48 protein-coding genes and 3 pseudogenes (1 of these 51 cut by a window edge) are annotated in these 54,942 nt (G+C 69.0%); 28 read left to right on the plus strand and 23 right to left on the minus strand.

Features of this window, described 5'->3' with window-relative positions:
• The 3 genes and pseudogenes from V1634_RS26795 to V1634_RS26805 form a co-directional block, all read left to right on the plus strand.
• On the plus strand, positions 1-2,262 hold the 3' portion of the coding sequence (locus V1634_RS26795; protein ID WP_331210672.1) for an AfsR/SARP family transcriptional regulator. It extends 591 nt beyond the left edge of the window; only the last 2,262 of its 2,853 coding nucleotides appear in the window; its start codon lies off the left edge, out of view; it ends in the stop codon at positions 2,260-2,262.
• Positions 2,263-2,408: 146 nt separating this feature from the next.
• Positions 2,409-2,819: a hypothetical protein gene (locus V1634_RS26800; RefSeq protein WP_331210673.1), complete on the plus strand. Its 411-nt coding sequence runs from the start codon at positions 2,409-2,411 to the stop codon at positions 2,817-2,819.
• A 188-nt stretch (positions 2,820-3,007) separates the two neighbouring features.
• Positions 3,008-3,124: pseudogene (locus V1634_RS26805) on the plus strand (DDE-type integrase/transposase/recombinase); the annotation flags it as partial.
• 234 nt (positions 3,125-3,358) lie between these two features.
• On the opposite strand, the gene V1634_RS26810 reads toward V1634_RS26805, so the two are convergent.
• The 6 genes and pseudogenes from V1634_RS26810 to V1634_RS26835 form a co-directional block, all read right to left on the minus strand.
• Positions 3,359-4,510 carry an epoxide hydrolase family protein gene (locus V1634_RS26810; RefSeq protein ID WP_331210674.1) on the minus strand — a complete coding sequence of 384 codons (1,152 nt, stop codon included), beginning with the start codon at positions 4,508-4,510 and terminating at the stop codon, positions 3,359-3,361.
• Positions 4,507-5,949, minus strand: a complete 1,443-nt coding sequence (locus tag V1634_RS26815) for an FAD-dependent oxidoreductase (protein WP_331210716.1) — start codon at positions 5,947-5,949, stop codon at positions 4,507-4,509. Before V1634_RS26815 ends, V1634_RS26810 begins: the two co-directional genes overlap by 4 nt.
• 279 nt (positions 5,950-6,228) lie before the next feature.
• Positions 6,229-7,254, minus strand: a pseudogene (locus V1634_RS26820) (FAD-dependent oxidoreductase); the annotation flags it as partial.
• Positions 7,251-8,843, minus strand: coding sequence for a GMC family oxidoreductase (locus tag V1634_RS26825; protein ID WP_331210675.1), 1,593 nt, complete (start codon positions 8,841-8,843; stop codon positions 7,251-7,253). The pseudogene V1634_RS26820 and the gene V1634_RS26825, both read right to left, overlap by 4 nt.
• Positions 8,843-10,207, minus strand: coding sequence for an aminotransferase family protein (locus V1634_RS26830; RefSeq protein WP_331210676.1), 1,365 nt, complete (start codon positions 10,205-10,207; stop codon positions 8,843-8,845). Before V1634_RS26830 ends, V1634_RS26825 begins: the two co-directional genes overlap by 1 nt.
• A gap of 13 nt (positions 10,208-10,220) precedes the next feature.
• Positions 10,221-10,553 carry a glycosyltransferase family 2 protein gene (locus V1634_RS26835; RefSeq protein ID WP_331210677.1) on the minus strand — a complete coding sequence of 111 codons (333 nt, stop codon included), beginning with the start codon at positions 10,551-10,553 and terminating at the stop codon, positions 10,221-10,223.
• Between the two features lie 174 nt (positions 10,554-10,727).
• Here V1634_RS26835 and V1634_RS26840 point away from each other — a divergent pair, with 174 nt between their 5' ends.
• The 3 genes from V1634_RS26840 to V1634_RS26850 all read left to right on the plus strand — a co-directional run bounded on the left by V1634_RS26840 (position 10,728) and on the right by V1634_RS26850 (position 14,075).
• Complete coding sequence (locus tag V1634_RS26840; protein WP_331210717.1) at positions 10,728-11,942, plus strand: glycosyltransferase; 1,215 nt, start codon at positions 10,728-10,730, stop codon at positions 11,940-11,942.
• A gap of 43 nt (positions 11,943-11,985) precedes the next feature.
• Entirely contained in the window at positions 11,986-12,726 is a 741-nt protein-coding gene (locus V1634_RS26845) for a VOC family protein (RefSeq protein WP_331210678.1), read from the plus strand.
• A 176-nt stretch (positions 12,727-12,902) separates the two neighbouring features.
• Positions 12,903-14,075, plus strand: coding sequence for an acyl-CoA dehydrogenase family protein (locus V1634_RS26850; protein WP_331210679.1), 1,173 nt, complete (start codon positions 12,903-12,905; stop codon positions 14,073-14,075).
• A 61-nt stretch (positions 14,076-14,136) separates the two neighbouring features.
• Here V1634_RS26850 and V1634_RS26855 read toward each other — a convergent pair whose 3' ends face one another.
• The 6 genes from V1634_RS26855 to V1634_RS26880 all read right to left on the minus strand — a co-directional run bounded on the left by V1634_RS26855 (position 14,137) and on the right by V1634_RS26880 (position 23,570).
• Positions 14,137-15,075, minus strand: coding sequence for a cyclase family protein (locus V1634_RS26855; RefSeq protein ID WP_331210680.1), 939 nt, complete (start codon positions 15,073-15,075; stop codon positions 14,137-14,139).
• 1 nt (position 15,076) lies between these two features.
• Positions 15,077-16,234, minus strand: a complete 1,158-nt coding sequence (locus V1634_RS26860; protein WP_331210718.1) for an epoxide hydrolase family protein — start codon at positions 16,232-16,234, stop codon at positions 15,077-15,079.
• Positions 16,235-16,557: 323 nt separating this feature from the next.
• Entirely contained in the window at positions 16,558-18,342 is a 1,785-nt protein-coding gene (locus V1634_RS26865) for an ABC transporter ATP-binding protein (RefSeq protein ID WP_331210681.1), read from the minus strand.
• A complete protein-coding gene (locus tag V1634_RS26870; RefSeq protein WP_331210682.1) occupies positions 18,339-20,369 on the minus strand; it encodes an ABC transporter ATP-binding protein in 2,031 nt (676 codons plus the stop codon). The genes V1634_RS26865 and V1634_RS26870 overlap by 4 nt, the downstream gene beginning before the upstream one ends.
• A 28-nt stretch (positions 20,370-20,397) precedes the next feature.
• The gene (locus V1634_RS26875) at positions 20,398-21,714 is read right to left on the minus strand and encodes an ATP-grasp domain-containing protein (protein WP_331210683.1); all 1,317 of its coding nucleotides are present in this window, start codon (positions 21,712-21,714) and stop codon (positions 20,398-20,400) included.
• Positions 21,715-22,097: 383 nt separating this feature from the next.
• Positions 22,098-23,570: a pyridoxal phosphate-dependent decarboxylase family protein gene (locus V1634_RS26880; RefSeq protein WP_331210684.1), complete on the minus strand. Its 1,473-nt coding sequence runs from the start codon at positions 23,568-23,570 to the stop codon at positions 22,098-22,100.
• 89 nt (positions 23,571-23,659) lie between these two features.
• Here V1634_RS26880 and V1634_RS26885 point away from each other — a divergent pair, with 89 nt between their 5' ends.
• Complete coding sequence (locus V1634_RS26885; protein ID WP_331210685.1) at positions 23,660-24,508, plus strand: helix-turn-helix transcriptional regulator; 849 nt, start codon at positions 23,660-23,662, stop codon at positions 24,506-24,508.
• A gap of 460 nt (positions 24,509-24,968) precedes the next feature.
• On the opposite strand, the gene V1634_RS26890 is transcribed toward V1634_RS26885, so the two are convergent.
• Positions 24,969-26,132 carry a low temperature requirement protein A gene (locus V1634_RS26890; RefSeq protein ID WP_331210686.1) on the minus strand — a complete coding sequence of 388 codons (1,164 nt, stop codon included), beginning with the start codon at positions 26,130-26,132 and terminating at the stop codon, positions 24,969-24,971.
• A 322-nt stretch (positions 26,133-26,454) separates the two neighbouring features.
• On the opposite strand from V1634_RS26890, the gene V1634_RS26895 reads away from it, so the two are divergent.
• A complete protein-coding gene (locus V1634_RS26895) occupies positions 26,455-26,688 on the plus strand; it encodes an RICIN domain-containing protein (RefSeq protein ID WP_331210719.1) in 234 nt (77 codons plus the stop codon).
• A gap of 41 nt (positions 26,689-26,729) precedes the next feature.
• On the opposite strand, the gene V1634_RS26900 is transcribed toward V1634_RS26895, so the two are convergent.
• The gene (locus V1634_RS26900; RefSeq protein WP_331210687.1) at positions 26,730-28,238 is read right to left on the minus strand and encodes a cellulase family glycosylhydrolase; all 1,509 of its coding nucleotides are present in this window, start codon (positions 28,236-28,238) and stop codon (positions 26,730-26,732) included.
• A 181-nt stretch (positions 28,239-28,419) separates the two neighbouring features.
• On the opposite strand from V1634_RS26900, the gene V1634_RS26905 reads away from it, so the two are divergent.
• The 3 genes from V1634_RS26905 to V1634_RS26915 all read left to right on the plus strand — a co-directional run bounded on the left by V1634_RS26905 (position 28,420) and on the right by V1634_RS26915 (position 32,620).
• Entirely contained in the window at positions 28,420-29,661 is a 1,242-nt protein-coding gene (locus tag V1634_RS26905) for an ROK family transcriptional regulator (protein WP_331210688.1), read from the plus strand.
• Positions 29,662-30,569: 908 nt separating this feature from the next.
• The gene (locus tag V1634_RS26910; RefSeq protein WP_331210689.1) at positions 30,570-31,685 is read left to right on the plus strand and encodes a hypothetical protein; all 1,116 of its coding nucleotides are present in this window, start codon (positions 30,570-30,572) and stop codon (positions 31,683-31,685) included.
• Complete coding sequence (locus tag V1634_RS26915) at positions 31,682-32,620, plus strand: hypothetical protein (RefSeq protein ID WP_331210690.1); 939 nt, start codon at positions 31,682-31,684, stop codon at positions 32,618-32,620. Before V1634_RS26910 ends, V1634_RS26915 begins: the two co-directional genes overlap by 4 nt.
• A 15-nt stretch (positions 32,621-32,635) precedes the next feature.
• Here the strand turns inward: V1634_RS26915 and V1634_RS26920 are convergent, their stop codons facing one another.
• Positions 32,636-33,298 carry a 2OG-Fe(II) oxygenase gene (locus tag V1634_RS26920; protein WP_331210691.1) on the minus strand — a complete coding sequence of 221 codons (663 nt, stop codon included), beginning with the start codon at positions 33,296-33,298 and terminating at the stop codon, positions 32,636-32,638.
• A 566-nt stretch (positions 33,299-33,864) separates the two neighbouring features.
• Entirely contained in the window at positions 33,865-34,596 is a 732-nt protein-coding gene (locus V1634_RS26925; protein ID WP_331210692.1) for a hypothetical protein, read from the minus strand.
• 479 nt (positions 34,597-35,075) lie between these two features.
• Between V1634_RS26925 and V1634_RS26930 the strand changes: the two genes are divergently transcribed.
• Positions 35,076-35,798 (plus strand): IS6 family transposase, encoded by a 723-nt coding sequence (locus tag V1634_RS26930; RefSeq protein WP_331210720.1) that lies wholly within the window; start codon positions 35,076-35,078, stop codon positions 35,796-35,798.
• 306 nt (positions 35,799-36,104) lie between these two features.
• On the opposite strand, the gene V1634_RS26935 is transcribed toward V1634_RS26930, so the two are convergent.
• Positions 36,105-36,923: a phosphotransferase family protein gene (locus V1634_RS26935; RefSeq protein WP_331210693.1), complete on the minus strand. Its 819-nt coding sequence runs from the start codon at positions 36,921-36,923 to the stop codon at positions 36,105-36,107.
• 190 nt (positions 36,924-37,113) lie between these two features.
• Positions 37,114-37,941 (minus strand): hypothetical protein, encoded by an 828-nt coding sequence (locus V1634_RS26940; protein WP_331210694.1) that lies wholly within the window; start codon positions 37,939-37,941, stop codon positions 37,114-37,116.
• A 40-nt stretch (positions 37,942-37,981) separates the two neighbouring features.
• Here V1634_RS26940 and V1634_RS26945 point away from each other — a divergent pair, with 40 nt between their 5' ends.
• Entirely contained in the window at positions 37,982-38,608 is a 627-nt protein-coding gene (locus V1634_RS26945) for a TetR/AcrR family transcriptional regulator (RefSeq protein WP_331210695.1), read from the plus strand.
• Between the two features lie 242 nt (positions 38,609-38,850).
• Here the strand turns inward: V1634_RS26945 and V1634_RS26950 are convergent, their stop codons facing one another.
• Entirely contained in the window at positions 38,851-39,306 is a 456-nt protein-coding gene (locus tag V1634_RS26950) for a DUF1772 domain-containing protein (RefSeq protein ID WP_331210696.1), read from the minus strand.
• 198 nt (positions 39,307-39,504) lie between these two features.
• On the opposite strand from V1634_RS26950, the gene V1634_RS26955 reads away from it, so the two are divergent.
• On the plus strand, positions 39,505-40,125 hold the full coding sequence (locus V1634_RS26955) for a TetR/AcrR family transcriptional regulator (protein ID WP_331210697.1): 621 nt from the start codon (positions 39,505-39,507) through the stop codon (positions 40,123-40,125).
• Positions 40,126-40,670: 545 nt separating this feature from the next.
• On the opposite strand, the gene V1634_RS26960 is transcribed toward V1634_RS26955, so the two are convergent.
• From V1634_RS26960 to V1634_RS26970, 3 genes are all read right to left on the minus strand, one after another.
• Entirely contained in the window at positions 40,671-41,309 is a 639-nt protein-coding gene (locus V1634_RS26960) for a hypothetical protein (protein ID WP_331210698.1), read from the minus strand.
• 18 nt (positions 41,310-41,327) lie between these two features.
• Entirely contained in the window at positions 41,328-41,606 is a 279-nt protein-coding gene (locus V1634_RS26965; protein ID WP_331210699.1) for a hypothetical protein, read from the minus strand.
• A gap of 179 nt (positions 41,607-41,785) precedes the next feature.
• Positions 41,786-42,574: a glycoside hydrolase family 11 protein gene (locus tag V1634_RS26970; RefSeq protein WP_331210700.1), complete on the minus strand. Its 789-nt coding sequence runs from the start codon at positions 42,572-42,574 to the stop codon at positions 41,786-41,788.
• Between the two features lie 676 nt (positions 42,575-43,250).
• Between V1634_RS26970 and V1634_RS35535 the strand changes: the two are divergent.
• Both V1634_RS35535 and V1634_RS26980 read left to right on the plus strand, forming a co-directional pair.
• Positions 43,251-43,581, plus strand: a pseudogene (locus V1634_RS35535) (site-specific integrase); the annotation flags it as partial.
• Positions 43,582-44,057: 476 nt separating this feature from the next.
• Positions 44,058-44,636, plus strand: a complete 579-nt coding sequence (locus tag V1634_RS26980; RefSeq protein ID WP_331210702.1) for a hypothetical protein — start codon at positions 44,058-44,060, stop codon at positions 44,634-44,636.
• A gap of 471 nt (positions 44,637-45,107) precedes the next feature.
• On the opposite strand, the gene V1634_RS26985 is transcribed toward V1634_RS26980, so the two are convergent.
• On the minus strand, positions 45,108-45,932 hold the full coding sequence (locus tag V1634_RS26985) for a GntR family transcriptional regulator (RefSeq protein ID WP_331210703.1): 825 nt from the start codon (positions 45,930-45,932) through the stop codon (positions 45,108-45,110).
• 141 nt (positions 45,933-46,073) lie between these two features.
• On the opposite strand from V1634_RS26985, the gene V1634_RS26990 reads away from it, so the two are divergent.
• From V1634_RS26990 to V1634_RS27045, 12 genes are all read left to right on the plus strand, one after another.
• Entirely contained in the window at positions 46,074-46,316 is a 243-nt protein-coding gene (locus V1634_RS26990; protein ID WP_331210704.1) for a DUF6284 family protein, read from the plus strand.
• A gap of 9 nt (positions 46,317-46,325) precedes the next feature.
• On the plus strand, positions 46,326-46,700 hold the full coding sequence (locus V1634_RS26995) for an RRQRL motif-containing zinc-binding protein (protein WP_331210705.1): 375 nt from the start codon (positions 46,326-46,328) through the stop codon (positions 46,698-46,700).
• Positions 46,697-47,377, plus strand: a complete 681-nt coding sequence (locus tag V1634_RS27000; protein WP_331210706.1) for an NUDIX domain-containing protein — start codon at positions 46,697-46,699, stop codon at positions 47,375-47,377. Before V1634_RS26995 ends, V1634_RS27000 begins: the two co-directional genes overlap by 4 nt.
• Positions 47,377-48,210, plus strand: a complete 834-nt coding sequence (locus tag V1634_RS27005; RefSeq protein ID WP_331210707.1) for an ABC transporter permease — start codon at positions 47,377-47,379, stop codon at positions 48,208-48,210. The genes V1634_RS27000 and V1634_RS27005 overlap by 1 nt, the downstream gene beginning before the upstream one ends.
• A 93-nt stretch (positions 48,211-48,303) precedes the next feature.
• Complete coding sequence (locus V1634_RS27010) at positions 48,304-50,451, plus strand: cell division protein FtsK (RefSeq protein WP_331210708.1); 2,148 nt, start codon at positions 48,304-48,306, stop codon at positions 50,449-50,451.
• Positions 50,452-50,588: 137 nt separating this feature from the next.
• A complete protein-coding gene (locus V1634_RS27015; RefSeq protein WP_331210709.1) occupies positions 50,589-50,864 on the plus strand; it encodes a hypothetical protein in 276 nt (91 codons plus the stop codon).
• An 80-nt stretch (positions 50,865-50,944) separates the two neighbouring features.
• Positions 50,945-51,154: a hypothetical protein gene (locus V1634_RS27020; RefSeq protein ID WP_407951861.1), complete on the plus strand. Its 210-nt coding sequence runs from the start codon at positions 50,945-50,947 to the stop codon at positions 51,152-51,154.
• Positions 51,151-51,489: a hypothetical protein gene (locus V1634_RS27025; RefSeq protein WP_331210711.1), complete on the plus strand. Its 339-nt coding sequence runs from the start codon at positions 51,151-51,153 to the stop codon at positions 51,487-51,489. Before V1634_RS27020 ends, V1634_RS27025 begins: the two co-directional genes overlap by 4 nt.
• A 168-nt stretch (positions 51,490-51,657) precedes the next feature.
• Positions 51,658-52,539, plus strand: coding sequence for a bifunctional DNA primase/polymerase (locus tag V1634_RS27030; RefSeq protein WP_331210712.1), 882 nt, complete (start codon positions 51,658-51,660; stop codon positions 52,537-52,539).
• Entirely contained in the window at positions 52,536-53,249 is a 714-nt protein-coding gene (locus tag V1634_RS27035; protein ID WP_331210713.1) for a DNA cytosine methyltransferase, read from the plus strand. Before V1634_RS27030 ends, V1634_RS27035 begins: the two co-directional genes overlap by 4 nt.
• Before the next feature lie 4 nt (positions 53,250-53,253).
• On the plus strand, positions 53,254-54,582 hold the full coding sequence (locus V1634_RS27040) for a DUF3631 domain-containing protein (protein WP_331210721.1): 1,329 nt from the start codon (positions 53,254-53,256) through the stop codon (positions 54,580-54,582).
• 182 nt (positions 54,583-54,764) lie between these two features.
• On the plus strand, positions 54,765-54,942 hold a 178-nt coding region (locus V1634_RS27045; protein WP_331210722.1), incomplete at its 3' end, for a helix-turn-helix domain-containing protein.

The following is a 54,942-nucleotide window of genomic DNA, read 5'->3' on the forward strand; positions in this document are numbered from 1 at the left end:
GACCCGTACGACGAGGCCGTACGCCGGCTGCTCGCAACGGCGCTCTACCGGGAGCAGCGGGTCGACGAGGCTGCCACGGTCTGCCGGGACGGCATCGGCCTGCTCCGGCAGCGAGGGCTCGACTCACCTGCCCTACAGGACCTGCACCGGACGATTCTGCGTCGGGCGCTGCCGGTCGGCACGGAACAGCCCGGCGGGCCGCCGTCGGCACCCAGCGGGGTTACGGCCACACCGGACCCGCCACCCCCACGACCACCGGCCGGGGCGCCCGCCCAACTGCCGCTCGGGGTACGCGGCTTCAGCGGGCGTGGGGAGGAACTCGCTCAACTGGACGCCGCACTGTCGGCGGCCGGCACTCCGCCCCAGGCGGTCACCGTCTGCGTCCTGTCCGGCACCGCCGGGATCGGCAAGACGAGCCTCGCCGTGCACTGGGCCCGTCGGGTCGCCGACCGGTTCCCCGACGGGCAGCTCTACCTGAACCTGCGGGGCTTCGACGCCGAGGCGAAGCTAGATCCCGCCGACGCCCTCCGGGGAATCCTGCAGGCCCTTGCCGTGCCGCCGGACCGGATACCGGCCGACCTGGCGGGTCAGTCCGCCCTGTACCGCAGTGCGCTCGCTGGGCGGCGGGTGCTGGTACTGCTGGACAACGCCCGCGATACGGAGCAGGTCCGGCCACTGTTGCCGGGCGCGGCGGGGTGCCTGGTGTTGGTGACCAGCCGCAACCGGCTGTCGGGCCTGATCATCGCCGTGGGCGCGCACGCGCTGCCACTCGGCCTGCTGGCCGATCGGGACGCCCGCGAGCTGCTCGCCGGTCGCCTCGGAGCAAGCCGGGTGGCCGCCGAGCCGCACGCCGTGGACGACATCGTCCGGCGATGCGTCGGGCTGCCGATGGCGCTCGCCCTGGTGGCCGCCCGCGCGGCGGCCCACCCTCAGGTAGCCCTAGCGGCTGTCACCGACGAGCTGCGTAGCGCCGAGGGCCCACTCGACGCCTTCGCCTGCGACGAGGGACCCGACCTGCGCGCGCTGTTCTCCTGGTCGTACGCGTCGATCGGCCTCGGGGCCGGACGGCTGTTCCGGCTACTCGGGCTCCACCCGGGCCCTGACTTCGCGGCGCCGGCGGCAGCCAGCCTGCTCGGCGTACCGGTCCGGGAGGTACGACCGCTGTTGGCCGAACTGACCCGGGCGCACCTGGTGTTCGAGCACGTCCCTGGCCGGTACACCTGCCACGACCTGCTTCGCGCGTACGCCGTCGAACTTCTCGGGTCGGAGAACGACGACGCCCGAGCTGCCGCACTGTACCGGTTATTCGACCACTACCTGCACACCGCTTACGCCGCCGCGAGGCTGTTACGACCGCTTCGGGAACCGATCGCGCTCCCGCCGGCCGAACCGGGTGCCGTCCGGGAGCAGGTCGTCGACGAGGAACGGGCCCTGTTGTGGTTCCGCGCCGAACACGCCGGGCTGATCGCGATGGTGGAGTTGGCCGCCAGTACGGGAGCCCACGCCCACACTTGGCAATTGGCCTGGACCCTTACCGAGTTCTTCGACCGGCAGGGGCACTGGCACGACTGGGCCCGCATACAGCGCGTTGCGCTCCGGGCCGCGATCGGGCTGCCCGATCCGATTGCCCAGGCGCACACCCACCGTGACCTCGGCTGCGCCTACGCCCAACTGGGTCGTATCGCCGACGCCGAGGCGCAGCTCCGGACCGCGCTGGATCGCTACGAGCAGGCCGGTGACCTGCGGCAGCAGGCGTACACCTGCCACAGCCTCGGGGCGGTGCTCGAACGGCAGGGCCGTTACCAGGCGGCGCTGGACGTCGCCCAGCGAGGGCTGGAACTGATCGAGGTGGTCGGCGATCCGAGCGCGGCGGCGATGGCGATCGCCGCGATCGGCTGGTACCGCGACCACCTCGGGCAGCATCGTGAGGCGGTCGACGACTGCGAGCGGGCCCTGGCGATCCAGCGGCGCATCGGGGACCGCCGGGGCCAGGCCAGCACCTGGGGAAGCCTCGGTACAGCCCACCAGCACCTCGGGCGGCAGCAGCAGGCCGTGCGGTGCTACCGACACGCAATCGAGCTTTACCAGAGCCTCGGCGACCGCTACTACGAGGCCCGGATCTGGATCGAACTCGGCGAAGTCCATCAGCGTGCGGATAACCGCGAGGACGCCCGCGACGCCTGGAAGCTCGCCCTGGAGATCCTCGACGCGCTGGACCACCCGGCGGCGGAACAAATCCGCGACCGGCTCCGGCACCTTTGATCGCCGGGCCCGCCCGCGTCGACGTCAACCAGGCCTGCACGCATCCTCAACGGAACGTGCACGGTGGAGGCCGAGACTCAAGCCGTAAACGGTCCAGGGATCGAGGATCCCGTGTGGACGTCTGTCTTGCTTGGAGAGGAACATCCATGACCAGAAAAGTCCGCATGGCGGCGGCACTGATGCTGAGTGTGCTGGCATTATCCTTCGTGGCAGCGCCAGCGAGTGCGGCCGAGTCGAAGCCGAACGTACTGACGGCCGCTCCGAGCGGCGCGGGTGACGCGGGCACCCTCGGTGTCTGCTCCTATTTTTGGTCCAACGTGGATGGTGACGTCGGGTATGTCGAGTCTGGGCGGTCATACGCGGCAATGCGCTCCGGGCCGTACGACACTTGCACCATCGACAACTACGCGTACAGCGGAGAGACGCTCTACTACCACTGCTACTTTCTGAACATCTACGGCAACAGGTGGACCCACCTGCGCGTGGCAGGTACCACTATTGACGGCTGGGTCTATAGCGGGAATCTCAACGACGGCGGCAGCAACAATCCATGTTAGTGATCGTTGCAATCTCGGCCGGCGTTAAAGATCACGGATTGAAGCCTGCGGCGTGGCGATCACCCACATAGGAGGAAATCCCCGGCAGGGCGTCGTACCAGGACCGCGTCCTGCCGGGAGCTTCTGGGGTCGGGTCCCGCCGCAGGGCCGTGTCCACGGCGACCGCGCCGGATCTGGTGCAGCGGCAGTTCACCTCGACCGCCCCGAGCCGGCTGTGGGTCGCGGACATCTCCTATCTGCGCACCCGGGAGGGTTTCCTCTACCTCGCGGTCGTTGTTGACGCCTACTCCCGCCGGGTCGTGGGCGGTCCTGGTACGACGCCCTGCCGGGAGCCTCGAAGCGCACGCGGATGTTGTAGTTCACCTCCGCCCCACCCAGCCAGTGCTAGATGCCTGGCCCACCATCACGATCTCGACCGTTGCCAGCAGACCCACCCATCCTCGATCAACAAGTACCACCGTGCACTCTGACCCGAGCAGCAGAAGAGCAGGTCACCGCGCATGCGCGAAGATTGGCACGGTACACCGACCGTCCTGCCGTCACCGCACGGTACGGACGAAGGCCCGCACGTCGTCGACGAACAGGTCCGGCTCCTCCATCGCGGCGAAGTGGCCACCCCGGTCGGGCTCGCTCCACCGCACGATGTCGGCCAGGTAGTGGTGCGCCAGCCCGCGCAACGGCTGGAAGGGATCGTGCGGGTACACCGTGACGCCGGCCGGGACCCGTACCGGTTCGGGCCGCCAGCCGGAGGCAATCGCGCGCATGCCCTCCGCGCCCTCGTAGTAGAGCGCGGCCGACGTGCCGGCGGTGGCGGTGAACCAGTAGATGGTCACGATGGTCAGCAACCGGTCCCTCGACACCGCGTCCTCGGGCACCTTTGCCGCGTCGGTCCACTCCCGGAACCGCTCCACGATCCAGGCCAGCTGGCCCACGGGCGAGTCCGTCAACGCGTACGCCAGGGTCTGCGGCCGGGTCGACTGCAGCTTCATGTACCCGGACAGCTCCGCGTCGAAGCGGCCCATGAGTGCGAGACGCGCCTGGTCGACCTCGCTGAGCCCGGCCAGTTCCTCCGGGTCGCCGGACGGAAAGGTCATCAGCATGTTGACGTGCAACCCGATGACATGATCTGGCGCCACGGCGGCGACCTGCTGCGAGATGACCGAGCCGGCGTCGCCGCCCTGGACCACGTACCGGTCGTAGCCCAGCTGGTTCATCAGCTCGGCCCAGACCGGCGCGATGGTGCCCGCGTGCCATCCCGGACGGGCCGGGCCGGAGAAGCCGAACCCGGGCGGACTGGCAATGACGAGGTGGAACGCGTCGGCCCGGTCGCCGCCGTGCGCGGCAGGGTCGGTCAGCGGACCGATCACGTCGAGGAACTCGGCCACGGAACCCGGCCAACCGTGGGTGACGAGCATCGGCACCGCGTCCGGCTCCGGGGAGCGCACGTGCAGGAAGTGCACCGTGGCACCGTCGATCTCGGCGATGAACTGCGGGTACCGGTTCAGCTCGGCCTCGGCGGCCCGCCAGTCGTACTGGGTGCGCCAGTATCCGACGAGCTCGCGCAGGTACCCGACCGGCACACCGCGGCTCCAGTCGTCGTCGCCCAGCGGCGCGGGCCACCGGACGTCGTCCAGCCGGCGGTTCAGATCGTCGATGTCGGCCTGCGGGATCTCGATCCGGAACGGTCTCACGGTACGGCCCTCTCAACCTTCTCGATGCGGTCGGATGCGGTGACGGGTCTAGCGGCCGGCGCGGCCGTGCGGTCGCGCGAGAGCCGCAGCACGCGCCGGACGATGCCGGGGCGCATCAGCGTGGTCGGTGGGTCGATCAGTCCGGCCACCCGCATGAACGCCGCGGTGATCGCCGGGTCCTTGGTCGCCGCGTACTGCACCCGGGCCATGTACGCGTTGCCGAACCGCACCATCGCCGGCCGCTTGCCCGGCACTCCCGGGAAGTCGAGGTCGCCGCTGGTGGAGATCTGCCACGGCACGTCCACGACGCGGGCGATGTCGCGCAGGAACCCGCGCGGCTCGGGCGGCGCGCCGCGGAGCAGCCACTTGCGCAGCGTCATGGCCTCGATGGCGGCGACCGTCATGCCCTGGCCGTAGACCGGGTTGAAGCTGCAGACCGCGTCGCCGAGCACGAGTAGGCGCTCCGGGAAGCGGGACAGCCGCTCGTACCGGCGGCGCAGGCTCGCCGGGAAGGTGAACGTCACGGGCTCGGTCAGCGGCTCGGCGTCGCGCAGCCCGTCGTACACGTCCGGCACCGGTAGCGACCGGGCGAAGTCCAGGAACCCGTCGGGGTCCGTCGGCGGGTGATCGCCCAGAATCCCGGTCAGCGACACGATGCACTCGTCCTCGCCGACCTGCCCGAAGAACGCGCCGCGCGGGTGCGTCGGCGACGCGACCGGGTTGATGGACTGGGTGCCGTCGAACATCTCCGGCCGCTTGCGGTACAGCCGGGTGGTGTACGCCAAGCCGATCTTCATGCGCTCCTCGTCCGGCCGCTGGTACCCCAGCTGCTCCAGCCACACCGGCAGGCGGGAGCCGCGCCCGGTGGCGTCGATGACGAGGTCCGCATCGAGTACGCTTTCCGTCCCGGTCACCACGTCGCGCAGCGCCACCGCGGTGACGCGCCGGTTGTCGGCGGTGGCCCGTAGACCGGTCAGCTCGATGCCCTGCCGGTACGTCACGTTGGGCAGCGCCGCGACCCGGGACCGCAGGTACTCCTCCAGGATCGGCCGTTGCGCGGTCACGGACAGCAGGCCGGTGCGCGCCGGCTGCAACCGCCGGCCGTCGAAGTACCAGCGCATCTCCCCCAGGTCGCCCACCGGCACGCCGCGGCTCTGCAGGTCCGAGCGCAGGCCCGGGAAGAGTTCGGTCAGGATCAGGTAACCGCGCGCGTGCAGTCCGTGCGCGTGCGCGGTGTGCGGCGTGCCGCGCCGGGGAACGTCGACGCCGAGCACCTCGTCGCGGTCGACGACGACCACCTCGTGGTAGTGGTCCGACAGCACCCGCGCCGCGAGGGTTCCCGCCATGCTGCCGCCCACCACGACGGCGCGTCGACCGACGGTGGCATCGGGCCGCGTGGCCGGGACAGCCTCGGCGTCGACCTTGCGGGCGGTGCGCATCACGCGGGCCATCAGGCCGGGCTTCATCAGCGCGGTCGGCGGGTCGACCAGGCCGGCCACCCGGAAGAACGCCGCGGTGAGCGCGCCGTCGCGCTGCGCCGCGGTGTGCAGCCGGGCGATGTACTTGCTGCCCATCTTGTCCTTGGCCGTCCGCTTCCCCTCGACCCCGGGCAGGGCAAGGTCGCCACCGACGGAGGTCTCCCAGGGCCCGTCGACGATGCGCCCCACGGTCTGGAAGAACTCCCGCGGGCGTACGGCGCCGTGGCGCAGGTGCTCGGCCAGCGCGGTCGCCTCCATCGCGGCCACCGTCATGCCCTGCCCGTAGACCGGGTTGAAGGCGCACACCCCGTCGCCAACGACCAGCAGGCCGTCGGGGAAGCGGGTCAGCTTCTCGTACCGGCGCCGAACGCTGGCCGGCACCCGGAACATCGCGGGCTCGGTGAGCGGCTCCGCGGTGCGGACCGCCTCGTAGATCTCCGGCGCGTCCAGCGAGCGGGCGAACTCAAGGAAACCCTCGCGGTCGCGCGGCGGGTGGTCGCCGAGGATGCCGGTCAGTGACAGCAGGGCCACGCCGTCGGGGAACTTGCCGAAGAAGGCGCCGCGCAGGTTGCCCGGGTGCGGCACGGAGTTGATCGCCAGGTCGTCGCCGAACGGGTCGCTGCGCAACCGGAAGTACTGCGACACGTACGCCAGGTCGATGCGGACCTTGTCCTCCGCCGGCCGTTCGTAGCCGAGCTGTTCCAGCCAGGCCGGGGTGCGGCTGCCGCGTCCCGTCGCGTCGACCACCAGGTCGGCCTCGATCGTCTCGGGTGTCGCCTCCGGGTCGTCGCCCACGACCCGCACCCCGTTGACCCGGGCGTGGTCGCTGGTCGTCACCAGTGCCTGCACCACGGTGCGCTCGCGCACCACCACATTGGGCAGTTCGACCACCCGCCGGCGCACGTACGCCTCCAGCGTCGGCCGGTTCGCCGAGACGCTGATCAGGCCCGAATGCCCCTGCTGCAGCGCGCGACCGCGGAAGTACCAGCGCAACTCCCCGGACAGGTCTCCGCTGAGCACGCCGTCCGCAGTCAGGTCGGCCTGCATGCCGGGGAAGAGCTGCTCCATCGCCTCGTGTCCGCGGGCCAGCAGCGCGTGCGCGTGGTGGCCCTGCGGGACACCGGGACGCGGGTCGGTCACGCCGACCACGGTGTTGCGTTCGACGACCACGACCTGGGCGTACCGGTCGGCCAGCACCCGGGCCGTCACGAGGCCCGCTATTCCAGCACCGAGCACCACCGCCCGCATGCCGAGTTTCTCACTCATCGGTGTGCCTCCATCAGGCTGGTGCGGGCCCGGGTCGCGTCGGTGCGGCCACGGATCAGGTCGGCCGCCCGCTCGGCGACCGCGACCGTCGGGGCGTTGGTGTTGCCCCTGGGCACGAGCGGCATCACGGACGCGTCCACCACGCGCAGGCCGTCCACGCCGTACACCCTCAGGTCCTCGTCCACCACGGTCCCGATCGCGCAGGTGCCGGCCGGGTGGAAGATCGATTGGGTGTGTGCCCGCAGGAAGGCGTGCAGGTCGGCCTCGGTGGTGGAGGCCGGCATCGCGAACGGGCGCACCGTGTACGGCCGGAGCGCCGGCTGCCGGGCGAACTCCAGGGCGATGCGCAGCCCGGCCGTCATCGTCCGCAGGTCCGACGCCTGCTCGTAGTACCGGTGCCGGATGCGTGGCTTGGCGGTCGGGTCGTCGGAGGCGAGGGTGACCTCGCCGCGGCTGGCCGGCCGCAGCACGCACGGGCCGAACGAGATGCCGTGCTCGGTGGACTCGCCGAGGGCGCACTCGACGAACGCCACCGGCAACACGTGGTACTGCACGTCGGGGGCGTCGAGTCCGTCGCGGGTGCGGACGAAGCCACCAGCCTCCGGCACGTTGGACGACAGCGGCCCGCTGCCGTCCGCCTCGAACTGGCGCACGTGCCGTTCCTCACCAGCGGAGAGCAGGCTGACCGGTTCGTCGTGGGTGAAGACCAGATAGGTGGCGGGATGGTCCTGTAGGTTGCGGCCGACCTCGGGCAGGTCAACAAGGACCGGCAGACCCAGCGCCGCGATACGGTCGGCCGGGCCGACCCCGGAGAGCATCAGCAACTGCGGCGAGTTGTACGCCCCGGCGGCCACGATCACCTCACGCCGCGCCCGGATGTCGACGACCTCGTCGAACCGCTGTACCCGGACCCCGCACGCCCGGCCACCCTCGACGAGGACCCGGTGCGCGTGGGCGCGGGTGCGCACGGTCAGGTTGGGCCGGGTGGCCGCCGGGTGCAGGTATGCCGCCGCGGCGCTGCACCGCCGCCCGTTGCGCTGGTTCACCTGGTAGAAGCCGAAGCCGTCCTGGCTGGGGCCGTTGAAGTCGTCGTTGCTCGGGAACCCGGCCTCTACCGCGGCACGCACGAAGGCCGCCGCCATCGGGTTGCGCGACCGCCCCTCGGCGACCGGCAGCGGGCCGCCGCTCCCGTGGTACGCCGAGGCGCCGCGCTCGTTGTCCTCGCTACGGACGAAGTACGGCAGCATCGTCTCGTACGTCCAGCCGGGCTGGTGCCACTCGTCGAAGTCGCGGGCGTTGCCGCGGATGTGCACCATGCCGTTCACCGCGCTGGTGCCGCCGAGGACCCGCCCGCGCGGCAGGTAGAGCCGGCGCCCGCCCAGCTGCGGCTCCTCGTTGCTGTTGTAGTCCCAGTCGTACTGCGAGCGCAGCAGTTTTCCGCCGGCCGCCGGGACGCGGATGTTGTCCGAGTCGTCGCCGGGCCCGGCCTCGAGCAGGCACACCGTCACGTCGGGGTCCTCGCTCAGCCGCGCCGCGAGCACGCAACCCGCGGTGCCGGCGCCGACGACGACGTAGTCGTAGGACTCCATCACGAGCGGCCGGCCGGCCGGCGGCGGAGCACGTCGGCCAGCGCCTGCGCGGCGCGGTCGACCTCGGGCCGGGAGATCACCAGCGGCGGGGCCATGACCAGGGTGTTGCCGTACTCCCGCGCCGCCACCCGGTGGTCGTTGCGCAGGGCGACGGTCACCCAGTCGGCCATCAGCGGCTCCCGGCTCTCCCGGTCGGCCACCAGCTCCACACCGACGGTGGCGCCGGCCACCCGCACCTCGCCGACGATCGGCAGGTCGGCCAGCGGCGCCAGGGCCTCGCTGAGCCACGTGCCGATCGTGCGGGAACGCTCCACGAGCCCCTCCTGCTCGAGCAGGTCGAGGTTGGCGTGCGCGACCGCGCACGCGGTGGCGTGGCCGGAGTAGGTGTGTCCGTGGAACAGGTACGTGTCGCCGCCCGCGATGGTCTCGGCAATCGCGTCGCTCACCAGGACCGCGCCCAGCGGGGCGTAGCCGCTGGTGAGGCCCTTCGCCACAACCACCACGTCGGCTCGCATCCCGCGGTCGGCCGAGTCGTACCAGGAGCCGGTCCGGCCAAAGCCGGTGACCACCTCGTCGGCGATGAGCAGGATCCCGTGGCGCGACAGCAGCTCACGGACGCGCGGCCAGTAGTCGGCGGGCGGTACGAGAATCCCCGCGCCGCCCATCACCGGCTCGCCGATCATCGCCGCCACGTTGCCCGGGCCGATCCGCTCGATGGTGGCGGTCAACTCCTCGATGAGGAAGTCGGTGAGATCCCGGCCGGGACACAGGTCCGGCGCCCGGTAGGGGTGCGGGGCCGAGACCCGGGCCACGTTCGGGAACTCCGGCCCGATGCCCTCGTGGATACCGGGGAACCCGGTGGCGGTGCCGCTGGCGAAGGTGCAGCCGTGGTAGGCGAAGTTCCGCGAGATGAACCAGGTGCGGTCGGGCTCGCCGCGGTGGTGGTGGTAGAGCCGTGCGAACTTGAAGGCGGTCTCCACGCTCTCGGACCCGCCGTTGGTGAAGAACACCCGGTCCAGGCCGTCGGGCGCCAGGTCGACCAGCCGCTGCGCGAGCGTGATGGACTGGTCGTTGGCGAAGATGTCGAAGCTGGTGTAGTACTCCAGCGTGCCCATCTGGCGCGCCGCCGCGTCGGCCAGTTCGCGGCGGCCGTGCCCGACCTGCGCGACCCAGTTGCCGGCGCCCATGACGTCGAGCAGCTCCACACCCTTCGCGTCCCACACCGAGCAACCGTCACCGCGGACGATGGTGATGCGCTCCTGCCGGCCGCCGTGGTGGTGCGGGTGCACCAGCACCCGCCGGTCGATCTCGGCGAGTTCCTCCGCGGTCCGCACCGTACGCGGCATCTCGTTGACGACAGACATGAACCCTCTCCCCTTACCGAAATGAGCCGATGTGCAGCAGGTCCTCACGCGCGGACCAGGCGCGTCCGGGTGTCGTGTCCAGACCGAGCGCCTCGATGACGTCGTTGATGTTGAAGGGGTTGATCGTCGGCAGCGCCATGAGCAACGGGACGACCGGCGAGTCGTACTTCGGGACCAACAGCCGGTGGTCGACGGCGGCCGTGTCGTCGGTGGACCCGTCGTCGCACACCAGGACCTCGAAGCGGTCGACCGGCAGGGTCTGCCTGGTCACCGAGGCGAGGGTGTATCCGCGCAGCTCGGCCCGGTTGTATGTCGGGACGATCACGGAAACGCGTGACGCGCTCACGGTGTCTCCTCCAGAGCCTCGGCGACACCATGCAGCCTCACTCGGCCGCCGTCACGGGCGCACCTTCGTGAATGCGACGCGGATGGCACTCTGGGAGATGAGTACGGAGACCGCCGCCCGCACACTGGCAAGGTGATCACTACCAGGACAGCAGGCTCAGTTCCGAGGGTGACGGTGGTCATCCCGACCTACAACCGGCGGGAGCTGTTGCGTGAGACGCTGCGCAACCTCACCCGGCAGCGGATGCCGGTCGACGAGTTCGAGGTCGTCGTCGCTGACGACGGTTCGTCCGACGGCAGCCGCGCGGTGGTCGAAGAGGCGTCACAGCAGCTGCGGATCAAATACCACTTCCAGCCGGACGAGGGCAACCGAGTGTGCCTGGTCCGCAACGCCGGCGCCCGGCTGGCCGAAGCGCCGCTGTTGGTCTTCCTCGACAGCGGCGTATACGTCGGGCCGGACTTCTTGCACGAGCACGTCGCGGCCCACGCCGAGGGCGAACATCTGGTCGTGGCGGGCTACACCTGGGGCTACGACTTCGAAAAGCCACCTCCCCCCGGTCTGGCCGAGGCAGTGGCCGAGTCGCTGCCGGAGGAGGTCGTCGCTCGGTTCCACGACTCGGAGCCCTTCTTCGACGCCCGGCACGCGGCGTTCGTCAAGACCGACTTCGACCTCGGCCGGATGGTCGCACCGTGGGTCCTGCTCTGGGGGCTCAACTTCTCCATATCCGCCGAGGACTACTGGCGGGTGGACGGCTTCGACGAGGGTATAGTCCGCTGGGGTCTGGACGACCTGGAACTGGGCTTCCGATTGTTCAAGGCCGGCCTCGAATTCCGGCTCAGCCGCACCGCCTGGGCGGTGCACGCACCGCACGAGCGGGCCCCCCTGGCCGACGCCCTGGCCGACGTCATGGCGAACATGCGCCGGATGATGGCCAGGTTCCCGGAGCCGGTGACCGAGCTGGCCTGGAACCTGCTGAACAATGACGATGACCTGCTGGAGGTGGAGGAGAACTACCGGTTCCTGCTTGGCTGGATCGATCAGGCCCGGTCAGTCGACGTGGCGGCGGAGGTGGCCGATCTGCTGCCGCAGCTGCCACCCGGCCGCCTCGCGGTGTTCGGTGCGGGCCGCCGCCTGCCGGCGGAGCTGGCCGGCGCGGTGACCCTGGACTTCGACGCCGACGCGGTGGCCGAGCTCGGTGCCACTTACCACGCCATCGGCATCCGCACCCCGCTGCCCGACCACGCCGTGGATGTCGTGATCCTGACGTCGCGCCTGGCCGGACTGTGGCCGCGCTGGTCGACCGAGATCCTGGCGGAGGCCGCCCGAGTCGGCGGATCGGTACAACTCACGCCCGCGTTGATGCAAAAGACGGCCGCCATTTCTCGATAGGCTGAAGAATGGAGGTCATCTATCAACCCATGGAGGATCTTGAATGTCGACGCCACGACTCGGCAGCATTCTGCTCGGTTCGGCCGACCCGGAACGGCTGCGCACCTGGTATATCGACGCGTTCGGCCCGTCGCAGCAACCGTCCGGCTTTCTCGACTTCGACGGGTTCGACGTGCTCGTGGACAGTCGCGACGACGTCGCCCCGACGACGGTGGAACCCGGGCGGGTCATCCTCAACTTCGAGGTCAAGGATGCCCGCAGCGTGGCCGCACACCTCGACGGCATGGGCGTGACCTGGGTCGCGCCGCTGGAGGAGCGCAAGGACGGCCTGTTCGGCACACTGCTGGACCCGGACGGCAACTACGTGCAGATCATCGAACTCAACGCGGAGTACCTCGCCGCCGCCCGCGGTGGCTCCGGGATGCTCGCGGGTACTGTGGCGTTCAACGGGTTCTCGGTGGACGACATCCCCCGCGCGCAGGAGTTCTACCGCGACACGCTCGGGATCCCGGTGACCGAGGAGTACGGCATGCTGCACCTGCATGTGGGCGGCAACCGGGAGATCCTGGTTTACCCCAAGCCGGACCACCAGCCGGCCACCTACACGATGCTCAACTTCCCGGTCGATGACATCGACGCGGCGGTGGCATGGCTGCGCGAGCGCGGCGTGGAGATGGAGAAGTTCGACGGCGTCGACGACGACGGCGTGTTCCGCAAGGGCGGTCCGCTGATCGCCTGGTTCCGCGACCCGGCCGGCAACATCATGTCCGTCATCAAGGAGTGACGCCCGCCCGTGGGTGAGTGACCCGGCACAGGGCGGCTGAGCCGCACGGACGAAGATGAAGCACCGCTCCGGCCGGCCCGACAATTCGGGTACCGGCCGGTTTGCGTTTCCGGACGGCGCATTGTCCGAAGGGACTCGCCACGACGTCCCTGGATCGAAGCCCCGAGGAGGACGCGGTGGAGGCCATCGAGCTACCGACGCACGACGAACTGGTGCACCGGGCGTCGAAACTGGCGCCCGTGCTGACCGAGTACGCCGACTGGAACGACGAGAACCGCCGGATCCACGACACGGTGATCGAGGCGCTGACCGAGGCCGGGCTGTTCCGGCTGCGGGTGCCGGTGGCCAACGGCGGCTACGAGAGTGACGCAGCCACCATGGTCGCGGTGGCCACCGAGCTGGCGCGGGCCGACGCCTCCGCGGCCTGGACCCTGTCGGTCGGCTGGATCACCTCGTGGATGGCCTCGCTGTTCCCGCCGGAGGTGCGCGACGAGGTCCTCGCCAGCGCGGACCTGCGCACGTGCGGCACCCTGAGCCCGTCGGCGACGGCCACGCCGGCCGACGGCGGTTACGTCGTGAACGGGAAGTGGGGCTTCGTCAGCGGCGCGCCGCACAGCCAGTGGCAGGTCCTGGTGGCCATGGCCCCAGGCCCGGGTGGCGACCCGTGGCCGGTGATGGCCCTCGCCCCGCTCTCGGACCTGGTGGTCGTCGACGACTGGCACACCTCGGGCCTGCGCGGGACGGGCAGCGTCACGACGGTGGCGGACAACGTGTTCGTCCCGGCCGCGAGGGTCATGCCGCTGGTGTCCGCGCTGCCCGAGGGATACGACTCGAACCGCACCGGCATCTACGGCGCTCCGCTCGTGGCGGCTGCGGCCGCCTCCGTGTCCGGCCTCGCCGTCGGCATGGCCCGGGCCGCCATCGACCAGTTCCGGCAGCGGATGTCGCAGCGGGGCATCACGTACACCTCGTACACCTCGCAGGCGGCCGCCCCGGTGACCCACCTCAAGCTCGCCGAGGCCGTCCTGCTCGCTGACGAGGCCGAGTTCCACGCGCAGCGGCTCGCCGGGCAACTGGACGCCAAGGTCGCCGCCGCGGCTGCCTGGACGATCGAGGACCGTGCCCGGGCCCGGGCCGACATGGGACGTGCCTGCCGCCTGGCCCAGGAGTCCGTGGACCTCCTGCGCCGGGCCAGCGGCGGCTCCTCCATCTACACGAGTGTGCCGATCCAGCGCATCGCCCGCGACATCGAGGCGATGAACATGCACGCTCTGATGCAGCCTGAGACCAACCTCGAGCTGTACGGCCGCGTGCTGAGCGGCCTTGCGCCGGACACGCTGTACCTGTAGGCGGCATACCACTCGGGCTCCCTGGCCGGCGGCCGGGGAGCCCGAGTTATATGGATCCGGGTTACTTGATGGCGAGCGGGTTGATCGGCGACGCCACCGCCCGGCTCACCTTCAGCGGGGGCGCCACGAAGAAGAACTCCCAGACACCGTCGCTCTCGCAGTCGGCCGCGAGTTCCTCGAAGTCCAGGATCTCCCCGAGCGTCATCCCCATGTCGCGGATGAGAACCATGTGGACGGTCAGCAGCGCGTCCGGGGTCTCACCCGGAAGCACCTCGATGGCCCAGTTGTCCGAGCAGACCGCGGCGACGTCCCGGTCGCGCAGCCACGCGCAGCACGCCTGGCCGAGGCCGGGCTCGCCAGCCATGAACGCGGCCCGGTCGCCGTCGCGCAGGAACTTGCGGCGCCAGCCGGTGCGGAACAGCAGGATGTCACCCGGGCCGACCTCGACGCCGCCCTGCCGCTCGGCCGCCTCGTCGAGGTCCTCCGGGGTGATGACAGTGCCGGCCTCCAGCCAGTCGACGCCCTTGAGCGCCGCGATGTCCAGCAGCACGCCACGACCGGCGATCCCCGCGCTCTGCTGGTCGATCGCGCAGTGCGCGGCCCCTCTGACGGTCACGCCGCCGGCCGGGAAGCCGTTGTACATCCGGTCGTCGTAAAACACGTGCGACAGCGCGTCCCACTGCGACGAGCCCTGCAGCGCCATGAAAATGTAGTCGTCGGCGAACCGGAACCCGCCCGGGAACACCTGCTCGGCGCCGGTCTCCGACATCAGGTGTACGGGGTTGATCCGCCCACCACCCGGCTGCGGCCCATTCTCGTCGAGCGGGATGCCGAGGTCGAAAACCCGGCCCCGCCGGACCAGCCCGGCCGCTGCCACCAGCCGCTCCGGTGTGATCAGATTCGTGGTGCCGCGCTGGTCGTCGGGTCCCCAGCGGCCCCAGTTGCTCAGCCGCGCGCCGAGCGCCCGGAAGTCCTCGATCGTGGTCGGCTGCTGGGTCATGTCATTCCTTGATCAGCCGGCGGAACGTCCGGACGTCCTCGACGAACAGGTCCGGCTCCTCCAGGGCCGCGAAGTTGCCGCCCCGGTCGAACTCGCTCCAGTGCACGATCGACGGGAAGTCCCGGTCGGCGAAGCGCCGGATCGGCACGAACGGCGCGTGCGGGAACACTGCCACGCCGAGCGGCGCCTTGATCGCCGGGTACCGGCCGGTGGACACGTTGATCGGCAGGTTCTCGGCGATCTCGTAGTAGAACTGGGCCGAGGAGCCGGCCGTGCCGGTGAACCAGTAGATGCTCGCGATGGCGAGGATGCGGTCGCGGTCCACCGCGTCCTCGGGAACGCTCGCCGAGTCCGTCCAGTCCTTGTACTTCTCGACGATCCAGGCGAGTTGCCCAACCGGCGAGTCGGTCAGCGCGTACGCCACCGTGTGTGGCCGGGTGGCCTGCAGTTTCATCGATCCCGCGAGCTCCCGGACGAACCGGGCCGACCGCGCCAGCCGCGCCTGGTCCTCGTCGTCGAGGTTGTCGAGCTCGCCCGGGTCACCACTGGGCGGGGTAGGCAGGGTGTTGAGGTGCACCCCGGCCACATGCTCCTCGTCGATGCCGGCGAGCGTCAGCGACACACCCGTGCCGAAGTCGGCGGCCTGGACCAGGTAGCGGTCGTATCCGAGCTGGCGCATCAGTTCCGCCCACGCCTGGGCCGTGCGCAGGTTGTTCCAGCCGGCGTTCGGGTTGGGCCCGGAGAAGCCGAACCCGGGCAGCGACGGGATCACCAGGTGGAATGCGTCGGCCGGGTCGCCGCCGTGTGCCCGCGGATCGGTCAGCGGCCCGATGACGTCGAGGAACTCCACGACCGAGCCGGGCCAGCCGTGGGTCATGATCATCGGCATGGCGTCCGGCTCGGGCGACCGCACATGCATGAAGTAGATGGTCGTGCCGTCGAAGTCCACGGTGAACTGGGGGTGCTCGTTCAGACGAGCCTCGACGGCGCGCCAGTCGAACTCGGTGCGCCACGACTCGACCAGGTCCTTGAGGTAACCCGTCGGCACGCCGCGCTCCCAACCGACATCCGGTAGCTTCTCCGGCCAGCGGACGTCAGCCAGGCGGCGACTGAGATCGTTGAGGTGCGACTCGGAAATCTCCACACGAAACGGCTGCATGCAGCAATGATCGGCGCGACGCCCGGCTGGGCGCATCTCCTCCCTTGCCGTTGCCGCCGGCGCCCGAATCGAGAGTGACCCGAACTCGCCGCCGCTGTCCATCCGCGAGCTCGCCGGTCGTCGTACGGTGCGAGGTGAGTCCTTCACGAGGGGCCGATGAAATATCTCCTGCTGATCTGCGTCGACGAGTCGCCAGTCCTACCGCCCGGGGACGCGGCAGTGCCGGGCACCCCGTCACCCGGTACCGCGTGCTGGAGCTGCGGCCGTTCCGGCAGGGGCGAGCCGACCGTGGCGCGGCACCGTGCCGCGCCGCGGTCGCCCCGCTAGCGGTAAGCCTCGGCCTGGAGGCTGAACAGGTCGGCGTAGAGCCCGCCGCGTCGCATGAGTTCGTCATGGCTGCCGCTCTCGACCACCCGGCCATCGCGCAATACGATGATCAGGTCCGCCATGCGCACCGTCGAGAAGCGGTGCGAGACGAACAGGGTGATCGCGCCGGTGCTCGACCGCAACTGCGCAGCCTGCTGGGCGTACGACTCGAACAACCGGTGCTCGGCCTGCGGATCCAGCGCCGACGTCGGCTCGTCGAGCACCAGCAACAACGGCTTCTCGCGCATGAGGGCCCGGCCTAGCGCGAGCTTCTGCCACTGTCCACCCGAGAGCTCGGTGCCCTCGGTGTAGCTCGTGCCGAGCTGGGTGTCCAGGCCGTGTTCCAGCCTGCTCAGGACGTCGCCGCCCTGTGCCCGGCTCAGCGCGCCGAGGATCGCGCCGTCGTCCCCCATCCGGCTCACGTCGCCGAGACCGATCACCTGGCCAGCGAGCAGCTCGAAACGGACGAAGTCCTGGAAGCCCGCCGACAGCTGCCTGCGCCACGACTCGGCCGGGATTCGGCGCAGGTCGGTTCCGTCTACCAGGATCTGCCCCGTGGTCGGCCTGTAGAGGCCGCAGAGCAGCTTGACCAGGGTGGTCTTCCCAGCGCCGTTCTCGCCGACGATGGCCACGCTGGACCCGGCCGGCAGGCTCAGCGACACGTCGCTCAGCACCGGATCACCGGTGCCGGGATAGGTGAAGTCGACGTCCTGCAGCTCGATCCCGCTGGTCAGCCTGGTCGGTGGTTCCTGGTCGACCGGCATCGGGTAGTCGACCTTGACCAGCTCCCGCACGAAGTCCAGGCGGCGCAGCATGCTGCCCATCCGCTGCAGGGTGGCCAGGAGCGTGACCGCCGCGGTGACCTGCTGGTTAACCTGCGTGGCGAGGACGATGACCAGGACCACGTCGCCGATGGTCCGGCGGCCGGTGATGGCCTCCCGTACGACCAGCAGGACCGCGCCGACGTAGGCCAGGCCGAAGATCACCTGTCCGAGGGTCCGGGCGGCGGCGGCCATCCTGTACGACCGGACCAGGCCCCGGGTCGCCCGCTCCCATTCCCGCATGCGCCGCCGGCGCAGCTCGTCGCTGAGCCGGAAGACCCGCAGCTCACCGGCGAACCGGGCCGAGGTGGACAGCCGGAACAGGTTGAGGGCGGCCCGGGTCGGCTCGGCGGTGTCGGTCTTGGCTCGGTCGATCCGCGACTCGGCCCAGCGTCCGCAGATCAGCGGCGGCACCGCCGCGAGCGGCAGGAGAAGCAGAACCGGGTTCAGGCCAGCCAGCAGGATGGCGGTGAACACCGCGGCCAGGCTCAGGCCCAGCACCCCGAACATCGACTCCAGCGCGCCGATCAGTCCTCGGCTCTCCCGCTGCAGCACGGTCAGCTCGTCGGCATACTCGGCTCGCTCCTGGTGTTCGATCCCATCGGAGCCGTTGCTGAGCAGGATCAGATCCCGCACCACGGGGATCTCGGCCAGCTCGGCCAACTCTGTGTAGAAGACCTGCGCGAAGTGCGCGAAGGTCAGGCTCACGATGATCAGGACCGCGGCCGCGACCCCGGACCAGACAGCCGTGCCGACCTGCCCGGAGACGACAGCGTCGGTCATCACGCCCATCACCAGCGCCAGCAGCGGGTTGCCGACGGTGCCGGCCACCATCAGAACCGTCGCCGCGACGGTCTTGCGGCGGTTCGCCCGCCAGGCGATCATCAGCAATCGCCAGGCTCCGATCACCGTCGTCCTCATGCCGTCCTCGCCGTCTGGTCGGTGAACCGGTCGGCCTGCAACCGGAACAGTCGTGCGTACTCACCCTCCTGGGCCATCAGCTCGTCGTGGCTGCCACTCTCGGCCACCCGGCCGCCGTCGAGCACCACGATCCGGTCCGCCTGCCTCACGGTGGAGAATCGGTGAGAGATCAACAGCGTCGTTGCACCCTCAGTGAGCTGGGTGAACTCCCGAAAGAATCCGGCCTCGGCACGGACGTCCAGGCTGGCCGTGGGCTCGTCGAGCACCAGGATCGACGCGCCGTGGCGCAGGCCGAACAGGGCCCGGGCGAGCGCCACCCGCTGCCACTGGCCGCCGGACAGGTCGGTGCCGTCCTCCAGGTGCCGGGCCAACGGGGTCTGGATGCCGCGCGGCAGGTTGTCGAGCAGTTCGTGCAGGTTCACCGCCTCGATCGCGGACCGGATCCCGGCCCGATCGTCGAGGTGCTCCACCGCGCCGAAGCCGACATTGTCGGCGGCCGCCACCTCGAACCGGGCGAACTCCTGGAAGGTGACACCGAGCCGGGCACGCCACTCGTCCAACCCGTACGAGCGGATGTCGACCCCGTCCAGCCGGATCGTGCCCGACGTGGGCTCGTACAGCCGGGCTAGCAGCTTGACCAGGGTGGTCTTGCCGGCGCCGTTGACGCCGACCAGGGCCGTGCACTGACCGATCGGGATGGTGAGGTCCAGCTCCTGGAAGATCATCCGGTTGTCGCCCGGGTAGTGGAAGCTCACCCGGTCGAACTGGATCATCCCGGTCGCCGGCGTGGGCGGCGCGATCTCCCCGGCGGTATGTTCGGCGTAATCGGCGACCCCCTCGCGGAAGCTCTTGACCTTCTGATAGGCATGCATGCCGAGGGCGGTCTGCAGGTCCGACTCCGGGTAGTACTCGCCCAGCCGCAGCGCGCCGAGCGCCGCCTGCATGACCATCGCGAACCCGGTGAGGGTGAGCCCGGCCGTCGCATCCGTCGCGACGCGGCCTGTGAAGGCGAACACCGCAGCGGTGATGACCAGGCTGAAAGACGTAATCCCGAGGAACCGCCACAGGTAGATCCGCCGGCGCGCCTTCCACACCGGCACCAGCCATTCGAGGAAGCTCTGGCGCCAGAAGTCCACGAAGAAATGGTGGAGCCCGAAGACGCGCATCTCCTTCGCCGAACCGGCCGCGCTGGCCACCTCACGCAGGTAGTCGTTCCTGAGTTCCTGCGGGTCGAGCAGGAACCGCTCCTCGGCGAACATCCGCAGGCCACCGCGCTGTCCGTAACGCTGCAGCACCACGGCGGCGGTCATCGCCACCGCCACGGGCCACGACAGCAGCACGCCGACCACCACGGCATAGCCGGCCAGAGACGTGTAGCGCCCGACCAGAGCGACCAGGCCGGCACACGCCTCGCCCGGGCTGAACAGCCAGGTCTCCAGCTCCCGGGCGGCCACCCGGAGGTGCTCCACCAGTCCCGGGTCTTCCAGGGGGCCGATCCCGTCGGTGCTGGTTGCGATGGCCATCAGCTCATCGCTGACCAGGCCGTCGATACGCCGGGACACGAGCTGGCCGAGCAACTCCTGCACCGGCGCGACAATCTGCTGCCCGACGAAGGCCGCTGCGGCCAGCAGGAAGGCGATCACGAGGCCGTCCCACTCTGGCGAGCCCAGGCCCGCGACGACCGCAGCCGGCACCTTGCCGAGCAGAATCGAGGAGGCCACCACGAACGCCGGCGGCATCAACCCGACGACCAGATTGACCAGCACCGCGGTGACGACCATCGGCCAGCCTGCGCGCCCGGTTAGCCGGACGATCTCCAGCCGGTCCCGGGTCAGCCGGATCAGGGTCTGCCGGCGCGTCTCCGGCGTCATCGTGACTCTTCCCCATCGAGAGTGCAGCTGAGCAGGGTTCTGCGGCCTCCGGCCGAGATGGTGGCGCCGCACATGTTCTGGCCTGTCACCGGTCCTCCAGTTCGGAGATTGTGTCGATTCGAAAGAACGACGAACGCGGCACCAGCGTATGGACACTCGCGCCCGTATTTTTCCGACCGGTGGGTCAGCCACGGCCCCTGGCGGCCGCCTCGATGCTGTCGCGGATCTGGGACACCAGGTCCCGGGCCTCGGCGGCGGTGGACGCCGCCGCGACCACCGCCATGATCGGACGCGGCCACCCCAGGGCGCGGAGGCTGGTCGGGTACGCCCGGACCCCGCCGTCCCAGAGCCGCTGGAAGACAGGGCGGATGTGGTCCTCGTACGTGGTGCCCTCGGGGACCGGCATGACGAAGTGCGTCGACACGGTGAGGTCCTTCTCGGCGCCCCAGTGCCGCAGGAGCCCGTTGGCGTGCAGCGATCCGCTGCGCCGAGCGTTGATCTCGGTGATGTAGAGCTCGTCGTCCACGCCGGCCACGGCGTCGATGCACATCCAGCCGTAGTAGCCGAGCGCCCGGGCCGCCTCGCCGATTTCGTACGCGGCCCGAGTCATGCGCTCACCCCAGACCTCGGGCAGCGACCCGGGCCCCACGTCCACGCTGCTGAACTTGTATCCGCGCTCAACAGTCAGCGCGCAGAGCGTCAGGTCCTCGACGCCGTCCTCTCCGACCCAGAGGTCCGCGGCCGGGCAGCCGACGCCCTCGGCATGCCCGACGAACCGCTGGATCACGACCGGGAAGGCGAAGAACGAGTCGCGGCTGGCATCCTCCAGGACGCGCTCGACGCGCCCCGGCTCGCCGGTGACCACCGCTGTCCCGTCGCCGGCCACCCCGAACAGGGTCCGGACGATCACCCGGCCGTGCTCGGCCAACATCTTCGGCAGCGCGCCCCTGAGCTCCACCAGGTTGCCGACGACCATGCTGGGCGCAACCCGCATCAGCGGCACCTCACGGGCCAGGTCCAGGCAGCTCATCTTGGAGTCCAGGTAGAGGCTGGTCCAGTAGGCGTCCTCGCCGACCGAGTCCAGTTCCACCGTGTGCCCCCAACCGCGGATCAGGGCGGCCAGGGCGTACGTCTCCGGGGTAGGCCCCACCATGACCAGCCGGATGGTGTGCCGGCCGGCGACCAGCTCCCGCAGCTCCTTCTGCGCCGCGCCGTCGAGCAGCAGATCGCTGACGAGCAGGCTGGACCGCATCGCGGGCGACACCACCGGCGGGGGCGCCAGCTCCAGCACCCGGTGGATGTCGTCGAACCACTGCCGGTTCCAGCCCTCGGACAGAACCAGAACCCGGGGTTCCGTACTCCAGAAGACCGAGTGCTCGGACTCGTAGGCGCCGCTGAAACTGATCAGGCGCGCGCGGTCCTCGCCGGACAGCCGCAGGGCGGGGTTGCGCAGGTGACACTCGGCGTGATTGGGCAGGACGATCTCAATGGTGTCAGACATCAGCACGGTCCCCTTGATCTCGCGTGGCGTGTCGCCGCCCATAGTGCGCTGGGCCGTGCCGGTGCTTCATCTTCGGAACTGCGAAGAACACATGCGCTGGGGTTTCTCGGCTCGGGCTGATGATCGCCGGCATGGTCGTACGGTTGCCGTACCTGGGGATGATCCGCCTGTTCACCGGATTGGCGCTCTGGTCCGGGGCGACAGAGCGCTGCTGGTCGAGGTCCTCGCGCTACGGCATGAGGTAGCGGTACTACGCCGCCAGGTTCCGGTCCGGCCACGACTGTCCTGACCGGACCGGGCGATCCTGTCCGCCCTCGCCCGCCTGCTACCAGCTCACAGCCTGTGCGACAGGTTTCGGGCGCGGTACGCGCCCGACCGCACGGTCACCTGGACGTGCGGTCCGGCCGGGCGTGTCCGGCGGCGGTCCGGAACGCCGCGAGAGCCCGGGTGATGTCGTCTTCGCCCGTCTGCCAGTTGGAGACCGACAGCCGGATGGCCCGGCGCCCGTCGACGGTCGTGCCGCTCAGCCATGCCTCGCCGCTGTCGACGACCGCACGCAGGATCCGGTCGGTCGTCAGGTCGTCGCCGAACCGGAAGAGCACCTGGTTGAGCGGACCGTCGCTGAGCACCTCGCAACCGGGTACCCCGGCCAGGCCCGCGCCGAACGTGCGGGCGTGTGCGCAGGTCCGCTCCACCAGGTCCGCCACGCCCTGCCGGCCGAGCGACCGCAGTGCCGCGTAGACGGCGAAGCCACGGGCCCGCCGGGAGAACGCGGGCGTCCAGTCCATCGCGTCGCGGGGCTGTCCCGGGCCGCCCTGCACGAGGTAGTCGGCGGTGGCGGACATCGCGGCCCGGTGCGCGTCCGGGTGGGCGCAGAAGGCCAGGCCGCAGTCGTACGGGACGTTGAGCCACTTGTGCGCGTCGAATGCCCACGAGTCGGCGCGCTCGACGCCCCGGACGAGGTGGCGGAGCGCGGGACTCGCGGCGGCCCAGAGCCCGAAGGCACCGTCGACGTGCAGCCAGCCGCCCCACTCGGCGACGGCGTCGGCGATCCCGTCGAGGTCGTCGACGGCACCGGTGTTGACCTCGCCGGCCTGGGCGCAGACGATCGTCGGGAGATCCACCCGGCCGAGTTCCGCCCGCAGCCGGGGTACCGACATCCGGCCGGCGCGGTCGGCCGGGACGACCCGCAGCGCCGCCCTGCCGATGCCGAGGAACCGGAGCGCACGGTCCACGCTGACGTGGCGCGCCGCCCCGACCAGCACCCGGATCGGCGGGGCGCCGGACAGACCCAGTTCCTCGACGTCCCAGCCGACCGCGCGGAGCACGTGGTGCCGGGCCGCGGCCAGGCCGGTGAGATGTGCGGTCTGGCACCCGGTGACGAAGGCGAACGACGCGTCTGCGGGCAGCCCGAGCAGCTCGGCCAGCCAGGCACCGGCCACCTCCTCGGCGACCGACGCCGCCGGACCGCACACGTAGAAGCCGGGGCACTGGTCCCAGACCGAGGTGAGCCAGTCTGCGGCGACGGCGGCCGGCAGCCCGCCACCGATCACAAAGCCGAAGTAGCGGCCGGACGGGATGCCGAGCAGTCCCGGGTCGACCGCCGCGGCCAGTTCCTCGACCACCACCAGCGGGTCGACCGGGTCGACCGGGAGCGGTCCGCCGAGTCGGGACCGCAGTTCGTCGACGGTCGCCGCGACGCCTACCGGCCGGCGGTCGAGCGACCGGAGCCAGTCGGTCGCGATCTGCGCCGTACGGGCCAGCAACCGGTCGGGTACGGCGGTCGGCGGGTCGGCGCCGACCTCGACCAGCGGCTGCACCTGGTGTTCTTCGGGAACTGTCGAACGGCCTGTCATGCCAGCAACCTAGAGCGGAACCGGAGCCACGGTCTTGTACGAAATTGCGGCCGGCCGAGCCCGTTCGCGCCCCGGTTAGGCTCGGTGCCGTGACCCTCGCCGACGGCGGCAACCCATCCGCCCCCGCCCGGATCTGGTGGGCACCGGACCTCGGCGGCCTGGAACTGTTCCGGGCCACCATCAGCGAGTTCGAGTTCCGCCCCCATGCGCACGAGGAGTTCTTCCTCGCCCTCACCGAGGACGGCCTCGCCACGCCCAGCTACCGGGGGCAGACCCATGTGATCGGCGCCGGGGACCTGATCACGCTCAACCCAGAGGAGACGCACTCCGGTGGCCCACCCGCCGAAACTTCCTGGAGCTACCGGGCGCTGTATCCCGGCCCGGACCTGATGGGAAAGATCGCGGCCGAGTTCCCCGGCGTACGGCGGCACGTGCCGGCGTTCGGCGCGGACGTGGTGCGGGACCGGGAGGTGGTGGCGCGGCTGCGTCGGTTCCACCGGCTCGCCGAACTGCCCGGGTCGAGCCGGCTGGCGCGGGAGGCGCACCTGGTCGAGGCCCTCGCGCTGCTGGTGGCCCGGCACACGGCCCCGTCGCGTACGCACACCCGGGCCGGCCGGGAACGCGTGGCGGTGCGCCGCAGCACGGAGTACCTCCAGGAGCACGCGGACCAGAACGTCACCCTGGAGGCGCTGGCCGAGATCGCCGGACTCAGCCCGTTCTACCTGTGCCGCGTCTTCCGGGCAGCGGTGGGCATGACACCGCACGCCTATCAGACCCAGACCCGGGTACGCCGCGCCAAGTCCCTGCTGCGGGCGGGCCTGCCGATCACCGTGGCCGCCACCGAGGCCGGCTTCTACGACCAGGCGCACCTCACCCGGCACTTCAAGCGCCTCGTCGGCCTGCCGCCCGGCCGGTACGCCCGGGACACCACCACCTGATCCACAGCCGGAAGACCACCCGAAGCGGCAGGCAGGCCACGCTCGCCTCCGGCCGCAGCCTGGGCAGGCGACGCTCATACGGCCCGAGGCGACGCCTCCGGCATAGCCCCCTTTCCGGCACGGCGGCCGGACGCTGACAGGGAACGAGTGGCACCACCGCCACTCACGGCGACGCGCGGATCGCGGCTACTTGTTCATTGACCTGCGACCGTGGCCCAGGTGAGAACGGTCCACAAGCCTGCATATGTCGCATGCGACAGCAGCGCCGGAATCGTGGGCGCGGGTGCCGATCTTGATGCTCCCAAGTTACCGTCTCGCCAAGGGCGATCCGTCCAAGCCGGAAGGCGGCCCGTTCGCTTCGGACAGGCCGATAGCGTCCGCGATGTCCTGGACGCGCTTCAGTTCGTCGGCCGGGTGGGCTGCTGGCCGGAGTCACCCGCACCGTGCCCGAGTCGGCGGTTCACTGCGCCGGTGCTGGCAACTCCGCCGGTCGTCCGTGACTGCGCACGGTGTCCGCGGCCGCGACCCCGGCCAGCACCAGGGTGCCGGTGGCCGTTACCGCCAACGCCGGCAGGTGCCGTGCCCCGGGCACCGCAGCGGCCAGGACGACGATCGCCACCAGCCGCTGCGGTGAGACCCGGCGGAAGACCTCGTACTCGAAACGGGCCCGGCCGGCCAGGAACAGTGCCGGGCCGCCCAGGGCGATCAGTACCCAGGCGGTGGTGACCGCGCCGGCCGGATCGTGGATGGCGAGGGCGAAGCTGGCGGCCGTGACCACGACGCCCGTCATCATCACCAGATGGCTGTACAGCGTGCCCTGTGCGGACCCGTTGGGCCCGCCGATGGTTTCGATCGCCATCGGCAGGACCTGGCCCGCGCGGTGCCGGTAGATCCGCCACAGCAGTACGGTGCTGCCGAGCGTCACCGCGAAGGCCGTAAGGTGCGAGGCCTCGAAGCCACTTCGGCTCATCGCGATCCCGATGATCAGAATGGCGTCGCCAAGCGAGATGATGAAGAACTGCTGGAGCCGTTCGGCCAGGTGGTCCGAGACGACGAAGAACCGCGGCGACGCGAGCCGGCGCAGCCGGGGTACCGGGAAGCGCAGTCCGAACCCGAGACTGTCGATACCCAGCGCGACCGCCCAGAGCACCACCCGGCGGGTGCCGTCGCTGACACCCCCGGCGATCCAGAGCGCGCCCGACGCGGTGAACCAGGAGAGGACGCTGATCGCCCGGGCCCGTGCCTCCGGCTGGCCACGGAGGGCCGGCGCCAGCAGGAAGCCCCGGGTGAGGTGGATCCCGACGTACGCGGACGCGAAGACCACTCCGTGCGGACCGAACGCGGTGGGAATGGCGGCGGTCATCAGCAGGCTGCCCACGAGGGCGCAGAGAGTGGTCAGCTGGATCAGCGAATGCTGCGGGTCGTAGAGGTTGCTGACCAGGACAGTGACCGCCCAGACCCACCAGAGCGCCATCAGCAGTATCAGGGCGTGCAGGGCGTCGAGCCAGCCGGGACCCGACTCCAGGCGTTGCGAGATCAACGCCAGGACGACGACGTAGACCAGGTCGAAGAAGAGTTCCAACATCGTCGGCCGGCGTGCGTCCTTCGGACGGGGCAGCAGCATCGTCAATCCGTGGCTCGGCGTCGGCGCCCGATTCATGGACCGGGCCGGGCCCAGTTTCGCATCCGCAGCCGCCACGGCGGGGCGGAATCCGACAGTAGTCGCGCGGTTGGGCGCGGACCCGCGCGGTCTGCTGACCCAGTTGGCTACAACTACCGAGGGCCACGGCGGCTACCAGGCACCAACATCGCCAACCAGAACCAGCTGCCGGGCTGGCGTCGGCCACCCGTCCCGACATCCTGATCATGCACCTGGGCACGAAGACGTGTGGAGCAACATCGCCCCGGCTACCATCCTCACCGGGTTCAGCAAGCTCGGGGACCGGATGCGGGCCAGTAACCGAACATGGAGATCCTGGTCGCGAAGATCCGGTCTTTGCTTGGACGTCACCAACGCCTTCACTGCCAACGGCGGCCTGGTCGAACTGTGGGCCTGCAACGGCGGAAGCAACCGGCAGTGGCGCCTGGGACAGCCACCGCGAAAGGCAACGCCGGACCGGGTGCCGTCGAGGCGGCACCCGGCCCATCGCGGTCGGTACCCGTTGAGGTGGGGGCGGTGACCCCAGCCCGCGAAGTAGGCCGGGGTTACTTCGAGATTCGGTCAGACGTACGGGCTTTGGGCCAGCAGGTGGGCTTTGTAGCCCTCGCCGACGCCGGGTTCCGGTGTGCCGGCCCAGTCCTTGATGAGCACGGCGCCGCCGGTGCATCCCCAGGGGTTCCAGGTCCAGGCCAGGTACCCCATGTCGTGCGCGTCGGCCCAGCTCACCAGCCGCTGCATGTAGTCGAAGCCGCAGTTATCCTGACCGAACTCACCGATCACGACCGGCACCTGCTGGGCGAGCGGCGCGATCTGACTGTCCCAGCAGGATTCCGTCGCGCAGGCGTTGAAGCTGTACGCGTGCCAGGAGGCGGCAATGTTGTTCAGCGGGTCGTTTGGCTTGTACACCAACCATTCGCGCATGTCGTTGGTCCACTCCAGACCGCTGATCATGAGCATGTTGGTGGCGCCGGTGGCGCGGACGGCGTCGACGAGGTCCTGCATGCCGGCTGCCTCGTAGGGCAGGCCGGTGCAGGTGCCGCCGTCGCGTAGGCACTGCCAGCCCAGGGTCTTGTTCCATTCGGCGGGCATGTCCGGGTAGGGCTCGTTGAACAGGTCGAATACGACGGCGTCGTTGCCTTTGAAGGTGTTGGCGACGCCGGTCCAGAACTGCGGGGCGTATCGCGCGTCCGGCATCGGCTTCTGACAGACGGCGGCTTCGTCCTTGCAATGCCAGTCCGGGCTGTTGGTGTAGGCGCCCCAGTTCCAGTGCAGGTCGAGGATCACGTTGATGCCGTTGGCGACCAGCAGGTTGACGTAGTCCTTGACGCCCTGCTGGTAGGTGGCGCCGCTGGGGGAGCCGTTGACGCCAAGCCAGCATTCCTCGTTCAACGGGATCCGGACCGCGTGGATGTTCCACGTCTTCATCGCGTCGACGGAGGCCTGGTCGACCGGCCCGCCGTCCCACATGCCCTTGCCCTGCACGCAGGCGAACTCGCCGCTGGATCGGCTGACACCGAGTGGCCGGTACGCTCTGCCGTCCGCAGTGACGATCTTGTTGCCGGACACCTTGAGCTCGGGCGCCGGACCGCTGGGTGGGGGAACTGTGGCGGTCGGCGACGGGCTGGCGCTCGTCGGGCTGGCGGTCGGTGTGGTCACCGAGCCGGTGCACGCGGTGCCGTTGAGCGCGAACGACGCGGGCATGGGGTTGGCGCCGTTCCACGCGCCGACGAACCCGATGGAGGTGGACGTGCCGGTGCGCAGCGAGCCGTTCCAGCCCATGCTGGCCGCGGAGACGCGGGCACCGGACTGCGTCCAGACAGCGCCCCAGCCCTGCGCGACGCGTTGGCTGGCGTTCGGGAAGTCGAACGCCAGGGTCCAGCTCGACATCGGGTCACCGAGGTTGGTGATCGCGACGTTGGCGGTGAACCCACTCGACCACTGGCTCTGCACCGTGTACGTGACCGAGCAGCCGGAGGCGGCCGCGGAGGCGGGAAGGGTTGCCGTGGCGATGCCACCCAGCACCAGCGCGCCGGCTGCGCCGGCGGCCAGTAATGCATGACGGTGTTTCATCTGATCTCCTCGGGGGTCGTGAGGGGATCGATGGGAGCGCTGCGGAACATCCTTTATTAGGTCGTTTACGAAAGTCAATACTTGCCTGGCCGACACTAGGCGCGGCGGAATGAGCGACCGGAGCGTTCCGCTACGGGAAAGTAAAGTAGCCTGGCAAAGCGACGGACCGGAGGAGGAGACGGTGGCGACCAGCCCGATCTGGGCCGGCCGGTCGAAGACACGCGGCCTGGTCCTGGATCTGATCAGGTCGGCGCGGACGATCACCCGCATCGAGCTCGCCGAGGCGACGGGCCTGACCGGTGCCACGATCTCCGAGGTTGTCCGCGAACTCATGGGTGACGGCCTGGTCGTGGAAGCTGGTCGGGGAGCGCCGACCGGTGGCAAGCCACGCACGCTGGTCCAGCTCAACCCGTTGGCCCGCTACAGCGTCGGGGTCCAGTTCGAGCGCAACACCTGCGTCATCGTCGTGGTCGACCTGGCGGGCCGGCAGGTGGCCCGCACGTCGTTCCAAGGTGTGGCGTCGATGCCGCCGGAGCGGGCGCTGCCGCTGGTGGCCGCGCAGGTGGAGGCGCTGCTGGCCACGGCGGCCGTCGATCGGGACAAGGTGTTGGGGATCGGCCTGGTCAGCTATGGGCCGCAGGACCGGCCCGTGGGTGTGCTGTTGACGCCGCAGCCCACCGACGAGTGGCTCGACTACCCGGTCGCGGGGCGGCTCTCGGAGAGCCTCGGCATGCCTGTCCTGCTCGACAACGACGCCGCGGCGGCCGCCATCGGCGAGTACTGGATGGGCGCGGTAGACCCGCGCAGCACCTACGGCTGCATCTACATGGCCACCGGGATCGGCGGTGGAGTCGTGGTCGCCGGCGAGGTCTATCGGGGCAGTTCCTCCAACAGCGTGGAGGTCGGCCACATCTCGATCGACGTCAACGGCGACGAGTGCTCGTGTGGCAACATCGGCTGCCTGGAAAGCTACGCCGGCCCGTCGGCTCTGGTCCGGCAGGCCCTGGGGACGCCGGGGCTCGCCCAGCGGCTGGCGCTCGACCCGGCCGAGGCCGATTTCCTCACCGAGTTCGCCCGGATTGCGGCCGCGGCGAACGCCGGCGATCCCGCCGCCCGGAGCCTGGTCGAGCGGTCGGCCCGCTATCTCGGTTCCGCCGCCGTCACCATGGCGAACCTGTTCGACGTGGACGCGATCGTGCTGGCCGGGCCGAGCTTCGCAATCGCCGGCTCGATCTACCAGGCGGTGATCCAGCAGGAGGTGGACCGCCGCATCTTCGCCCGGCGGGCCCATCCGGTGCGGGTCGTACCGTCGGTCAACGGGTCCGACGCGGCGGCGATCGGCGGCGCGGTCCTGGTCCTGCAGAGCGAGCTGACCCTCGGGCATCCCCGCCAGGAGCCACCGCGACCTGTGCCCGCCTCCTGAACCTTGGCCGCTGGTGGATCGCTCCAGTGGGCCGTGATCCGGGCGCTCGGGGACCTGCCCGACCCTGGCCCGCCGACCAGCGCCACCGGGCAGCCCGGGGTGAGGGCGAGTACGTCGAGGTCGCCCGCGCTTCGGCTGTTGTCAAGTTGCCGAAGAAAGTCTTCGACACGTTCCGGCAGTACAGGCGGCATGAAGCTGTGACGCGATGCGACCTCGCTCCCGGCGAACCACCGAGCTGCGGGTTAGCTTACTTAGGCTGCCTACATAACGATCTGGTCGCCGACCGACGGCGAGAGAGCGGATGATGCACGAGGCCTTGCATGGCGACTGGCGTCTGCGTGCCGTCGGAGGGCCGGTGCCGGACATCCTCGTGGGACGGCAGGTAGCTGGCTCAGGTGCCCGGCAGCACCACCTTGACCTGATGGTTGCGGGCCTCAACGCCGCCTGAGCAGCGCGGACGGAGATTTCGGCACCCGCAGGCGCCAGCGCGGTGCGGCGAGCACGCGTACGAGATCGCCGTTTAGATTTCGGACACGGTACGCCATCAACAGCATCTCCTGGCAGCCAACCATCCGATCTCACCGCTCTCGAATGCCTGCCGCCGATGCACGGACCTGCCTCCTCCTCCGGGCCGACCAGCTGGCCGAGGGGCCGGTCAGGGTCGCCCGTCTCCCCCACCGCTCGCCGATCAACCCACCGACCGCAATTCCACGAGGTCCCACCGGACCTCCGAGCCATCGACAGCCGCTACGACATCGGGCTCCATTCTCGGACCGGCCCGCGGGCCGCCCGCACTCACCCAATCGCCCAACTCACCAATGGCTGAGGAATAACCGAAAGGACGATGGGAGCCGATTTCAAGGGACAGAGAGACCGCTAAGCTGCCCCTACCGGGAAGGCGGTCTGACATGGCTGACGGTGAAGGGCACGATGAGCTGTCCGAGTCGATGCTCGCCGCACTGGCGGCTGACGATCGACTTCTGCAGGAGAACGAGCGCACACTGCTGCGGTCCATCGTGGCCAGGCTGTTGGCCGAGCACGGTGCCACAGCTGCCCGATCCGCTGTGGACGCCGCGGGAAGGGTGATCGGCGAGCGCCTCACGGAGCAGTTGGGCCGGGCGGTGGCGGAGAGAGTCGTCGAGCAGTCCCTGGAGCCGGACCCGGAGCTGGTCCCCGTGCACCCGGTCGATCCGCCGCCGTCGATTCCACCGGTCTTTCCTGACCCGGCGCCGCCCAACCCGCCGCATCCCCCGATCCCGGCGCCGCCCAACCCCTACCCGGGGCCGGCGCCGTTCGAGCCACCCGGGCCATACCCGATACCCCCATACCCGGCGCCGGCGCCTTGGCCGATGCCTCCGTTCTCCACGCCGCAGGACCTGCCCGGCGAGGTCGGGCCGCCGCAGGACAACTGGCTCGGGTTGGAGAATGCTCCGGGCGAGCTGACGATTCCCGTGCACTTCACGGTGTTGCGGGAGCTCCTCGGCGAGCAGGAGATCGCTGAGACACACGCCTGGGCACGCGACCATCAAGACCGCTTTGTCGAAGAGACCGTGGTCGCCGCGACCGGTGAGCCCGTCGAGACGGCGCAGACTGTCCGCGTCCTCGACGACCTCGGTGATCTCGGTGCCCGCATCGCGGCGCGTACGCTTGAGCGGCTTCCGGCGACCAGGGCGTACGTGCAGGCGGCAGAGTCCGTCTCCCTGCGGCTCGTCGAGGCCCGACCAGGCACGGCAATCGACGTCCGGCCCCCCACTTCCGGTGGCCGATTGGGATTCGTGTTGTTCCTCGGGACCGCCGACGCCGCGTTGGTCGACATCTACGAGGGGCGCGAGGCGGCCGGTGTCACGCTTGGCCGGGCAGCGGAGGCCGCCCCGGTCTCGGTCGCCACCGAGGCGAACGCCGCGGTCGTATTCCCTGCCCCGTTGACAGCCGTGCCCCGGCTGCCGGCGCCGGTTCAGGCACCACCGGCGGAGGATGCATCGGAGCCGGTGCTCGTGATCGTCGGGCATCTCGGCTCGGCATGACCGCACATCCGTGGTACCCCGATCCGCAGTCGACACCGGCCGCCTCGTTCGCTTACGCCTGCTTCCTGGATGAGCAGCCCGTCTACACCTGCCCGTGGCCACTGGGCGCGCTGCCCACCGGGATCGCCGAAGTGCAGCCGGCGGCAGGGCTGACGATGTGCGACGCACGCGACCTCGGGCTCGGCGAGGCGTTCCGGTCCGGCCCGGTCGCATTCACCGCCGACCCGGGAGCACTGCCGTACTGGCTCGGCCGGGAGGGGCACGCGGCGGTACAGGCGTTGATGGACGGAACGGCGGCGTCGCTGCCGGAGCGCTGGCGCACCCTACTGGTGGCGGCTGGCCTGGCCATCCCGTCCGGCGACCCGCGCCCGTGGTGGCCGGCGCCGTCGATTCACCCGATAGAAATACGCCATCCGGACTCATCTGCCGTACTACGTAACCTGGTCCATCCGTTTCACCTTGGCGTACTGCGCCTACACGTCCGGCGGCTCCTGCGGATGGGGAAGATGCGCGACGGCGACGGTCAGTCCCCTCTGCGCTGGGTGAAGCACGCGGAGCCGGTCGCCGCCTGGGTGCACCGCCATCTCGCCGGCCGCGTGTCCGAAGCGGCAGGCGAGCCGCTGAAGCCGTCCTACGTGTACACCGCCACCTACCACGATCGCGCCGAGCTGCCCATACACGTCGACCGGGAACAATGCCGATACACGGTCTCCCTCTGCGTCGACTGCCTCCCGGAGCTTCCCGGCGAAATTCCATGGCCGCTGTTGCTGCAACCTCCGGGCGCGCGGATACAGGTGTACCAGAAGCTGGGCGACGGTCTGCTCTTCGGCGGGCAGAACATAGCCCACGGGCGGCCGAGGATGCCTGCGGGCCTGGTCTTCACCACCATGCTGTTCCACTTTGTCGCCGCGGACTTCGACGGCTCCCTGACCTGACCGTTGCCAGCGCGCCTACGATGGCGCCAAGTACCAGCCGTTGACCGTGAACCGGCTGTCGACGAACAGCCCGGACGGGCACCTGACCGTCTCGATCTCGTGCTGGAGGGTCGGCAGAAAGAACACCACCTGGTTCTGGCGGGGCACCACCTCGACGGTTTGCCCACCACCGAAGACCCGCAGCCTCCCCCCGGTGAACCGCGCCGGCTCGCGGTGGAAGAAGTACACATAAGTCAGCTTCCTGGCCGCCACCGACTCATGTGCGTTGTCGGTGTGCGCATGGAAGTAGTCGCCATCGTTGCTGGCGGTGATCTGCATCTCGATGCCCCGCACCGGCACCACCGGATGCCCGAGGCGCCCGCAAACGTGCGGGAGGACCGAGATCAGCCGCTGCTCGAAGAGGGCGCGCAGCGGCCCCGGCGTGTAGAGCACCGTCGATCGGCGAGAATGCCTGTCGAACCGGCCACGCTTGCCCACCGCGGAGATGACCCCGCTGCTCGCGAACTGCGCCTCCTTCCGGAGGACCCACTCGACGAGGGAATCCAACTCGGGACGCGCGAGAAACTCGTCAAGCGTCACCACACCGGGCCGCGACGTCCGGTGAGCGGGCAACCCATTTCGGCGCGCCGCGGCGATAGCGTCGATCAGCGGAGCGGATGCTCGTCTCACTTGCGGCATTCACAGACGCTACACGACCGATCGAAACCCCTTCCAGATCACGAGGTGGTCGACTGTTCACCACCGAGGTGACCGCCGCAGGGAGTCAAGGTCTGCTGGTGGTGTCGAGGTACGCAAGCGACCGCGGTTCTGGCAACCAACCGCTCGCTGGCAGGGGTGTGATGCCCGAAACGCGCCGTACTGGGCCGCCGGCCAGGAGTCACCGGGCGCAGCGTCGCGACGGGCGGCCTGGTCCTCAGCTGCTTGGCGGTGCTGGTGGTGATCGCGTTCGCAGCCGGAGTCACCACGTTCCTCAACGAGGAGAACGCGGTGAACTGGCTACGACCGGGTTGAGCAGATGCGCGACGGTCTTTCCGCGGGACAGCCGAGATTCGCAGATGGAACCTCTTCAACCTGCACCGCGAGGGCAGGCACCGATCTCTGCGGCATGGGGCCGGCTGCGAGCCGCAGGCCGCCGGGCGGACGCCCTTGGCCGGCGGGCACGTCGCTCGGCGTAGGCCAGATCCGTCCAACCGGTCGGGCCGTGCCCGACGCGGTCGACCGCCGGGTTCGTCGACGCGGTTCCGTCAGAGGTAGTACCGCCTGCCCCAGTTGACAGTCGAGGAGGCGCGGTCGTTCCATCCGTACTCGCTGAGGTGGTAGTACGTCCGGCCTGCCCGTAGGTACAGGGTGGAGCCCGTCCAGCCGGCGTGTTCCCAGAGGCTGATATCCCAACGGCACCAGTTGACCGAGGAGATGATGTCGTTCCAGTCGCCCGTTCCCAAGAACCCGCGTGGCACGCGGCTGAGATCCCGCCAGCCGTATCCCGGCCTGTTGGTCAGTGAGTCCCCACCCTGGGAGTCGTGCTCGGAGTAGACCGAGTATTCGGGAAGCGAGTCTGGGTTGGTGGTGCCGATGTCATCCCAGCCCAGGGTGCCCAGGTGCCTGTGGAGTCCCTCCATGCTTGTGAAGCTGTAGAGGACCGGGTTCTTCCGGACGTCGACGCCCGGGGTGGAATAGAGCGGCCGACCGTCGAATTCACGTACCGCCTGGGGCTCGTTGAGCTCGCCGTCGATCATCACCATCATGTGCGGCGGCCGGTGCGGCTGCGGTGGCGGTGGCGGTGGCGGCAGACTTTCTCCGTCGTCTGCCCTCATGAGCGGCACCGGGCTGTCCTGAAGGAGACGAGGCGTTGCGCTCGCCAGTTTCTCCACCATCGCGTCGAACGATTCGATGCCGGCGTCGGCGAGCGCCTCACGTACGCTCTCGATTCTGGCGTGCCGCGCCGATTCGGGGCCTCGCTGGACGGGTCTGGCCATGGCTCTCCCCTACTCTTGTGGATCGCCAGACCTGCCTGTGCGCGACGGTGTGATGGTCACGCGAATCAGTCTGGCGGGACTGCCTGGTCGCAGTAGTGACGGGATGGACGGATGCCGGCTACGCCGATCGGAAGGACGGCGCCTTCCCGCGAACGACGGGAACGGGACGCTGTCGGCATCCTCGGCGGGCCTGGGAGGTACTGCTCGGAGCATAGGAACTCCAGGACAGACGGTACCATCACAACTACTCTAAGTAAGGATCGTGTCAGATTGGCGGCTGTGGCTTGCCCCCGCACGGACCGCGACGGCCGGTCGCTCTGTCTGAAGATGAGAGGGGCGAGCAGCCGCCGTGGAGCGTCCCGGACGAGTTGTGGGCCGAGATCGACCACTCCTATCAGCTCTTCGTCATCAAGCGCCGAGCGGAGAGGGTCTGTTGTGGTGGGCGAGAGGCAGGTCGGCTACTGATGTGATCAGCTGCGCTGAAGAGGTCGGCTGCTCCTTCCCGGTCCTGGTCTCCGCCGTCGTCGGCGTTCGCCGGGTTCCGATTCCCACCCGGGGTGATCGTTCTCGCGGTCCGCTGGTACCTCCGGTTCAACCTCTCGTACCGTGACGTCGAGGAACTCCTGGCCGAACGCGGGGTCGAGGTTGATCACGTCACCGTCTACCGGTGGATGCAGCGGTTCATCCCGCTACTGGCCGACGCCGCCCTGTTCTGTCGTCACGCACCGGGCGACCGGTGGTTCGTCGACGAGACCTACGTCAAAGTCAACGGGCTCTGGCGCTACGTCTACCGGGCCGTCGATCAGCACGCGCAGGTCATCGACGTGCTCGTATCACCCCGTCGGGACTCCGCCACGGCCCGACGGTTCTTCCGCAGGGCGCTGGCCACGCTGAAGGTCACACCGACCGAGGTGGTCACCGACGCCGCCCCCGGCCACCCCGGTGTGCTTGACGAACTGATGCCGTCGGCGTGGCACCACGTCGAGCGGTACGCCAACAACCCGATCGAAGCTGACCACAGCCGCCTCAAGCACCGACTGGAACCGATGCGCGGACTCCGCACCGACCGGACAGCCCAAGTGATCATGACCGGACACGCCTTCGTCCAGAACCTCCGCCGAGGACACTACGAACCCGCCACCGACACCCCACCCTCAGGCCGGGTCGCCTCAGCATTCACCGAGTTGGCCCAGGCGATCTGACCTGAACTGCCAACGCGGCTGACCGCGCCCGTCAAACCGCAAACGCAACAGCCCTCGCCGACGTGCTCAGCACCTGACAGACAGCCCGGTACCCGGGCAGATCCCTCAAACAGCCAGTACGACCTGCGGTGACGACGACGCCGCATTCCCACATTTGCAAGCAAGCACTGGGTTCACCTCGTCAAGATCGAAATCACTTCATGCAGCCCTCCGTGCGCCCCACTTGCAGCCCATAGCCGTCACGCTTCGTGACCGGCCCGCCGTGCCAGTCGGCGCCCGGATCTGCCGATGACGGGGCTCGGTAACTTACTGGGCCGCCTTCCGGAGTTCGCTCAGCCACTCGACGCCGAGGCTGTGGCCGTCGGGGAACTGGTCGTCGCGATCCCAGCGCCAGGTAGTGATCATCGCCAGCATGAGGGTCCGGCAATCTCGGAGCAGGTGGTGATCGACGCCTGGGTAGAGGTCTCCGACCTCGTCGGGTGCGTGGGCAAGGTCGAACTCGATCGGCCCCCGGCAGCACGTCTCGAAGTCGATGAAGAGCAGGCCGATCGGGGTCGAGAGCAGGTTGCCCGGATGAGGTTCGCCGTGCAGGAGTTGTTCAGGTCGGCCGCTATCGCTGACCGCTCGGCGCAGGCGGTCCAACGTGCCGGCGAGAAAGATCCGGTCCGCCTCGGCCAGCTTCGGCGTCCGGTCGTGGTCCGCCACGAGCGTTTGGGCCTCGGAAACCCGATCCGTGAAGTGCGGGGTGGGAAGGTCGACCCGGCGCATTCCGGCGTGCAGACGCTCGAGCGCTCTGGCGTAGTCCGCGGGTGAGATCGCTTGAGTAGTCACCGGCTCGTAATAGGTCCACAGAGTGACCACGTAGTCGTCCCAGACGAAGACCTCGGGCGCTTCCAGCGCGGCCACCGGGCTCCCGACCTCGAACAGTCGCTTAGCGGTATCCACTTCAAGCTGGGCGCACTGGTGCGCCGCCGGTGCCACCTGTGCCAGCACATCGCAGGGCTGCAGACGCAGGGTGAGCTTGTTCGAGTTGTGCAGGACGGCCGCGTCGTAGGCGGTCAGGCCGAGCGATGAGGCGATCGACATGGCTGCCCGTGTTGCCCGCTGGGCCGCATTCGCCTGCATCGGAGCACCGTAGCTCAGCGCTTTCGGCGTAGCAGCCGTAATTCGGTCTCCACTAGAGCGGCGGCGACGGCGACGGCGACCACACCCGAATCTGCCGCCGACCGTGCGCGACACCATCGGCCGTAGCCGTCACGCTCCGCAACCGGCCTTCCGGACCGGCCGACGTCCGGAACTGCCGATGAGCGGATGTCTATGCCTGCGCGCTCTCCGGCGGTTCGACGCGCTGCTGTGCTGGATGGCGACGCTGGCCGTCGGGTAGATCGGCCTGCCGATGGTCTGATCGAAATGACTCAACGGGACCGGTGCGTCGGTTATTCGGTATCGCCTGGATGGGAACGGATGGCGGGCGGATCAGGGTGATGCCGTAGGCGACGACCCACACGACCCAGATTAGCCAGCCGACAAGGCCGAGGAGACCGACCGTACCGGGGTCGTCGATGGCCAGAGGGCTCAGCACGGCCGAGCCGAACTGGAGTGCGGCGGCAAGCAAACCGATCCCGCTGTGCCAGCGGCGGATCAGGCCGGCGCGTCGGCCGCTGATGGACAGGCCGGTCATGGCCAGTGCCAGGAAGGTGCCGTTGAAGATGAACAGCGCGTTGTGTAATGCCCAGAGTCCGGCGATCGTGCTGCTGTCCTGCGCGGTCGTTGACGCGAGCGCGAGCCGGGTGGCCATCACGCCGGTGAAGGTGATGTTCTGCATGATCACCCCGGCGAACCCGACCACGGACCAGGCTGTGCCTTGCTCGAGGTCGGAACGCCACAGCACGGAGACCGCGCCGGCGCCGAACAGGGTGGCCAGCACCCAGGCGATCGGGGCGAGTGCTGACGCGAGGCCGACGGTGTTCTGTTGGGTGGTGAAAAACTGGACAACGTCGTTGGTCTCAGCGCCGGTGTGGGGCAGGCCGGCTGGCACCAGGAAGGCGTTGGTGGAGGCGATCAGGATGGCGAAGCCGAGTCCGGCGAGTCCGGCGATCCGCGAGAACGTCCAGGTGCTTCCGACGCCGAGTTTACGCAACATACATTCAATATAGGGCCCGAAAACTGAAGGAGGCAAGCCATTGACCGCCGAGACAGGCAGGCGGAGGTACGAATCACTGCGCCGGGTGACGCAAGCGGCAGAGACAAGGGGTGAGATCGCCAGCGCCGCTCGTCGACTGTTCTTCTCCCGCGGCTGGGCGGCGACCACGGTACGTGACGTGGCACGGGAGGCGGGGGTCTCGGTGCCGACCGTCTACGCGGTGTACGGGAACAAGACCGGGCTGATCCAGGCCCTGGCCGACGCAGCAGACATCGCCGCAAATCCATCGCAGTCGCTCGCCGAACTGGAAGGGGCCGAGAACGATCCGGTGCGGCAGCTCGCGGCGATGGCCGGCTACGACCGGCGGCTCTTCGAGCGTGCCGGTGACATCATCGCGCTCGTACGCGAGGCGGGCCGCACCGAGCCTGCGCTGGCGAGCGTCTACCGCGACGGCCGTCAGCGGGGGGACGAGACCAGGATCCAGGTGTTCTCGTCGTGGCCGGGCGGCGTTCTCCGGCAAGGACTAGACATACGGTCGGCCGTCGATATCTATGCGGCGATCTGCAACATCGACGTCTACACCACACTGACCGGCGAACGCGGCTGGCAACCCGATCAAGTCGAGCGCTGGTGGACCGAGGCCCTGGCCCGCGAACTCCTGACCTGAAGTGTCATGAGGCGCCTCATGACGGGCCGTCCTGGTACGGAAGATTACGAGGTAGACGACGACCACGAAGACCACGCCACCTCGTCCCACAGGCACCGCATCCAAAGCCAGGCGGGTACTGGCCGCGACTGACCGTCGGCAAGCCGGTCGCATTTGATCCGGTATCCGCTTCTGTAATCCCCTACACCACAACGGATCCCGTCAACTCACTTCACGTGGTCAACGGGTAACCCAACACTCTCTCAGCCGACCGTGGCGACCGAGAGAGCGACGAGCAGGAAGGCCGCGAGATAGGCCCACGAACGGTATCCCTGAAACCACTCCCAGCGGTTACGGCGCTCCTGCCAGCGTTCGGGAGGGGAATCCTTGTCCCAGCGCAGCGTCGACAGGTTGATCGGCACGTTCACGACCACGGTCGTGACGATGCCCGTGGCCCAGGCTGCGGCCGCAACCCAACGCAACACCTCGGGCAACCCCGCCCCATCAGGGCGGGCCGCGTAGCTGATAGCCAGGACGAGCGAAGCCGTCATCGCCACCGGCATCACAATGCCGAAGGTACGCAGCAGGCCCTGTTCGACCAGGATGTGGTCACGCGGCGCCAGACGCTTGACCACCGGATGCACAAAAGCATATGAACCGAACTCGGCGCACGCCGTGAACCCCAGCACGGCGACGGTGGCGAACATCAGCACGTCCATACCCGCTCCTCTCTCGTCGTAGCGGCCTGCGCGGCGCCAAGCCACATCGGCGAGCCGTGCCGCAGCATCCGCGACGTGACACCGCACATGGGAAGGCACGACAGGAGTCGGTCGCCGCGATGGCCGGTGCTCCCGCGGAGGTGGCTGATCGGCAGCGCACGCCGCGAAGATTATTGATTGATTGATAACATGTCAACCATGGGCCAGAAACGAGTCTCCTCGTCCCAGCGGCGTGCTTCCGTGCTCGCTGCGGCGATCCGGATCTTCGGCAGTAAGGGCTTCGCCGCAACCACCACGGCAGACATCGCCCGCGAGGCCGCCGTGAGCCAGCCCTACGTGGTGTCCCTGTTCGGCAGCAAAGACGCGCTCATCCGAGCCGCGATCGAGCACGCGCTCGACAGAGTGGTCGAGGTGTTCGAGCAGACGATCGACGACGACGCACCTGGCGACCTCGCACCGCGTATCGGTGTCGCCTACCTTCAACTGTTCAAGGAGCAGGGATTGCAACTCTGCCTCGCGCACGCCTTCACCGCCGGCACCGATCCGGAGATCGGGCCACTCGCCAGAGACGGCTTCCTCCGCGTCTACCGAGTGCTCGTCAACCGCGGCGATCTCACACCCGAACAAGCCAGTCAGACCCTCGCCGCCGGCATGATGGCCAACGTCATCCTCGGCTTACGTCTGGCCGACGGCTATGACCGTGAACCCGTAATACGCGAACTCCTCTCGGCGACCTACCCGAGCAATGTCGAGCTCCTCAGGACCGTCACCGGTGCCTACGATGGCGTCGCCCCTCTACAAGGTGAGGCCGGCGCTTGATCCGCTGGTGGGTCAGGTCAACGACGGGACGGTCGGATCGTTGGGCTGCAACTGCAGCGCCCGATGGGGCGCCGACCGTTGTGGTGACGCGAATGTTCATTGAGCGTCCTCACCCGGTCTGCCAAACCACGCATCCTCTTTCACCGAACGGGTGCTTCCCGACAACAGATGATCTGAGTCTCGACAATCCCAATCATCCCTGCCGGCAAGCCATCCGTTCCTCTCGTCTGGCGATGTTGCTTTCTCTACCTGCGGAGCCGGGCCTGACCCGCCGTGCAGGGGAGCAGCGCATCCGGCCATCCCGGCGTCCGGCGCTCACGCTGATCGAGTATCCGGATCTGCCACGATCCCGGTGCTGCCATCTCACGTCCACCAGTTACTCATTGTTGGCGGACGTGGGTGGCCGATCCGCCGCCGTCGTGCCGTCCCCAGCGCCTGGCCCGCGGAACCTCTGCACATCTCGCGTATCTGCCTCTGCATGAAGTTGGCTCCGGCAAGATTTTCGTAGCCGGAGATCGCCATGGCGTCCTGACCCGGTGACGGGCTCAGACTTCCTTATTGTCGACCCAGCGACAAAACGGGTCCGTGGTGTCCTCGTCGCCCATCTCGGCGGGCTCCGCCACGATCTCCAGCCCGGTCGCCGGGGCGGTGGCACCGAAGGTGCGGTGCAGCCAGTCCCGGTAGGGCGCATTGACGATCTCGTGGTCGGCGTCCCACGGCTCGGGCGGCGCGCTGAACTCCTCGTTCCAGCAAATCTCCCGGTAACCGATCGCCAGCAGCCGCAGAAAGTCGACCGCATCGTCGGCGAGCACACACGTCATCATCGAACCGCTGCCCGAACCGAGATGAACGATCCTCACCTGTCCCCGACCCTCGCGCCACAGCGCGGCCATCGAACCCTCGCCACCAGTCTGCGCGAACGGCCACAACCGTGCGGCCGCATCCGGGACCGACTCGTCGAACCAGGACCGTGCGTACGACAGGGTCTGCTCGGCGGTGTAGCCACGCAACTCGATCGAGGTGCCCACCCAGCCGTTGTCGCTCAACGAGCCGTACAGATCCCCGTCGTGCCCCTTCACCACGAAACCCTGCTCGTCGACCCAGGCGAAGAGCAGGCGCAGCGGCTCCGGCAGGTCGAATCCGTCCGGCACCCGGGCCAGCGTCGTCTTGAGGAAGTCACCCACGCCCGGCAGCGTACGAGATCACCTCGCCCTCCCACAGTCCCAGCCGCACTGCACGGTCGCCGACGTGCAGGGTGCCGCCGACCAACTGGCGACCTCGTCGTGCTCCGGGTTCCAACCGCTCAGCACTCCCGCGATCACCGAGGCGAAGGGCTCCTCGCCGGAGGCGTCCCGCCCGACCCAGCGGCCACCGTCGTAGTCGTAGGCCGACCGCCAGCCCTCGTCACCCGGAGCCGTCGGCACGATCGTCAGGGACCAGTCGCTGCGCCCGTCGAACAGCAGGCCACGGCCGTCGTCCACGACGAGGTGGACCGGCCCGGTGGTGAGATCGACCGGGTCACCGGGCCAGTGCCAGGCCAGCCGAGTCCAGCAACTTCATAGCATCCGGCACTCGGGGCCGCAGTCGACGGAACCCCTGTAGCCCGAATGCCCGGCGTTTCGTCACGGTGTCAGCCGCAGGGGGTGCCGTTGAGGGTTGGTCACCCGACAGCCTCCGCCGTGCTCGGCGGCGGAGTCGACGGCTCCGGTCCGGGGGTGCTGGCACTCGGCTGCGGACCCAAGACCTCGCTCACGGTGATGGTGGAACTGCCGCTGCTCTGGTAGGCCTCGGTGGCCAGAATCTGGTAATGGTGCGTGCCCAGTTGCAGACCGGACTGCCCCCACGCGTCGAAGTGGTTGCCGACGGTGATCGTGCCGCCGACGCGCTTCTGCCGCCGGACGCTCCAGTACTGGTAGAAGGTCGCGGTGCCGTCGATCGACGGCTGGTTCACCCGCCGGGTGCGGTAGATATCGTAGGTGCCGCCGTCGCTCTGGATCGTCCCGAGCCGGCTGGCGCCGGCGGTGGGAATCAAGGTTCCGAACGTCTCGACCACGTAGTACTCGATCAGCGGGTTGCGGGTCCAGCCGTACAGCGCCAGCCAGCTGTTGCCGTTGCTGCGCCAGGTGCCGGAGTAGGTGACCACTCGGCGGGCGCCGGGGTTCCAGCCCTTGCCCACGATCGTGTTGTTGGTGCCGCTGGCCCACTGGACCCGGTAGTTGCCGGCGGCGCCCAGCGTCATCGTGACGTTGCCGCTGTCCTTCCAGTACGAGAAGAAGTACCCGTTGTGCGTGCCCTCCTCGTTGGCGGTGACGATCCGGTCGGCTTCGGCGTGGGCGGTTCCGGCCACGGTCACCGCGGTCACGGCCAGCACGACGGCGCAGGCGCCACCGAGCAGCAGCCGCGCTCGGCCACCCCGCTGGCGCACCGGCCTGACGGGAATCTCGGTCATCTGTGCTCCTGCCTCGGCCGGCCGACCAATGTGGAAGTCCGAGAGCCGACCCAGTGATGAAGGCCGATGTCTGGGGATGAGTCACAGTATTCGGTTGAGTCCGCGACAGTGTCAACAACTTCCGGAAATCCCTCGGAAATTTCGGTCGGGTGTCATCGCAGGTTCCCGGCGCGGAACCAGGCGATGTAGTCGGCCACCCCGGCGGCGGTGTCGTAGTGGGGCTCGGATCCGGTGTCCTCGCGCAGGCGGGTGATGTCGAGCCAGGCCGGTGAGCGGTCCCCGGCCGAGGGGAGCTCGAACCGGAAACCGGGCTCGACGGACCGGATCGCGGCGATGACCTCGGCTTTGCTGGTGGCACGACCGGAGGCGACGTTGTACGCCGAGTGGTGCAGTTCGCCGGTGAGCTGCAGGAGCGCGAGGGCGCGGCCGGCGTCCCTGACGTAGAGAAGGTCGAGGGCGTCCTCGGCGCGGGGGCAGCACCATGAATCCGGACAGATCGGGTTCGATTGTGGTGCGCCGCGGCGTGTACGAGCGTCGAGGTGACGAAGAACGGGTCGGGCAGATGTCCGCCGGGTCCCCAGATGCCGGAGATCCGAGCGTTGACGATCTTTACGTCGGTCGCGGCCGACAGGTGCCCGGCAAGCAGTTCGAAGATCTTCTTGAACGTCGGGATGGCGTGGATGTGGTCCATCGAGATCGGCATGGTGCAGATAGCGGTGAGATCCTCGCCCTGCGCTGGGAGGACCTGGACCTCGCCGCCGAACGTCCCACTCTGACGATCTGCGGCACGCTGGTCTTCGTCAAGGGCAAGGGCTTCTTCCGACAACCCTGGACCAAGAGCGACGCCGGCTATCGGATGGTCGTGTTGCCCCGGTTCGCGGTCGGCATGCTGCTGTTCCCGCAAACTAGTCGCTGCCGACAATCCTCACGACGCGACCTTCGCCTCCCGACGCGGCACATGGCTCTCCCCCAACAACGTCCGTCGTCAGTGGCGCCAAGCCCGTTCAAGCCCCCGACGTCTCCGAGATCCTCGAACCCCTCGGAACCGACCTCGATGGCCAGCCCGAAGCTGTGAGCACCACGATGCACACGGATGACAAACCTGGTTGCCGACACCCGTAGACCCGGGGGGGTCGAGGGGAGGTTCAAAACTCCATAGACAAAGGTTAAAGCCCTGACCAACGTTTCCGCTGGTCAGGGCTTTCTGTCTGTCGGGACGGCCGGATTCGAACCGACGACCCCTTGACCCCCAGGCAACGATCATGCTATAAGCACCTGCCGTAACGCTGTCTTTCGCTGCTGCACCAGTCCCCCGCTGTCCGCCAACGTCCGGGGCTGTCTGCGTCGGTTGTCACTCAGTTCGTCACTCAGTCATGCCTACCTCACCCGAAAGAGCCACAAGGGACGTGCGGCGTTTACCCGCACCGCCACTAGCGTCCCGCGCCCATCTCAAGTAGTTGCAGAGCCTAGCTATGATCCCAGCGTGAAGGCTTTTGAGATCACTGCTACCCTTTTAGGCGCTCTGGCGTGGCCCATTGTGGCGCTCATTGTGATCTTCTTCCTCCGAACTCCACTACGCGATATCGCAACCAATCTCTCGGATCGCAGACCGCTAAAGCGAGCGAAGTTGGGTCCTGTAGAAGTGGAATGGGACTCTCTCGATGAAGCGCGAACTCAGGCCGCAACTGAAGACGCGACGAAACCCGATTCAGGCCCTAAGGTCAAACTAGAAGAACTAGCCGATGCATTTGAATTAGCCGAGTCACACCCCACGGCCGCTGTGATGCTCGCAGGCCAAAGGGTCGAGGCAGCGGTAGCCAAGGCGCTAAAGAGTAACGACATAACGCCCACCAGCTACAGCATGTACCACATGAGCCGAGCCATGCGCATGAACGGATTACTTTCGGACAGCAGCGTGAAAGTATTGAATAGCTTGCGCGAATTACGAAACCAGGTAATGCATGCCCACGATACAGAAGAAGCTGGCGTGACCCCGGCGCGGGCTGCCGATTACGTCGCTACCGCAGCACATTTTATTGAGACACTAAAGCGCCTAAGCTGAACAACCAACAACGATTACGACACAGGCAACTTGGACGACTTCAGGCACAATGCGGTCGGCAGGACTGGTGCGCTCGCAAAAGTCGCGCCTACCGCGCCAGTCCTCCACCGCCTCGTGACCATGCCACGATTCCCACTCAGCCGCTCACTCAGTCACCCGACGATTCGGGTCCGGTCAAGCCCACCGATCGCTGCTTGTATGCTCGAACATCGGTTGAAATTGAATCGAGCGTTGCGGTAGCTTGGTCCAACTCGCTCTGCAATCGATGAAGCACCTGGTTCCGTGCAGCGTTTATAAAACCGGTAGCATCCCCTGCATCAGACACTTCACTGGGTGGCACCCAAAAGCAATCCTCATCCGAGTATCGCATGAGCACATCGCGCGCCGTGAATAAGACATGATTGATTGCGGCACGTATCTCTGCATGAACGGCCGGGTCCCAGGACGGATCGGTTCCACCTTGGGTCATTGTCACGCCTCCCTCTCTGCCTGTCGGCGCGCTGCCGCTGACCAACGCTTGAGCGGGATAGCATACGACAGTTGCGTCCGGTCGCCCGGCATAACCGAGTCTGCGACCTCTACCACGCGCCCATCCGTATCAACCGATATCTTCCGTATCACCAGCACCGCCACGCCTGCATCGATGCCGAGTGCCTCCGCCTCGTCCGCTGAAGGTGGACGCGCCGTAACGTCTTCCACGATCCGGTCTAGCTCAATGCCGATCGTGAACAACTGATGCTGAGTACCGCCCGGCCAAGGCTCCTTTGTCACATCCAACAAATCAGGGTTGGCCGCAACAACATCATAGATCAGATATGAGTGCCCTAGTCCGAATGGGGCCGGCTCGTCTCGCGGACGAGTGCGGTACGTACGCTCAAGCAGTCTTGTTCCCACGTCTACCCCAAATGCATGAGCAAGATCCTGATCCGCTTCACACTCCGCATACTCCGCCGAGAACTCCAAGTCGGGCATCTCAAGCCCGGTATCCCGCTCGGTCGATCCGGTTCCGTAGCGCTTATTGAGGGGAAGCAGAACCCGATCCTTTTCCCATTGGTGACGCTCCGAGCTTCTCCTAACGCGCTGCCGGGGAATTCGGATAAAGGTGCCGTACCCGTGCCGCTTCTCGATCAGCCCTTCAGCGGCAAGAATGTCTAGCGCCTTGCGCATCGTGACGAGGCTGACACCGTACTCCTCCTTCAGCGCCGTCTCTGCGGGCAACTGCTGACCCGGCGCTAGCTGTCCCTCCTGGATCTTTCGTCGCAAGTCTGCTGCGATCCGGTCATACTTCGTCGCCACGGTAGTGCGCTCCCGTCCTTGGTCGAGTCCTGCCAAGTTTAAGTCCTCTGAAGCTCTTGACATCCGTCGAACGGGCACTAGTCTGAGTCCATCAGTCCTCTAGAGGGCCAGAGGACGAGAGCTAGTAGGAGGTCAGCCCAGATGGGCACGAGAGAGATCGACTCGCAGACAGACCCGACTCCCGCCGAGCTGGTTGCAATCGATCAGGAGTGGCCGCTGATCGCGGCTGAGCTTGACCTGCTCGATGCCGAGATCCTGATTCTGTCCGCTGTCGGCGGGCCGTCGCCGCTGGACTGGCGTCGCCTGCGGCGTGCCGAGCAGCGGGTGATGCGGGCTGCTGCCGCGATCGGTTCGCCGGTCGTGCCGACTCGGCTCGCCGCGTAGGTGCTGGTCATGAGCCGGATTCGTGCCGCGTTCTACGACCCGGAGGGCGCCCGATGGGGCATTCCGACCTGGTGGTGGAAGGGTGCTCCCGCCGGCTACGCCACGCGGCGTCAGTTGCGCGCTCGTGGCTTGCGGCCCGGTGGCCAGCCGGTCGCCGCTCAAATCCTCTGGGCCGGCGTCGGTGGCGTTCGTGCCGCGTACCTGTACCGGATTGATCTCGCGAAGCCGAAGCGGACCGCGACTCCCGCGCAGCTGCGCGCCATCCGGGCCGCGCTGCGCGCTCGCCGGACGTGCCCGACGTGCGGCGCCGTCCGCGACTACTGCATCCCGCGCTCGCTCGGTGAGTGCATCGACTGTGCCTACCCGCAGGAGGTAGCAGCATGACCCGCACCTTCACCCATCCCAGCGTGCTGACCGGCATCGCGGCCGGTGCAAGCTGGGCCGATCCGGAGATGGACCCGACCCGGATCGACTGGCCGACCCGGCAGGCCGCTGCCGCGATCCCGTTCCGGGTGGTCGACGGACGCCCAGTCAACCCGTGCGAGTCCACCAGCGTCCGCTACGGGCGCAACGAGTTGGGGCACTGGGGCGAGCAGGTCTGCGCCGATGCCCTGGTTGTCGCCACCGACGAGCACGGGCACCGGTTCATCGTGCTGGTCGAGCGGGCCGACGGGCACGGTTGGGCGCTGCCCGGCGGCTACGTCGACCCGGGCGAGGACCCGGCCGAAGCCGCCGTCCGGGAATTGGCCGAGGAAACCGGCCTGAACGTGGACCCCACGGACCCGTGGGTAACGACGCTGCCGGCCCGGTACGTGCCCGACCCGCGTGCCAGCGATGAGGCGTGGATGGTTACCGTCCCGACCCGCTTCGACCTGGGACCGTACGGCCGGCACAACCTTCCCCCGGTGATCGGTGCCGATGACGCGAAGCGCGCCGTATGGGTCTTCGCTGACACCTACTTCGAATTGCGCCGCGAACTGGCCACCACCTACGGCGGCACGGTGTTCGCCGCTCACCGGAACCTGCTCGCCGACACCCTCAGCAAAGGAGGGCATCTCTGATGACCACCCCCACGATGAACAGCGTCTACCCCCGCCCGGTCGCCGAATTGCTGCCGGCCGCGCGGGACCTGACCGAGCGCACGGGCGCCATCCCGTCGCGGAACCGGCTGATGAAGGAACTGCGGGTAGGTCGGGACAAGGCCAACGCCCTGCTGGACGCGTTGAACACCGACAGCGCCCCGCCCGCCGCCGACCCGATCAAGCCTTCGGAGGAGATGCCTCCCGCGCCGGTTGAGCCGGTCGCGGACACCCCGCCGGCCCCGGACACGGACCCGGACACGACCCGGACCACCGGGCCGGTTGAGCCGGTCGCAGAGGCTTCGGCACCGACGGCATCGGCGCTGCCTATCCCGTCCGTAGCCCCGGGGTCCAACATCACCACCACGCCCCGCCGGGCTACCGCGCCGGCTCGGCCGTGGGTGTTGCTGCTGCTGGCCGCGCCCGCGTTCGTGGCCATCTGGTCGGGGTGGGTCGGACTCGGCGGACTCACCGGGTTCGGGGTGGTCCATCCACTGCCGGGCATCTGGGACTCGTTCTCCCTCAACACGGCGATCACGCTGCCGATCGGGGTGGAGGCGTACGCCGCGTACGCGCTGCGGGCGTGGCTGTCCGGCAACGTGCCGGCCCGCGCCCGCCGGTTCGCCAAGTGGTCCGCGATCGGGTCGCTTCTGCTCGGCGCGCTCGGCCAGGTGGCCTATCACCTGATGGAGTCCGCCGGCATCACCGCCGCGCCGTGGTGGATCACCACCCTGGTTGCCTGCCTGCCCGTGGTCGTGCTCGGCATGGGCGCCGCCCTTGCCCACCTGCTGCACAGCACCGACGACGAAGCCTGATTCCGCCCGGCGGCACGGCCGATGGCCTGGAAACCGATGCCGTGCCGCCGGTCCCTCCGATCCGTCACCGAACCTCATGGAGGAACACCCATCATGACTTCCCCATCTGATGACCGCTTCGACTGGCGCGCCGCTGAGGCCGAACTGTCCAACGGCGCGGACGTGTTCGACCTGGACGACGCCCGCGCCCGTCGGGCACCCCGCCAGCAGGCCGGTTCCGACACGCACTTTGAGGCGACGCTCGACGACGCCCCGGCGCCGGGCGGCGCGCTGGTCGACGTGCCGCCGGCCGGGCCGTCCGGTCGCCGGCCGATCATTCCGACCGCGTTGCGCGGGTGGGCGAACCTCCGCGCGTCGGTACGGGATGCTGCCGGGCTGGCCGCGTACCGGGTCGGCTGGCACGCGGCCCGGTCGCCCTGGTACGCGATGCAGGCCGCGTTCTGGGCCACCGTCGGTACGTTCCGGCTCGCCGGCCGGCAACTGCGGTGGTGGTGGCTGTCGGAGCAGACCGGGCTACGGCAGGCCGCTGCCGATGCCGGGGACTGGCAGGCGTGGCACAAGCTTCACCGGGAGGTGAAGGCCACCCGCGCGTGGCGCGGCACCGTCCTGGCGGTGGAGGTGGTCGGCGCCGCCGTCGGTGGGCCGATCCTGTGGGCACTGTCGCCGTGGTGGGCACAGGTCGCCGTGGTCGGGCTCGCCGTTGCTGGGCTGGCCCGGGTCGGGCGGCCGGTGGACCGGCCGATCATCGCCCCGGCGACGGTGGCGGGCCGGTTCCGGCGGATCAACTCCGACATCGTGCTCCGCGCCTACTACGCCGCCGGGCTCGGGCATCCGGACAAGCCGCACCAGCAGGTCGCGTTCGGGTCGTCCATGGCGCGGGACACGTCCGGTACCGGTTCTCAGGTGTCGATCGACCTGCCGTACGGCAAGACGTTCGACGACGCGGTGAAGGCCCGAGGTGCGATCGCGTCCGGGCTGGATGTGGCGCTGTCTCAGGTGTTCATCAGCCGTGACCCGTCCAGCCACCGGCGGCACGTCCTGTGGGTGGCCGACCGTGACCCCCTGGCCGTCGGTGCCGGCCGGACGCCGCTGCTGCGGTGCAAGCCCACCGACATCTGGCAGCCTGCCCCGTTCGGCCTCGATGAGCGGGGGAACAAGGTCACGATCCCTCTCATGTGGACGTCGATGCTGATCGGCGCACAGCCCCGCCAGGGCAAGACGTTCGCCGCCCGCTCCCTCGCGCTCTACGGCGCGCTGGACCCGTACGTGAAGCTGACCGTCTTCGACGGTGGCGGCAAGCCCGACTGGCGCAAGTTCGCACTGGTCGCCGACCGGTGCGCGTTCGGGCTGGCGATCACCCGCGACGGTGACCCGGCAGAGCAACTCCTCGACGCGTTGCGGGAGTTGAAGGCGGACGTGCAGGACCGGTACGAACGGCTGTCCGCGCTGCCGGTCGACATCTGCCCGGAAGGCAAGCTGACCAGGGAAATCGCCCGTGACCCGAAGTACCGGATGCCGGTCCGCATGGTGATCCTGGACGAGTTCCAGGAGTACTTCGACCTGGGCGACCTGTCGAAGGAAATCGCGTCGCTGCTGGTCTACCTGGTCAAGGTCGCCCCGGCCGCCGGAGTGATCCTCATCGACGCCACCCAACGCCCGTCCGGCGTCGGCTCCGGCCAGGTCGCCCAGCAGTTCATCTCCTACCGCGACAACCACCAGGTCCGCTTCTCCCTGCGTACCGGCTCGTGGCAGGTGTCTGATCTGGTACTCGGGTCCGGTGCCTACTCCGAAGGACACGACAGCTCGACGCTGCTACCGACCTACAAGGGCGTAGGCATCCTGCGCGGCGCCACCGACGCCACGCCGACGGTGCGGACGTACCTGGCCGACCAGGAAGACGCCGAGAAGATCCTCATCGCCGCGCGGAAGCTGCGCGAGCAGGCCGGGACGCTGACCGGCATGGCGGCCGGGGAGACGGTCGCCCGGGAGGTTCGTGACGTGCTGGCCGACGTGCGGACCGTGATCCACCCGGGAGAGTCCGGCCTGACCTGGAACCGGCTCGCCGCCCGACTCGCCGAGCAGATGCCGGAGCACTACGCCGACATCACCCCGGCCGCGATCTCCGCCCAGTTGCGGGACCTGAATGTACGCAGCGTGAACATCAAGGATGCCGGACAGACGCTCAAGGGCGCCAAAACCGCCGACATCGACACCGCGATCCAGCGCCGTAAGTCCGCCTGACCGGGTAGCGGACCACCCGCTACCGGTAGCGCCGCCGCTACGTCACCCGCTACCAGCCCCACCAGGACACATATCCCCTGGTAGCGGGTGGCGCGGCCAGCCCTTCACACCCTGAAACCGGCCCCAGGAGGCTTCCCGTGCCCACCCTCGCCGCTACCGCTACCACCACAGCCATCCACGCCGCTCTATTGATCCTGTTTCTGGTGATCGTCACTGCCGGTTACGCCCTGGTGTGCTGGCTCTACCCGTTCGGCCCCTGCCGGCGCTGCCACGGCACCGGCAACCGACGCTCACTCATCGGCCGCCGACACTTCCGGCCCTGCCGACGCTGCGACGGCACCGGCCGGACCATCCGACCCGGCCGCCACGTCCTGAACTACCTGCGCGCCCTGCACGACAAGGGCACCCGATGAGCCGCCGGAACGCTCACCCCGACTGGTGTCCCCAGGACCACCGCTGCGGGCTCGCCGAGCACCGGTCAGAGGAAATCGTCGTGGACCTTCCCGGCCACGGCCGAGCCGTACTCACCCGCGTCGCCACCGACGCCGGTGGCGACCACGCCGAGATCCGTATCCGCGTCGCGCTGGTCAACGCCGAGCCGGCCGCACGCCGACAGCTTCACGCCATGCTGACCGACCTTCGCGCGCTGGTCACCCGCGCCGCGCTCGCCGGCCGCCCGACTTCCGGAAGGAATCCGCGATGATCCTGCAACGCGTCTGCGTCGAACTGACCTGCGACACCGCCGGCTGCGAAGACCCGTGGGGCGATGAGGGTACGCCGCACTTCACCAGCGACCGGGAAGCGATCACGCACGCCACGGCCGAGGGATGGACCTTCACCGGCGGCATCGCCCGGTGCTCCAACTGCACCGACCGGCATGTCTGCCTAACCAGTGGCCACCGGTGGCGCCCGTGGGAAACCGGCCAGATCAAGGCCAGCACACACCGGCGCCGTTGGTGTGAGCGCTGCTCCGACATGGAGTACAACCCGCCGCTTCCCGAGGTGCGCGCGCTGATCGCGGCGGCCCGGCCGAGGTGACCCGTGTACCGCGAGAGCGCCGGTCGGTGTAGGCACTGGATCGGCACCGACCGGCGGCACTGCCACTCCACAGACCGAGTGCGTGTGTTCCTGCCCGGTCCCCGATGCCCGCAGCACACCCCGGCGGCCATCGCCGGACGCACCACCCCTGATGAAGGGAGCAAACTCGTGTCTGACCTGCTTGAACCGGCTCTGCGGTACGCCGCGCAGGGCTGGCCAGTGTTCATGCTTACCCGGTCGAAACGACCCGTCGCCAACTGCGTCAACTGCCCGACCGGCGCACACGACCCGGATGACTGTGACTGCCTGACCTGCCACGGCTTCTATGCCGCGACCACGGACCCGCTACGGGTGGCCGGCATCGTCGCTGCTGTCCCTGGTGGGCAACTCGCGGTGCGGACCGGCGCCGCTTCCGGCCTGGTGGTGGTCGATGTCGACCCGCGCCATGGTGGCGACGACACCATGACCGCCCTGATCCGCGCAGGGCTGCTACCGCCCACCTTGCATGTGGTCACCGGGTCGGGTGGGCGGCACCTGTACTACCGGCATCCCGGACGACCGGTGCGGTGCAGCCAGGGCAAGCCCGGCGCAGGGCTCGGTCCGGGCATCGACGTGAAGGCCGACGGCGGGTATGTCGTGCTTCCGCCGTCGGTGCACCCGCGCACCGGCCGCCCGTACCAGTGGGTACCGGGTCGGCAGGTGGAGGAGATGCCTCCCGCGCTGGTCGCCGCGTGCGAACCGGCGCCGCCGGCACCCGCACCGACCGCCCCGGCCGGGCCGATCAGCACCCGCACGGCGGGAGGCATCTCCCATCCCGACCGGCTTCTAGCCGCGCACCTGCACGCGGTGACCAGCGCCCCGGAAGGCGCCCGCCGGACCACGCTCTACGGCGCCGCCCGTGGCGTGGCCCGGATGGTCGCCGCGCGCGCCATCGACCAGGCCGACGCCGTAGCCGCGCTGACCGACGCCGGTCGGCAGGCCGAGCAGACCGACCGGGACATCCGCGCCGCCATCCGTGGCGGGTTCCTCGCGGAGGGAGTGGCGGCATGACCGGCGAACCGCTGAACGTACTGGAGCTGTTCGCCGGCATCGGTGGCCTGTCCCTCGGTCTGCAACGGGCCGGAATGCGGATCGTCGGCCACGTCGAGATCAACCCGTTCTGCCGTGCCGTCCTGCACAAGCACTGGCCGGAGGTGCCCTGCCATGACGACGTACGCACCGCCACCACCTGGTGGCGCTCCAAGTCCCGGCCCCGCGTCGATGTCGTCGCGGGTGGCTACCCCTGCCAACCCGACTCAGTCGCTGGCCCCCGGCTCGCCACCGACGACCCCCGATGGTTGTGGCCGCACATGGCCGAGGTCATCGCTGACCTGCAACCCCGGTACGTCATCGGAGAGAACGTCCTCGGTCACCGCACCCGAGGACTCCGGTACGTCCTACGAGACCTGCAACGACTCGGATACGCCACCCATACCGGCATTGTCCGAGCTTGCGAGATGGGCGCCCCACACCCACGACCCCGCCTGTTCGTCCTGGCCCACGCCAACGGCCAGGGACGGCCCGCGCGGCGCTGGATGGAACCGGCCCGGTCGACCGCTGTCCGAACGGGCCGGTGGCCCGCTGAACCCGGAGTGGGTCGAGTGGTTGATGGGCTTCCCGGCCGGGTGGACCGAGTTACCGCCCTCGGAAACGCCGTCGTCCCCGCCGTCGCCGAGCACATCGGCCGCATCGTCCTTGACCACCACCAGACCGGCAGGTGAAGCCATGAACCAGCCCACAATTCCCACCGGCCGCCCCATCGACGGTGCGGCGATCCTGGACGACCTACACGCCTGCCTGACCCGGTACGTCATCCTCCCGTCGGCGGAAGCGGTTGACGCCGTGGTGTTGTGGGTTGCCGCAACGCACGCACAGACGGCATGGGCGCACGCACCCCGGCTGGTGATCCGGGCGCCGGAGAAGCGGTGCGGCAAGAGCCGACTGCTCGACATCGTGGAAGGCACCTGCCACAACCCACTGATCACCGTCAACGCCAGTCCGGCCGCCGTCTACCGCGCCATCGGCACCGACCACCCGCCGACCCTGCTGGTCGATGAGGCGGACACGATCTTTGGCGGGAAGAACGCCGAAGCGAACGAGGACCTACGCGGACTCCTAAACGCGGGACACCAGCGCAACCGGCCCGCGATCCGGTGGGACAACAACACGCACAGCCTGGAGAAGATCCCCACCTTCGCCATGGCCGCACTCGCCGGCATCGGCGCCATGCCCGACACCATCGAAGACCGCGCCGTAGTCGTCCGGATGCGTCGCCGGGCGCCAGGTGAGACGGTCGCGCCGTACCGGCACCGTCGCGACAGTCCCGCGCTACGTCGACTCGCCAAGCGGCTGACCGAATGGCTCGGCGCCAACCTGGCCGACCTGGAAGCCGCCGAACCGGCCATGCCGGTCGAAGACCGCGCCGCCGACACCTGGGAACCCCTCGTAGCCGTTGCCGACCTGGCCACCGGGACGTGGCCGCAACGCGCCCGCCTCGCGGTTACCACCCTCACCGCGGAATCCGACGAAGCCGGGAACGTCTCCAACCGCGTCCGGCTCCTGGCCGACATCCGCACCGCGTTCACCGTGCTCGGCGAACCGCCGGCCGCCCCGACCAACGAGTTGCTGACCGTGCTCAACGGCGACCCGGAAGCGCCCTGGGCCGACAGCGGACCATCCGGCCTGACCGGCAAGCGGCTCGGCGACATGCTCCGCGAGTTCGGCATCACGTCGACCACGCTCCGGTTCCCCGTCGGGCAGGCCAAGGGCTACACCCGCGACGCCTTCACCGACGCGTGGAACCGGTACTGCCCGACACCTACCCCCGGGGTATCCGTCCCATCCGTACCAAGCTCGTTTTCCCAGGTCATCCCTGGTACGGATTCCCTGCCTGGTACGGATCAAAGCGTACCGAGAACCCGACGTGATCACGCCCCTGGTACGCATCAATCCGTACCAGCCAACCAATCCGTACCAGCCCTGAGCAGCCAAAACGAGCTTGGTACGCATGGTACGCATACCCCCCGGCCACGCGTCACCGGACGCCCGGCGTGAATACCCGACCGGCCACCGAACCGACCCGCTCAGAAGCCCTGAGAGCACTTGGTCTATCCATGGACACCGACCGACCCGGGATCTTGCCGCTACGGGCCTCTCAGACCCCCTCCCAAACGCCCTGTGCCGTGTCGCACCCCGAACCCTCCGCAGACCACCATCCCAGCGGAAAGGCGCTCACGATGCACGTCAAGGCGCTCTATCGCGTCTCCGAAGCCATGTCGCTGCTCAGCATGAGCCGAACCGTCATCTACGAGCAGATGCGCGCCGGCCGACTCCGCTACGTCCGGCAGGGCACCGACCGGCGCATCCCCGCCAGCGCCATCACGGAGTACGTCGCGCTACTGGAACAGGAACACG

This window comes from Plantactinospora veratri, from assembly GCF_036421995.1.
Lineage (GTDB): Bacteria > Actinomycetota > Actinomycetes > Mycobacteriales > Micromonosporaceae > Plantactinospora > Plantactinospora veratri.

Coding starts and splice junctions, on each gene's coding strand:
- V1634_RS26990 (WP_331210704.1), top strand. CDS start 46,074: ATGGGCACGAGAGAGATCGACTCGCAGACAGACCCGACTCCCGCCGAG.
- V1634_RS26845 (WP_331210678.1), top strand. CDS start 11,986: ATGTCGACGCCACGACTCGGCAGCATTCTGCTCGGTTCGGCCGACCCG.
- V1634_RS27040 (WP_331210721.1), top strand. CDS start 53,254: ATGAACCAGCCCACAATTCCCACCGGCCGCCCCATCGACGGTGCGGCG.
- V1634_RS26900 (WP_331210687.1), bottom strand. CDS start 28,238: ATGAAACACCGTCATGCATTACTGGCCGCCGGCGCAGCCGGCGCGCTG.
- V1634_RS26910 (WP_331210689.1), top strand. CDS start 30,570: ATGGCTGACGGTGAAGGGCACGATGAGCTGTCCGAGTCGATGCTCGCC.
- V1634_RS27035 (WP_331210713.1), top strand. CDS start 52,536: ATGACCGGCGAACCGCTGAACGTACTGGAGCTGTTCGCCGGCATCGGT.
- V1634_RS26880 (WP_331210684.1), bottom strand. CDS start 23,570: ATGACAGGCCGTTCGACAGTTCCCGAAGAACACCAGGTGCAGCCGCTG.
- V1634_RS26920 (WP_331210691.1), bottom strand. CDS start 33,298: ATGCCGCAAGTGAGACGAGCATCCGCTCCGCTGATCGACGCTATCGCC.
- V1634_RS26890 (WP_331210686.1), bottom strand. CDS start 26,132: ATGCTGCTGCCCCGTCCGAAGGACGCACGCCGGCCGACGATGTTGGAA.
- V1634_RS26865 (WP_331210681.1), bottom strand. CDS start 18,342: ATGAGGACGACGGTGATCGGAGCCTGGCGATTGCTGATGATCGCCTGG.
- V1634_RS27005 (WP_331210707.1), top strand. CDS start 47,377: ATGACCACCCCCACGATGAACAGCGTCTACCCCCGCCCGGTCGCCGAA.
- V1634_RS26940 (WP_331210694.1), bottom strand. CDS start 37,941: ATGTTGCGTAAACTCGGCGTCGGAAGCACCTGGACGTTCTCGCGGATC.
- V1634_RS26875 (WP_331210683.1), bottom strand. CDS start 21,714: ATGTCTGACACCATTGAGATCGTCCTGCCCAATCACGCCGAGTGTCAC.
- V1634_RS26950 (WP_331210696.1), bottom strand. CDS start 39,306: ATGGACGTGCTGATGTTCGCCACCGTCGCCGTGCTGGGGTTCACGGCG.
- V1634_RS26935 (WP_331210693.1), bottom strand. CDS start 36,923: ATGCAGGCGAATGCGGCCCAGCGGGCAACACGGGCAGCCATGTCGATC.
- V1634_RS26855 (WP_331210680.1), bottom strand. CDS start 15,075: ATGACCCAGCAGCCGACCACGATCGAGGACTTCCGGGCGCTCGGCGCG.
- V1634_RS26915 (WP_331210690.1), top strand. CDS start 31,682: ATGACCGCACATCCGTGGTACCCCGATCCGCAGTCGACACCGGCCGCC.
- V1634_RS26995 (WP_331210705.1), top strand. CDS start 46,326: ATGAGCCGGATTCGTGCCGCGTTCTACGACCCGGAGGGCGCCCGATGG.
- V1634_RS26860 (WP_331210718.1), bottom strand. CDS start 16,234: ATGCAGCCGTTTCGTGTGGAGATTTCCGAGTCGCACCTCAACGATCTC.
- V1634_RS26925 (WP_331210692.1), bottom strand. CDS start 34,596: ATGGCCAGACCCGTCCAGCGAGGCCCCGAATCGGCGCGGCACGCCAGA.
- V1634_RS27025 (WP_331210711.1), top strand. CDS start 51,151: ATGATCCTGCAACGCGTCTGCGTCGAACTGACCTGCGACACCGCCGGC.
- V1634_RS26955 (WP_331210697.1), top strand. CDS start 39,505: ATGGGCCAGAAACGAGTCTCCTCGTCCCAGCGGCGTGCTTCCGTGCTC.
- V1634_RS27000 (WP_331210706.1), top strand. CDS start 46,697: ATGACCCGCACCTTCACCCATCCCAGCGTGCTGACCGGCATCGCGGCC.
- V1634_RS26830 (WP_331210676.1), bottom strand. CDS start 10,207: ATGTCTGTCGTCAACGAGATGCCGCGTACGGTGCGGACCGCGGAGGAA.
- V1634_RS26825 (WP_331210675.1), bottom strand. CDS start 8,843: ATGGAGTCCTACGACTACGTCGTCGTCGGCGCCGGCACCGCGGGTTGC.
- V1634_RS26970 (WP_331210700.1), bottom strand. CDS start 42,574: ATGACCGAGATTCCCGTCAGGCCGGTGCGCCAGCGGGGTGGCCGAGCG.
- V1634_RS26800 (WP_331210673.1), top strand. CDS start 2,409: ATGACCAGAAAAGTCCGCATGGCGGCGGCACTGATGCTGAGTGTGCTG.
- V1634_RS26895 (WP_331210719.1), top strand. CDS start 26,455: ATGCGGGCCAGTAACCGAACATGGAGATCCTGGTCGCGAAGATCCGGT.
- V1634_RS27010 (WP_331210708.1), top strand. CDS start 48,304: ATGACTTCCCCATCTGATGACCGCTTCGACTGGCGCGCCGCTGAGGCC.
- V1634_RS26815 (WP_331210716.1), bottom strand. CDS start 5,949: ATGCGCACCGCCCGCAAGGTCGACGCCGAGGCTGTCCCGGCCACGCGG.